Source organism: Streptomyces sp. NPDC052687 (genome assembly GCF_040678395.1).
Lineage (GTDB): Bacteria > Actinomycetota > Actinomycetes > Streptomycetales > Streptomycetaceae > Streptomyces.
Window position 1 is genome coordinate 1 of record NZ_JBFATR010000048.1, and the last position, 49,960, is coordinate 49,960.

The 49,960-nt window shown below is 72.1% G+C and carries 42 protein-coding genes and 2 pseudogenes; 26 read left to right on the forward strand and 18 right to left on the reverse strand.

Annotated features, from left to right (window positions below; genetic code table 11):
* Nucleotides 1-243: 243 nt before the first annotated feature.
* From AB0K92_RS27725 to AB0K92_RS27735, 3 genes are all read right to left on the reverse strand, one after another.
* Entirely contained in the window at nucleotides 244-1,284 is a 1,041-nt protein-coding gene (locus AB0K92_RS27725) for an MASE1 domain-containing protein (RefSeq protein ID WP_365927239.1), read from the reverse strand.
* A gap of 153 nt (nucleotides 1,285-1,437) precedes the next feature.
* Complete coding sequence (locus AB0K92_RS27730; RefSeq protein WP_365927241.1) at nucleotides 1,438-2,268, reverse strand: PP2C family protein-serine/threonine phosphatase; 831 nt, start codon at nucleotides 2,266-2,268, stop codon at nucleotides 1,438-1,440.
* 257 nt (nucleotides 2,269-2,525) lie between these two features.
* On the reverse strand, nucleotides 2,526-3,422 hold the full coding sequence (locus AB0K92_RS27735) for a sulfite exporter TauE/SafE family protein (RefSeq protein ID WP_365927243.1): 897 nt from the start codon (nucleotides 3,420-3,422) through the stop codon (nucleotides 2,526-2,528).
* Between the two features lie 171 nt (nucleotides 3,423-3,593).
* On the opposite strand from AB0K92_RS27735, the gene AB0K92_RS27740 reads away from it, so the two are divergent.
* Both AB0K92_RS27740 and AB0K92_RS27745 read left to right on the forward strand, forming a co-directional pair.
* Nucleotides 3,594-4,466 carry a trypsin-like serine protease gene (locus tag AB0K92_RS27740; protein WP_365927245.1) on the forward strand — a complete coding sequence of 291 codons (873 nt, stop codon included), beginning with the start codon at nucleotides 3,594-3,596 and terminating at the stop codon, nucleotides 4,464-4,466.
* Nucleotides 4,467-4,561: 95 nt separating this feature from the next.
* Nucleotides 4,562-5,017 (forward strand): OsmC family protein, encoded by a 456-nt coding sequence (locus AB0K92_RS27745; RefSeq protein ID WP_365927247.1) that lies wholly within the window; start codon nucleotides 4,562-4,564, stop codon nucleotides 5,015-5,017.
* Here the strand turns inward: AB0K92_RS27745 and AB0K92_RS27750 are convergent.
* A complete protein-coding gene (locus tag AB0K92_RS27750) occupies nucleotides 5,014-5,910 on the reverse strand; it encodes a hypothetical protein (protein WP_365927249.1) in 897 nt (298 codons plus the stop codon). The genes AB0K92_RS27745 and AB0K92_RS27750 overlap by 4 nt on opposite strands.
* Nucleotides 5,911-6,180: 270 nt before the next feature.
* Between AB0K92_RS27750 and AB0K92_RS27755 the strand changes: the two genes are divergently transcribed.
* From AB0K92_RS27755 to AB0K92_RS27765, 3 genes are all read left to right on the forward strand, one after another.
* Nucleotides 6,181-6,711, forward strand: a complete 531-nt coding sequence (locus AB0K92_RS27755) for a hypothetical protein (protein WP_365927251.1) — start codon at nucleotides 6,181-6,183, stop codon at nucleotides 6,709-6,711.
* A gap of 151 nt (nucleotides 6,712-6,862) precedes the next feature.
* Nucleotides 6,863-7,705, forward strand: a complete 843-nt coding sequence (locus AB0K92_RS27760; RefSeq protein WP_365927253.1) for a DUF4097 family beta strand repeat-containing protein — start codon at nucleotides 6,863-6,865, stop codon at nucleotides 7,703-7,705.
* A 39-nt stretch (nucleotides 7,706-7,744) separates the two neighbouring features.
* Nucleotides 7,745-7,939 (forward strand): hypothetical protein, encoded by a 195-nt coding sequence (locus tag AB0K92_RS27765; protein ID WP_365927255.1) that lies wholly within the window; start codon nucleotides 7,745-7,747, stop codon nucleotides 7,937-7,939.
* A gap of 46 nt (nucleotides 7,940-7,985) precedes the next feature.
* Here AB0K92_RS27765 and AB0K92_RS27770 read toward each other — a convergent pair.
* Both AB0K92_RS27770 and AB0K92_RS27775 read right to left on the reverse strand, forming a co-directional pair.
* Nucleotides 7,986-8,459: pseudogene (locus tag AB0K92_RS27770) on the reverse strand (glyoxalase); the annotation flags it as partial.
* A 144-nt stretch (nucleotides 8,460-8,603) separates the two neighbouring features.
* Nucleotides 8,604-9,512: an NAD-dependent protein deacetylase gene (locus AB0K92_RS27775; protein ID WP_365927257.1), complete on the reverse strand. Its 909-nt coding sequence runs from the start codon at nucleotides 9,510-9,512 to the stop codon at nucleotides 8,604-8,606.
* 85 nt (nucleotides 9,513-9,597) lie between these two features.
* On the opposite strand from AB0K92_RS27775, the gene AB0K92_RS27780 reads away from it, so the two are divergent.
* Nucleotides 9,598-10,362: a methyltransferase domain-containing protein gene (locus AB0K92_RS27780; protein ID WP_365927259.1), complete on the forward strand. Its 765-nt coding sequence runs from the start codon at nucleotides 9,598-9,600 to the stop codon at nucleotides 10,360-10,362.
* Between the two features lie 139 nt (nucleotides 10,363-10,501).
* Nucleotides 10,502-10,840 carry a hypothetical protein gene (locus AB0K92_RS27785; RefSeq protein WP_365927261.1) on the forward strand — a complete coding sequence of 113 codons (339 nt, stop codon included), beginning with the start codon at nucleotides 10,502-10,504 and terminating at the stop codon, nucleotides 10,838-10,840.
* Between the two features lie 93 nt (nucleotides 10,841-10,933).
* Here AB0K92_RS27785 and AB0K92_RS27790 read toward each other — a convergent pair whose 3' ends face one another.
* Complete coding sequence (locus AB0K92_RS27790) at nucleotides 10,934-11,716, reverse strand: methyltransferase domain-containing protein (protein ID WP_365927263.1); 783 nt, start codon at nucleotides 11,714-11,716, stop codon at nucleotides 10,934-10,936.
* 400 nt (nucleotides 11,717-12,116) lie between these two features.
* Nucleotides 12,117-13,229 (reverse strand): ABC transporter substrate-binding protein, encoded by a 1,113-nt coding sequence (locus AB0K92_RS27795; protein WP_365927265.1) that lies wholly within the window; start codon nucleotides 13,227-13,229, stop codon nucleotides 12,117-12,119.
* Nucleotides 13,230-13,368: 139 nt separating this feature from the next.
* On the opposite strand from AB0K92_RS27795, the gene AB0K92_RS27800 reads away from it, so the two are divergent.
* Nucleotides 13,369-14,040, forward strand: a complete 672-nt coding sequence (locus AB0K92_RS27800; RefSeq protein ID WP_365927267.1) for a hypothetical protein — start codon at nucleotides 13,369-13,371, stop codon at nucleotides 14,038-14,040.
* Nucleotides 14,041-14,146: 106 nt separating this feature from the next.
* Here AB0K92_RS27800 and AB0K92_RS27805 read toward each other — a convergent pair whose 3' ends face one another.
* Together AB0K92_RS27805 and AB0K92_RS27810 are read right to left on the reverse strand one after the other, a co-directional pair.
* A complete protein-coding gene (locus AB0K92_RS27805; protein WP_365927269.1) occupies nucleotides 14,147-14,872 on the reverse strand; it encodes a hypothetical protein in 726 nt (241 codons plus the stop codon).
* 69 nt (nucleotides 14,873-14,941) lie between these two features.
* Nucleotides 14,942-15,958 carry a LacI family DNA-binding transcriptional regulator gene (locus tag AB0K92_RS27810; RefSeq protein ID WP_365927271.1) on the reverse strand — a complete coding sequence of 339 codons (1,017 nt, stop codon included), beginning with the start codon at nucleotides 15,956-15,958 and terminating at the stop codon, nucleotides 14,942-14,944.
* Between the two features lie 305 nt (nucleotides 15,959-16,263).
* On the opposite strand from AB0K92_RS27810, the gene AB0K92_RS27815 reads away from it, so the two are divergent.
* The 8 genes and pseudogenes from AB0K92_RS27815 to AB0K92_RS27850 all read left to right on the forward strand — a co-directional run bounded on the left by AB0K92_RS27815 (nucleotide 16,264) and on the right by AB0K92_RS27850 (nucleotide 27,595).
* Nucleotides 16,264-17,577 (forward strand): extracellular solute-binding protein, encoded by a 1,314-nt coding sequence (locus tag AB0K92_RS27815; RefSeq protein ID WP_365927273.1) that lies wholly within the window; start codon nucleotides 16,264-16,266, stop codon nucleotides 17,575-17,577.
* Between the two features lie 137 nt (nucleotides 17,578-17,714).
* A complete protein-coding gene (locus AB0K92_RS27820; RefSeq protein ID WP_365927275.1) occupies nucleotides 17,715-18,713 on the forward strand; it encodes a sugar ABC transporter permease in 999 nt (332 codons plus the stop codon).
* A gap of 12 nt (nucleotides 18,714-18,725) precedes the next feature.
* Nucleotides 18,726-19,649 (forward strand): carbohydrate ABC transporter permease, encoded by a 924-nt coding sequence (locus tag AB0K92_RS27825; protein ID WP_365927277.1) that lies wholly within the window; start codon nucleotides 18,726-18,728, stop codon nucleotides 19,647-19,649.
* Nucleotides 19,650-19,829: 180 nt separating this feature from the next.
* On the forward strand, nucleotides 19,830-21,272 hold the full coding sequence (locus tag AB0K92_RS27830) for a GH1 family beta-glucosidase (RefSeq protein ID WP_365927279.1): 1,443 nt from the start codon (nucleotides 19,830-19,832) through the stop codon (nucleotides 21,270-21,272).
* A 343-nt stretch (nucleotides 21,273-21,615) separates the two neighbouring features.
* Entirely contained in the window at nucleotides 21,616-24,228 is a 2,613-nt protein-coding gene (locus tag AB0K92_RS27835) for a SpoIIE family protein phosphatase (protein ID WP_365927321.1), read from the forward strand.
* A 227-nt stretch (nucleotides 24,229-24,455) separates the two neighbouring features.
* Nucleotides 24,456-25,511 carry a right-handed parallel beta-helix repeat-containing protein gene (locus tag AB0K92_RS27840; protein ID WP_365927281.1) on the forward strand — a complete coding sequence of 352 codons (1,056 nt, stop codon included), beginning with the start codon at nucleotides 24,456-24,458 and terminating at the stop codon, nucleotides 25,509-25,511.
* Between the two features lie 341 nt (nucleotides 25,512-25,852).
* Nucleotides 25,853-26,565 (forward strand): annotated as a pseudogene (locus tag AB0K92_RS27845) (right-handed parallel beta-helix repeat-containing protein).
* A 16-nt stretch (nucleotides 26,566-26,581) separates the two neighbouring features.
* Nucleotides 26,582-27,595: a pectate lyase gene (locus AB0K92_RS27850; protein ID WP_365927283.1), complete on the forward strand. Its 1,014-nt coding sequence runs from the start codon at nucleotides 26,582-26,584 to the stop codon at nucleotides 27,593-27,595.
* 45 nt (nucleotides 27,596-27,640) lie between these two features.
* Here AB0K92_RS27850 and proP read toward each other — a convergent pair whose 3' ends face one another.
* Nucleotides 27,641-29,137, reverse strand: a complete 1,497-nt coding sequence (gene proP, locus AB0K92_RS27855; protein WP_365927285.1) for a glycine betaine/L-proline transporter ProP — start codon at nucleotides 29,135-29,137, stop codon at nucleotides 27,641-27,643.
* A gap of 457 nt (nucleotides 29,138-29,594) precedes the next feature.
* Between proP and AB0K92_RS27860 the strand changes: the two genes are divergently transcribed.
* The 6 genes from AB0K92_RS27860 (at nucleotide 29,595) to AB0K92_RS27885 (ending at nucleotide 40,871) form a co-directional block, all read left to right on the forward strand.
* On the forward strand, nucleotides 29,595-32,246 hold the full coding sequence (locus AB0K92_RS27860) for a Pls/PosA family non-ribosomal peptide synthetase (RefSeq protein WP_365927287.1): 2,652 nt from the start codon (nucleotides 29,595-29,597) through the stop codon (nucleotides 32,244-32,246).
* A gap of 13 nt (nucleotides 32,247-32,259) precedes the next feature.
* Entirely contained in the window at nucleotides 32,260-35,571 is a 3,312-nt protein-coding gene (locus AB0K92_RS27865) for an amino acid adenylation domain-containing protein (RefSeq protein ID WP_365927289.1), read from the forward strand.
* Nucleotides 35,572-35,647: 76 nt separating this feature from the next.
* The gene (locus tag AB0K92_RS27870) at nucleotides 35,648-36,652 is read left to right on the forward strand and encodes a TauD/TfdA family dioxygenase (RefSeq protein WP_365927291.1); all 1,005 of its coding nucleotides are present in this window, start codon (nucleotides 35,648-35,650) and stop codon (nucleotides 36,650-36,652) included.
* Nucleotides 36,649-37,719 (forward strand): 2,3-diaminopropionate biosynthesis protein SbnB, encoded by a 1,071-nt coding sequence (gene sbnB, locus AB0K92_RS27875; RefSeq protein WP_365927294.1) that lies wholly within the window; start codon nucleotides 36,649-36,651, stop codon nucleotides 37,717-37,719. Before AB0K92_RS27870 ends, sbnB begins: the two co-directional genes overlap by 4 nt.
* 35 nt (nucleotides 37,720-37,754) lie before the next feature.
* Nucleotides 37,755-38,720: a 2,3-diaminopropionate biosynthesis protein SbnA gene (sbnA, locus tag AB0K92_RS27880; protein WP_365927296.1), complete on the forward strand. Its 966-nt coding sequence runs from the start codon at nucleotides 37,755-37,757 to the stop codon at nucleotides 38,718-38,720.
* 135 nt (nucleotides 38,721-38,855) lie between these two features.
* Nucleotides 38,856-40,871 carry a serine/threonine-protein kinase gene (locus AB0K92_RS27885; RefSeq protein WP_365927298.1) on the forward strand — a complete coding sequence of 672 codons (2,016 nt, stop codon included), beginning with the start codon at nucleotides 38,856-38,858 and terminating at the stop codon, nucleotides 40,869-40,871.
* A gap of 100 nt (nucleotides 40,872-40,971) precedes the next feature.
* On the opposite strand, the gene AB0K92_RS27890 is transcribed toward AB0K92_RS27885, so the two are convergent.
* From AB0K92_RS27890 to AB0K92_RS27910, 5 genes are all read right to left on the reverse strand, one after another.
* Nucleotides 40,972-41,541 (reverse strand): DinB family protein, encoded by a 570-nt coding sequence (locus AB0K92_RS27890; protein WP_365927300.1) that lies wholly within the window; start codon nucleotides 41,539-41,541, stop codon nucleotides 40,972-40,974.
* A gap of 90 nt (nucleotides 41,542-41,631) precedes the next feature.
* The gene (locus AB0K92_RS27895) at nucleotides 41,632-42,390 is read right to left on the reverse strand and encodes an SDR family oxidoreductase (RefSeq protein ID WP_365927302.1); all 759 of its coding nucleotides are present in this window, start codon (nucleotides 42,388-42,390) and stop codon (nucleotides 41,632-41,634) included.
* 66 nt (nucleotides 42,391-42,456) lie between these two features.
* Nucleotides 42,457-42,909 carry a nuclear transport factor 2 family protein gene (locus AB0K92_RS27900; protein WP_365927304.1) on the reverse strand — a complete coding sequence of 151 codons (453 nt, stop codon included), beginning with the start codon at nucleotides 42,907-42,909 and terminating at the stop codon, nucleotides 42,457-42,459.
* A 119-nt stretch (nucleotides 42,910-43,028) separates the two neighbouring features.
* Nucleotides 43,029-43,799 (reverse strand): GNAT family N-acetyltransferase, encoded by a 771-nt coding sequence (locus AB0K92_RS27905; protein WP_365927307.1) that lies wholly within the window; start codon nucleotides 43,797-43,799, stop codon nucleotides 43,029-43,031.
* A gap of 399 nt (nucleotides 43,800-44,198) precedes the next feature.
* A complete protein-coding gene (locus AB0K92_RS27910; protein ID WP_365927309.1) occupies nucleotides 44,199-44,618 on the reverse strand; it encodes an arsenate reductase ArsC in 420 nt (139 codons plus the stop codon).
* A 96-nt stretch (nucleotides 44,619-44,714) separates the two neighbouring features.
* Here AB0K92_RS27910 and AB0K92_RS27915 point away from each other — a divergent pair, with 96 nt between their 5' ends.
* The 3 genes from AB0K92_RS27915 to AB0K92_RS27925 all read left to right on the forward strand — a co-directional run bounded on the left by AB0K92_RS27915 (nucleotide 44,715) and on the right by AB0K92_RS27925 (nucleotide 47,289).
* Complete coding sequence (locus AB0K92_RS27915) at nucleotides 44,715-45,023, forward strand: metalloregulator ArsR/SmtB family transcription factor (RefSeq protein WP_365927311.1); 309 nt, start codon at nucleotides 44,715-44,717, stop codon at nucleotides 45,021-45,023.
* A gap of 167 nt (nucleotides 45,024-45,190) precedes the next feature.
* Nucleotides 45,191-46,228, forward strand: coding sequence for an ACR3 family arsenite efflux transporter (gene arsB, locus AB0K92_RS27920; RefSeq protein ID WP_365927313.1), 1,038 nt, complete (start codon nucleotides 45,191-45,193; stop codon nucleotides 46,226-46,228).
* Nucleotides 46,225-47,289: an ArsO family NAD(P)H-dependent flavin-containing monooxygenase gene (locus AB0K92_RS27925; protein WP_365927323.1), complete on the forward strand. Its 1,065-nt coding sequence runs from the start codon at nucleotides 46,225-46,227 to the stop codon at nucleotides 47,287-47,289. The genes arsB and AB0K92_RS27925 overlap by 4 nt, the downstream gene beginning before the upstream one ends.
* 45 nt (nucleotides 47,290-47,334) lie before the next feature.
* Here the strand turns inward: AB0K92_RS27925 and AB0K92_RS27930 are convergent, their stop codons facing one another.
* The gene (locus AB0K92_RS27930) at nucleotides 47,335-47,844 is read right to left on the reverse strand and encodes an N-acetyltransferase family protein (protein ID WP_365927315.1); all 510 of its coding nucleotides are present in this window, start codon (nucleotides 47,842-47,844) and stop codon (nucleotides 47,335-47,337) included.
* Nucleotides 47,841-48,263: a metalloregulator ArsR/SmtB family transcription factor gene (locus AB0K92_RS27935; RefSeq protein WP_365927317.1), complete on the reverse strand. Its 423-nt coding sequence runs from the start codon at nucleotides 48,261-48,263 to the stop codon at nucleotides 47,841-47,843. The genes AB0K92_RS27930 and AB0K92_RS27935 overlap by 4 nt, the downstream gene beginning before the upstream one ends.
* 165 nt (nucleotides 48,264-48,428) lie before the next feature.
* On the opposite strand from AB0K92_RS27935, the gene AB0K92_RS27940 reads away from it, so the two are divergent.
* A complete protein-coding gene (locus AB0K92_RS27940) occupies nucleotides 48,429-49,835 on the forward strand; it encodes an NAD(P)-binding domain-containing protein (protein ID WP_365927319.1) in 1,407 nt (468 codons plus the stop codon).
* Nucleotides 49,836-49,960: the final 125 nt, after the last annotated feature.

A 49,960-nucleotide genomic window follows, 5' to 3' on the forward strand; every position in this document is an offset into this window, starting at 1 on the left:
GGGCCGGGGGCGGCGGGTCGGGGGTGCGCCGGGGCCGGGGGGGGGGGGGGGGGGGGCCCGGCGCCCCCCCCCCCCACCGCGAGGGCGGCGGCGAGGACGGGAGCGAACGTGCGTGCGTGCAAGGTCGGCCTCCTGTGGGGGAAGGTGGGCGTGCTCATGCGCGTACTGCCGGGCTCCCTGCCCGCGCGCGCCGCCCGCCAATCCCTCAAAATGCGGGGGAGTGGCCGCGCCGGACCCGGCGCTTCACGGACTGCCGGGCCGTCCCCGACGGCCCTCACCCTGCCCCGGCGGGCCCTCACCGTCCACCGGAGGCCGAGGCGGAGGCCGGCCGGGCGGTGCCTCGCCCGCAGTCAGGTGTTCGAGGACTTCGACCAGCTCCTGGCAGGCCAGCTCCACCGAGCGGCGGGTGTTGTGCTGCTCGGTGATCACGGCCGACAGCAGCAGGGCGGTCAGGGCCATCGACCCGTTGAACAGCTGAAGCTTGATCATCACCTCGGTACGGGTCAGCTCCGCGAACGGGCCGCTGCCGTCGGTGGCCGCGACGGTGGCCAGCACGGAGGCGACCAGCGCGCACAGCACACTGCCCGCCAGCTGGAACCGCAGGGCCGCCCAGATCAGCAGCGGGTAGATGAGGTAGAGCAGGCTCATCCTGCTGTGCGTGGCCAGCGGGATGATCGCGCACGCCGCGACGACGAGGAGCACAGCCTCCTGCCAGCGCCCCGGATCGGGCGCCGGGCGCGCCTCGCTCAGCAGAAGCAGCGCCGGGGTGACGAGCAGTACCCCCATGGCGTCGCCCACCCACCACGCCAGCCAGACCGGCCAGAAGCCGTCCCAGTCCAGTTTGCCGGTGGCGACCAGGATGCCGACACCCACCGTGGAACTGATCAGCATCGCCGCCAGCGCCCCGAGGAAGACCAGGGCGACACCGTCCCGTAACCGGCTGAGGGCGGTCCGGAAGCCCACCTTGCGCAGCATGAGGAAGGCACAGACCGGGGCGAGGGTGTTCCCGGCGATGTTGCCGAGCACGGTCAGGCGCAGTGAGGAGGTCAGCGACAGAACGACGAGCAGCGCTCCGAGCGCGATGCCCGGCCAGCAGCGCAGGCCGAAGATGAAGAGGGCGGCCACCGCGACGCCGGTGGGCGGCCAGATGGGGGTGAAGACCGCGTCCCCGACGACGAGCTGGCGCAGCAGTCCGAGCCGTCCCGCCGCGTAGTAGCAGGCGGCGACGGCCAGTGTCTGCACGCAGTAGACGACCGCTTGGCGCCGGTCCGGGGTACGCACCACAGGTGCCATCACACACCGGTACCGGCCGTTCGGCGAGGCGGCGGGGCCCGCGCACCGCCCTTAGGCTGAACCAGGACCGAGGGGCCGAGGCGGGGCGCCTTGCGGCCGCGGTCTACGGCCTGCCGCTAGGGTCTACGGCCTACTGCCTACTGCCTACTGCCGGGAAGCGGACTTGTCCCGGCCGACCACCAGCACGGCCGCGTCGTCCGCGTGCCCCACCCGCTCCGCCCCCCGGATCACCGCGTTCGCCAGCGAGGTCGCCTCCATCCCGGCGACGGCGGCGACGCCCGCCAGGCGCACCACCTGGTCGAGCCCTTCGTCCACGTTCAGTGCGGGTCCCTCCACCACCCCGTCGGTGACCAGGACGAACACGTCACCCGCCGAGAGGCGGTGCACGGTCACCGGATACTCCATCTCCGGAGCCACACCGAGGGGCGGCCCGCCCGTGTCGTCGGCGAGCCCGGACCGGCCGTCGGCCGTGGCCCACAGGCACGGTATGTGCCCGGCCCGCGCGCTCTCCAGCACCCCGGTGGACGGGTCGAGACGGACGAACGTGCAGGTGGCGAAGAGATCGGTGCCGAGGGCGAGCAGCAGGTCGTTCGTCCGGGCGAGCAGTTCCCCCGGGTGGCTCGTGACGGAGGCGAGGGCGCGCAGACCGACCCGTACCTGCCCCATGAAGGCGGCCGCCTCGATGTTGTGGCCCTGTACGTCGCCGATGGACAGCCCGATACAGCCGTCGGGCATCGTGAACGCGTCGTACCAGTCCCCGCCCACGCTGAGACCGTGGTGGGCGGGCTGGTACTCCACGGCCAGCTGGAAACCGGGCACCAGCGGCAGACTGGCCGGGAGCATGCCCTGCTGGAGGGCGACGGCCAGCTCGACCCGCGACCGCTGGAGCTCCGCCCGCTCCCGGGCCTGCGCGGTCAGCGCTCCGAGCCTGGCGAGCAGCTCGTCACCGTCGTCGGTCGGGTGCCTGCGGGACATCGATCACTCCGGCCAGGGCAGTGGGCGGGCACGAAAGCTGCCCTCTTCCTGCCAAGAAGACTGCTAGGGATGAGCTATGAATGAGCTATGAATGAGACTGCTACGAATGACAGATAAGCACCAATTGTCGTTTTCGTATCAAATTCTGCGATTCTATCCGCGACAGGGGCACTCCGCGCGCCGAGCCACCCGTCCGGCCCAGCCGCGCCGAGCCACCCGCCCGGCTCAGCCGCGCCGAGCCGCCCGCCCGGCCCGGCTCAGCCGTGCCGGGCCAGCTTGAGAGCGGAGACCAGCAGTACGACGGCGAGCGCCGGGATGAGCACCAGGTCCGGGAACACCCCGAGGAGCAGCCCGCCGAGCACCGCGCCCGCGACCGACCCCGCGGCCATGACGACGCCGAAGCGGACATGGGCGCCCAGCACCGCGAAGCTGCCGTCACGGCTGTAGCGGGCGAAGGCCACCAGCATGGTCGGCAACGACACCAGCAGGGACAGACTGCCCGCCGTCCGGATGTCCACCGCGAACAGCAGCACGATCGTCGGGATCAGCAGCTCGCCGCCGGCCACGCCCATGATCGCGGCGACGACCCCGATCCCGAACCCGGCCAGCACCCCACACGGCACCTCGGCCCACACCGGCAGCCCGAGCGTCCCCACGGTGGTGGTGTGCGTGACGACCAGCGCGGCGGCCATCAGCACCATCAGCGCCGCCAGCACCCGGTGGAGCGTGGAGCCGCGCATCCGGACCGCCCAGGCCGCCCCCGCCCACGCCCCCAGCAGGCTCCCGGCCAGCAGGTTGACGACGACCGGCCACCGCGCGGCCACCTCGGCAGCCGGTACGGCGGCCAGCCGGGCGGGCAGCGCCACCAGGACCACGACCAGGCTCATCGCCTTGTTGAGGATCACCGCCGAGAGCGCGGCGAACCCGAACAGCCCGATCAGCAGCGGCAGGCGGAACTCCGCGCCACCCAGACCGATCATCCCGCCCAGCAGACCGACGACAGCTCCGGCCCCGAACACCCAGAACGCCGAGCGCGTGGGATGAACGGAGGACCCGGCACGGACCGAATGCTCCGCCCGCACGGAAGTCAGATCCTCGTCACCGGCCACGGTGAGCATCCTCGCCGGCAGCACCCGCCGCCCGCTACGCCCCACCCTCACCTTTGAAGGAAGGCACCGGGACCGCGCCTCCGATTCGTCCGGTCCTCCCAGCCACCGTGAGGCGCCCGCCGGCCACCGCGCCCTTGCCGCAGACGATCACAGGCGCTTCAATGCACCCACCCCCACAGGAGGAACACCCGATCAAACCCAGCGAAGGGGTTCTTCTTGACCGCCATACGCGCCACCGCCGTCACCGCGGCCGCCTGCGCCACCGTGCTCGCCCTCGTGTCCCCCTCGTCCGCGATCAACTCCTACAACGCGACGCCCGCTCCCGAGCGCACCGAGGTCGGCGCGCTCGTGGCGACCTGGGACCACGACGGCGACCCGGCCACCCCGGACCGCGTCGACTGGGTCTGCTCCGGCACGATGATCGACGCCGACACCTTCCTGACCGCCGCGCACTGCACCACGGACTGGCCGGACAACGTACGGTTCCACGTCTCGCTCGACCAGGACGTCCAGGCCGGACTGGACGCCGCCGCCAAGAAGTACCCCGGCGACCCGGCGGCCCAGGCGAGCGCCGTCGCCGTCCAGGGCACCGCCCACAACCACCCCGGCTACCCGGGCCCGGCCGCCGACACCCACGACATCGCGGTCGTCGAGGTCCCCGCCGCGAAGATGAAGGCCCGCTGGTCCTTCACCCCGGCCACCCTGCCGACCGCCGGCCGGCTCGACGCCCTGGGACCGCGGCAGCTCGACTCGGCCGCCTGGACCGTCGCCGGCTACGGCACCCAGGAGGCCGAGCGCGGACCCGGCGGCCACACCCACCCGGGCGGCGGCGTCCGCATGAAGGCACCCGTGACCTTCGACGCCCTCAACGACGCCTGGGTCCGCCTCGCCATGACCGCCCCGCAGGGCAACGGCGGTGCCTGCTACGGCGATTCGGGCGGCCCCAACTTCGCCGTCATCGACGGCAAGCGCATCCTCGCTTCCACCACCATCACCGGCGACAGCCCGTGCTACGCCACCAACGTCACGTACCGCCTGGACACCCCGGGCGCCCGTGCCTTCCTGTCGCCGTTCGTGCGGCTGCCGTAACCCGGGTGGTGCCGGCGGCGGCGCGTCCGTCCGCCGCCGGCACGATCGCGCGACGCGGCGAGCGAGGGGCCCGCGCGTCCGCGTACTGTCGACCCATGACCGAAGACTCCCAGCGTTCCGTCGTCATCGAGCGGACCGGCACCGGCCACTTCGTCGCCACCAACACCCGCGGCGGCACCCTCCGCTTCGGTACGGCTTCCGACGACGGCCACAGCACCGAGTTCACCCCGGTCGAACTGCTCCTCGCCGCGATCGGCGGCTGCACGGCGGCCGACGTCGACGTCGCCACCAGCCGCCACGCCGAGCCCACCCGGTTCTCGGTCTCGGTCACCGGCGACAAGATCAGCGACGAGCAGGGCAACCGCCTGACCAACCTCAACGTCACCTTCACCGTCGCCTTCCCCGACGACGAGGCCGCCGACCGCGCCCGCGCGATCCTCCCCCGAGCGGTCAAGACGTCCCACGACCGCCTCTGCACGGTCAGCCGCACCATCGAACTCGGCACACCCGTCACCACGACCATCGAGCCCACCGCCGACGACACTCCCTAGGCGTCGTTGGCGGCCATCCACAGCTGCGTGTCGGTGGTGGCCAGCCGGCCCGGCCGTTGCGATGCCTTGTCGGGCACGACGGCTCGTACGTAGGGCTGTTCGCCGTCCTCCACCGTGACCTTCGTGCCGTCGAACCGCGGTGCCTCCTCCCGTACGACCGACCTCAGCTCGGCCGCGACCCGTTCGGCGGTCGCCTTGTCCTCGACCACGGCGCACAGGATCTCGGTGTTCTCGGAGGCGGAGGACGCCTGCTGGCCGAGGACGGAGAGCCGCGTCGGCTCGTCGGGCCTCAGCCCGGCGAAGTCGGCGCGGTACACGTCGCCCAGGCATTCCGAGGCGCGCCGGAACTCCGCCTTGTCCGCCAGTGAGGCGCCCTGGTCCGGATGGACGGCCGCCATGGGGTCGGTGCCCTCGTGGGAGTAGGAGATCTCGTCGTCCGAGACCTGGAGGGACGGCTTCGACCCCTTCGCGTCCCTCCAGAACTCCTCCTTCCGCTCGTATCCGTTCGACTTCAGCGCTCCGGTGATCGCGGCCGCGTCGAACCTGCCCTCCCAGTGACCGGCGACCTCCGAGTCGACCGCTGTGTCGATCTGGTCCCGCTTCAGCTGCCCTCCCCACGGACCCGCCTCATACCCGGTGACGAGGGCACTGGCGGGGAGCTCCACCGCCGAGAACCGCTCCCCGCCGTCCTCGGCGAGTTCCCGCACCCGAGCCATGTCGAGGTACGTCACCGACTTGTCGCCGACGCTCTCGGCGGCCAGGGAGGACAAACCTCGCAAGAGCTTCGAGTCCTCACCGCCTTGACCCGAGTCGGTCGAGCAGCCGGTTCCCGCGGCGGCGATGACGAACAGAGCGACGACGGCTTTCCCGAGCCTGCGGTGTCCCATGGTCATGACACGGCAGCCTAGCGATGCGGGGGAGGCCGCTGGGGAGCTGCGGCTGTGGTGCCGTGTGACGTCCGTCTGGTGTCCGTCTGGCGTCTACGTGGTGTCGGTGTGGCGTCAGGTGGCGCCATGGGGCGCCGGAGCGTCGCACGGCGGTGGGCGCGTGTCGCGGGTGCCCATGGGTTGTTGTCGCTGATGGGAGGCCTTGGCGTAGCGGTCGGAATTCGGGTGTGCCAGTCGGGCTTGCGTGTGGCGCCATCGTGGTGCCATGATGGCGTCATGGACCTCACCCCGTATGTCGACACCATCCGCCGTGAACTCGCGGTGGCCGCCGAAGCCGGCGGGGGCGACGCGCGTGAGCTGGCCGAGCGGCTCACGGCTCCGCTGGAGTCGGCGACCCGCCTCACCATGCTCCACGTGCTGTCCGCCGCGATGGACGAGATCACTCGCGAACTCGCCCCCGGCTCGGTCGACGTACGGCTGCGCGGGCTCGACCCCGAGTTCGTGGTGACCCTGCCCCCCGCCGACGGCGGCCCCGTGGAAGCGGGGGAGACGGAGCCCGCCGAAACGCTCCAGGCGCCCGCCGTCGCCGACGGTGACGAGGGTGGCACCGCCCGCGTCAACCTCCGGCTGCCGGCCCACCTCAAGACGCGCGTCGAGGAGGCCGCGAGCCGCGAGGGCCTCTCGGTCAACGCGTGGCTGGTGCGGGCCGTCTCGGCCGCGGTCGACGGCGGACCGCGCCCGCGCACGAACCAGGAGGTCCGGAAGGCCCGGCACGTCGGCCAGAACTTCACCGGCTGGGTGCGCTGACACCACCCCGCACCCGCACCGCACCCGCACCACTGCGGCACACGCACCACACCGCACCACAGCGGCACCCGCACCACACCCGCCGCCCGTTTCCACCCCACCACGTCCCACCAGCGGGGACGACCCGACGACTCACGAGGACGGGACAGCCATGCCTTCTTTCGACACTCCGGAAGCGATCTCTGTGACGGCCCATGTGGAGGCCGGCTCCATCCAGTTCACGGCGGGCGACCGCCCCGACACCGTCGTGGACGTGCGGCCGCGCGACCCGAAGAAGGACCTGGACGTCCGGGCGGCCGACCAGACCGAGGTGCGGTACGCGGGCGGCGTACTGACCGTCAGGACCCCCAAGGCCCATCTGCTCGGCCGCGGCGGAGTCGTCGACGTCACGATCGACCTGCCCACGGGCTCGCGCGTCGACATGACCGGCGCGTGGACCCAGGTCCTCGGCGAGGGCCGGCTCGGCGAGACCCGCGTGAAGACCTCGTCCGGCGACGTCCGCCTCGACACCACCGGCCCGCTCGACCTCATCGCCTCGCACGGCTCCATCACCGTCGAACAGGTCGAGGGCGCGGCCGAGATCACCACCAGCTCCGGCAGCATGCGCGCCGGCCTCCTCGACGGTCCCGCCGTCCTGAAGAACTCCCACGGCACCACCACCATCGACGCCGTGACCGGCGAGGTGCGGGTGAGCGGCGCCAACGGGGACATCGAGATCCGGCGTGCCGAGGACTCGGTCACCGCCACCACCGCTCACGGCACCCTGCGGGTGCGCGACGTGGTCCGCGGCACCGTTCAGCTGGAGACCTCCTACGGCGCGATCGAGGTCGGCGTCCGCGAGGGCACCGCCGCCTGGCTGGACGTCAGCTCCAGCTCCGGCCAAGTGCGCAACGCGCTCACCGCGTCCGAGGCACCGGGGGAGTCCGAGGACACCGTCAAGATCCGCGCCCGCACCCGCTTCGGCAACATCGACATCGTCCGCGCCAAGTCCTGAGCGCGCCGGGGCGCTCGACCGATCCGGGCAGAGATTCCCATGGCCGACGAGCAGGTGAATGACGGCCGAGAGGCCGTGATCGAGGACGACACCCAGCCCTTCCGCGGTCATCGCCCGAGGTCGTGCGAAGTGGTCGGACCTCAAGGGCTGCTGTTCATGCGCCTGGTGTCCGGACGCCGGGCCCTGGCCGGAGTGGGACAGCAGGAGGCACACCGCGAAGGCGGCGCCGGCTGAGGCGGTCGGCGTCGTCCGAGGAAAGCGGTCCGGAGCTCGCCCCGGCTCAGCCGGCCGAGGTCACCGGCGCGCTGGACTCCCACACGAACCCGTCCGGGTCGCTGAACGGCGCGGTGTCACCGGAGAGCACGATGCGGTGCGATCCGGTGCCTTCGGCGGGGACACCCGCCACCTTGGCCAGGGCCCGGCGCTTGTACAGGGACAGCTTCACCCGGCCGGGCCCGGAGGCGAACTCGACGTACTTGCCGCCGAAGCTCTCCGCCACGGTCATGCCCTGCCGGACGTAGAACTGCCTGCAGGCCTTCACGTCCTCGACGCCGAGCACCAGCACCACCTCGTCGACGTCCCGGGTGACGGGGCCGCTGTCCTTCTTCGCCGAGGTCGCGATCTGCCGGATCGTGCCGTCGGCGGCCTGGACGACACCGCCGTAACCCCACATCGACTTCGCGGCGGGCTTCAGCACGGTCGCGCCCGCGTCCCGCGCGGCGGCGACGAGCACGTCGACGTTCCCCGGTTCCGCCGGACCTCAGCCGCCGGCGGGCGGAACCGATGAACCGCAGGTCGCGCACGCGCGCGGCTCATCGGCCACGACTCAGCCGTCGGCCGCGACTCAGCCGTCGGCCGCGACTCGGCCGACAGCCGCCACTCGGCCGTCGGCCGCCACTCAGCCACCGGCCGCGCCCGGTCCCGCGTCGACGGGGACGCCCAGCCGGTCGGCCACGGTGGTGAGGGCCTGTCCCAGGGGAAGGGCGACGCGGACGAGGGCGTGCCGGTCGCCTCGTGTCGGGTCCCGGTTGACGATCAGTACCGGCTTGCCCTCCTCGGCCGCCTGGCGGACGAACCGCAGCCCGGACATCACCGTCAGCGAGGAGCCGAGGACGAGAAGCGCGGTGGCCCCACGGACCAGCCGGCGGCAGTGCTCCACCCGCTGCGGTGGCACGGTCTCGCCGAAGAACACCACGTCCGGCTTGAGGATGCCGCCGCACAGCGCGCAGGGCACCACGCGGAAGTCCGCGACCTGCCTGTCCGTGAGGTCCGCGTCACCGTCCGGATTGATCCCGGCGGCCACCGGCTCGAACCCCACATTGGCCTCCTCCAGCCGCCGCGCGAGTTCCCGGCGCGGGCTGACGGCACCGCAGGACAGACAGACGACGCGGGCCAGGCTCCCGTGCAGCTCGACGACATCCGCGCTGCCGGCCGCCTGGTGCAGACCGTCGACGTTCTGGGTGATCACCCCCGCGAGCAGCCCGTGCCGCCCGAACGCCGCGACCGCCCGGTGCCCGGCGTTGGGCCGGGCCCTGCCGAAGGTGCGCCAGCCGAGGTGGCTGCGCGCCCAGTAACGCCGCCTCGCCCGGACGCTGCCGGTGAAGTCCTGGTACGTCATCGGCGTGTGCCGGCTCAGGCTCCCGCCCTCGCCCCGGTAGTCGGGGATGCCCGACTCCGTGGAGATCCCCGCCCCGCTGAGCACCAGCACCCCGCCGGTTCGCAGCGCGTCGGCGACCGGCCCGGTGTCCGTGGTGCCCGGCGGAAGGTCCTCGGTGGGCGTCCAGTTCAGTGTGGGGCGCATGCGCATGCCGCCAGGGTACGGAACACGTCCGGATCACCCCTCGCGAAAACGGGTTGTCCCCGCGCGGGGCGATCGGCTTGGGTGCGTACCCGTGACCGACCTGAGCGACCTCATCCGCCCGGACCGCTATCCGCGCTCCTCCGGCTACGACCCCGCCTGGCTGCTCGACCTCGACATGGGACCGAACCCGTTGTGGCTGCTGGAGGACCTCGCACGGGACCTCGATCTGCGCCCGGGCATGCGCATCCTCGACCTCGGCTCAGGAAAGGGCGCCACCTCGGTGTTCCTGGCCCGCGAATACGGCGCCGAGGTCGTCGCGGCCGACCTGTGGGTGGCTCCGGAGGACGCGGCGGCCGTCTTCACGGAGGCGGGTGTCGGCGACCGGGTGCGGGCCGTCCGCGCCGAGGCGCACGCCCTGCCGTTCGAGGAGGAGAGCTTCGACGCGATCGTCAGCGTGGACGCGTTCGAGTACTTCGGCACGGCGGACGGGTACCTGCCCTACCTGGTCCGCTTCCTGCGCCCCGGCGGACAGCTGGGCATGGCGACGCCCGCCATGACACGCGAGGTCCGTGACCTCGGAGCCATCCCGCCGCACATCAAGAAGGCCGTCGGCTGGGAAGCGATCGCCTGGCACACGGCGCAGTGGTGGCGCTTCCACTGGGCGATCACCGAGCTGGTGGAGGTGACCTCCGCGCGGTTGCAGCCGGACGCCTGGCGGGACTGGCTGTTGTGGGCACGGGCGGGAGCCGCGCACCACCCGGACGGCCGGAGCAGGAACCAGCCCGTCATCGACATGCTCACCGCGGACGGCGGAGCACTCCTCTCCTTCGCCCTCGTCACCGCACGGAAGAAGTGAACGGCCGTGCTACGCGCTCCCCTCGACACGCCCGTGGAGTGCGGGCGGCCGGGCCGGAGGCCCGACAAGTGTGTGCCCCCGACCCGGGCGCCCGGCCCGGTCCGGTCCGGAGACCGAAGGCGGAAGCGACATCAACCGCGTGCTGCTGCCGGTGATCGACCGCGCCCGCCGGGAAGGCGGCTGCTCGTCGCTGAGCGGCCGCCCGTCGGGTCCGCTGCCGCCCAGCAGGGCACTCATCAGGTCCGTGCCGGTCGTCGGCCAGGACGTCGTGGCGCTGTTAGTCGCCGACTCGGAGTCCAGCGTCCTCACGCTCACCTGGGCCCGGGTGCTCCTGTCCCCGGCATCCGGACGTCGCGACCCGGGTAACACACTGGAGTCGGTGCTGGTCCTGGCCACCGTGCTGAGCCGGTACGACATCCACGTCACCGGGGACCCGCGCCCCGCCTCGCGGTCGCCCCGCCGCCCGCCGCCCGCGTGAGCCTGTCCCTCACACCGCGCCGCCACCGCGGGCCGCACCGGCACCCGCCCAGCCGGTGCGGCCGCAGGGACGGTAGTAACCGCCCGCCGTCTCCTACGCGCGCGGCCGATGATTGCGTAGTACGTCCTGCTCGTGCGGCATGGAGAAACCGCCCGCGGGATCGGCGAACTCCCGGCGGACGTAATCGGCGACCGCCTCTTGCGGCGGGGCCTGCGCGTACGGCTGGTAGGCGGCGACACCGAGGTGGAAGCCGGCGACGGCGACGGCCTCGCCGAGGTCGCCGCTCGTGTAGCGGGCGGGGACGGAGTCGAGGAAGAGGGAGCCGGCCAGGCCCTCGTCCGCCGCGGTGAGCTCTTCGGCCAGGTCCCTCAGGTCGAAGTGGCTGCCGGTGAAGTGCCGCACCATCCGCATGCAGGCGTTGTCCGGGTTCTGGAGGACGATCAGGAAGGTGCCGCCCGGCTCGACCCAGTCCAGGACGCGCCGCACCGTCGGGGCCCACTCCGCGCGCGGCACGTAGTACAGGACGTGGGAGAGCAGCGCCAGATCGGCGCTCACCTCCGGTTCCGCCCGCAGCACGGGCTCGGCCAGGATCGTCGCGTCCGGGCACACCCGCCGCAGTGCGCGCCGCATCGGCTCGCTGGGCTCGACGCACACCGTGCGCTCGAAGCGCGGGCTGAGATGGCTCGTGGTGGTCCCGTCGGCGGGCCCGACATCGAGCAGCACGCGCCGGGCGGGCAGCCGGCGCACCACGTCGTCCAGGTAGGCGTGCGTCTGGTCCTTCTCGTCGCTGCCGACGAGGAACCGCGCCAAGGCGTGACGGTAGGCCTCGTCCTCGCAGCGCAGTCCCCTGGCACGGTCGGTGTCCTGCAACACCATCGCAAACCCCCTTCATCGGCGCTGAACCGGCGCCGTTCGCATGAGCGCAGAAAGCATCCCCAACATGGCATATCCGACCCGCTACGGACGGTGACCGACGCGGCCGCCGGGCCGTGATGGGACGGACGGCGTCACAGAGGGGCATGTGGGTGACCCGGCCGGGCGCGCTCGGCACCACCCGAGGGCTCACCACGCCCGGGTCGGACTGGGCGCCGTAGCCGCGCGGGGCCGAGCGCCGTGGCTACGCGGGGCCGGGCACTGAAGCCGTGCGCTCGGCGCGGAACCGGACGAGCCGGGACGACGGCCCCCGAGAAGCGGCTGCCCTCGTCGCGGCGATCAGAGACTGCTGAGCCGACTCCGACGCACCCGCGGCACGCCCGCCCAACCGGCGGCAGCGGTCTCAGTCGGTGTGAAGGACCCGGAAGCGACCGGGATCCGCCGGATCCCGGTCGACGACCTGGACCGGCGCCGAAGCCCACTGCCAGACGCCGATGCCCGGCATCCGGGAGAACCGGATCCCCCCCCGGGTGCCATCGACCGTGACACGCGCCCAAGCTGCGGCCACGCCTGCCCGCTCCACGCCGTGGGACCGCAGCACCTCGCCGAGGACGGCGATCGTGTCGTAGCCCTCGTAGGCGACGAACGAGGGCTGGCGGCCCAGCCGTTCACGCAGGACGGTGCCCACCCGTGCACCCAGGGGCGTGAGATGCCCGGGCAGGTACCGCAGGAACGGGACCGCCGCGCCGTCACCGCCCAGCGCCGCGGCCCACTCACCGAACTCCGGCTGCCCGGCCGGAGCACCGATCAGGACCTCGGACAGGCGCCGGTCCCGGCGGACCGACCGCACGATCGGCACCGCCGGATCCGGATGGCCGACCAGCAGCAAGAGCACCGTCGCGCGACCGCCGGCGAGCGCGTGGCACACGGCCGCCGGGGTGAGCGCAGTCATGTCGAGTTCGGTGACGGTGCCGCCGCGCGGAGCGAGGTGGTCGCGCAGAATGCGGGTCCCGGCGGCCCAGTAGACACTCGGCTGCACCGCTACGGCGACGTGCCGGTGCCCCGCGCCGAGGAGGAAGTCCGCGTAGACCCGCCAGCCACGGGACTGTGGCGGGCACAGGCGCGCGACCCACTCCGTGGGCTCGTCGGTGAGCGCGTCGAGCACCGCCGAGGAGCACAGGTACGGCAGACCGAGGGCGTTCGCACAATCGGCGGCGGTGCGAGCGACGACACTGTGGTACTCACCCGCCAGGGCGGCTACTCCCAGGCCGGCCAGTTCCTCCACGGCCGCGGCGGCCCTTTGCGGATCGGCCGCGCTGTCGCGCACCAGCAGCTCCAGCGGCCTCCCGGCGATCCCCCCGCCGTCATTGGCGTCACGGACGGCCGACTCCATCCCCGCGAGCAGGTGCCGACCGGCCTCGACCCAGCCGGGCCGCGTCAGCGGCACCAGCGCGCCGATCCGCACGGAAGACCCACCGGTCCGCTCCGCCGCACGGCGCGATGACGGCGTACTCATGTGTCGGCCTCCCCCGTGTGACGGTGCGGGACCCGGCGGGCCGTGCCCGGACCACCGACTCCCGACCCCGACCCCGACCCCGACAAGGTCAAGATCATGCGGACGGGCAGCCTACCCGGGCCCGACTAGAGTGATCACCATGCCGATCCCCGTTCACGCGCTGGCGTACCGGCCGTTGACCACTGAAGCGGTCGCCGAGTTCGTGGCCCTCCCCGCCGTACCGCACATCCCGGACGACGAGGACGCCATCGACGCGGAGCTGGACCGGCGCGGGTGGAGCCCACAGCACGAGCTGGTCTGCGACTCCTTCCTCACCGGGTACGGGCACGTGCTCTGCACGGACGCCCTCAGCCCGTTCGGGCAGCCCGACGCCCGGCAGTTCCTGGTCTTCGGTGAGCTGTACCCGGTCGATCCGGAGGAGGGCGGCCTGGACAACGAGCGATGGCTGTACGGACTCATGGACGCCTGGCAGCGGTTGCCCGGCTGGACCGGCCGCAGGCCGAGCACCGACCAGGACTGCGAGGCCGTGCTCGCTCAGGCGGAACGCGCGGTGACCGGACACCTCGGCACCGCCCCCGAGCGGACCGCGAAGTCGTCGGACACCCTGGCCAACGGCCCCGCGCTGACCCACCGCATCTGGCGCACCCCCACCCACGCCCTGATCCTCGGCCCCGCACCCGACAACGGCCCCTACGGCTACCTCACCCACCTCCAGCTCTCCTGCACCCCCCTCACCTGCGGCCCCGAACTCCCCCCGGCCGACGACGCCGCCGCCCTGACCAAATGGATCGGCACACACGTCGATTGGTGAGCCGGAGAGGTTTGATCGGCGAGGTGATCTGGGGAAGCGGTCGAGCCGAACAGGCAGCCCCTCGCCGTCGACGAACCTTCCCCGCCTACTTGTGCTTCGCCCTGGTCTACGGCGACACAGGACAGTTGGCGGAGGTGTACTCGTCCGCGACGCCGAACACGCTCGCGCAGCGGGGGCACTCGGCCTGGCCGAAGAGATGGGCGATTCCGTCGGCGAGGGACTCGTGCCCGTCGCGGACGGCAGTCCGATGCATCCACCTTCCGGTGCCGGAGAGTTCCTCCGGGGCCGCCGGCCGTAGACCGCGACGGTCCACGTCGCCCAGATGCCAGTCGCGGATCGCCGAATAGCGTCCGTGATCCCCGATGGCGATCGTCACTTCCACGGCACAGTGAGGGCAGGCCAGGTGGTAGAAGTCGTCCGTGAAGTCCCCCAGGACGGCCGCCCAGTGGTACTGCTCCCTGGCCGCGAGCAGATCGCGGAACGTCGCGAGGTAGTCGACCGGCCGCGCCTGCAGTCGCCGGTCCAGCAGCTCGCGGAACGCCGCGATCGACTCGGCGCAGTCCGCCAGCAGATCATCGCAGCCGTGATGTCCCGCCGCGCATCGGAGAATGGTTCCGGCCAGTCCACGTGCCCGTGCGCTCCCCGAGGCGAGACGCACCAGGCGCGGCAGGGCGGCAAAGCCGGCCGGGAAAGCGAGGTCCTGTTCGAGGACCAGCCGGTATTCCAGCTCGGTCCACGCTTCGGCGTTGCCGTCGCGCTCCACCAGCTCCAGAAGCACGGGCACGCGATCGGTATCCCCATAGCAGTCGTACATCAGCGTCCAGTTCACCACTCGGGTATTGAAGCGAACCCTGACAGCTACAGCTTGAGCGGACGCCTCAGTTCCTGACCCCGGACAGGTCTAGGACGACTCCCGCACCACCAGCTCCGTAGGAAGCACCAGTTTCTGCGGGGACGGCGTGTCCTCGGTGATCTGGTCCAGCAGCAGCCGGGCCATCGCACGGCCCAGTTCCTCGACCGGCTGGCGCACGGTGGTCAGCGGGGGATGGGTGTGGCGGGCGAGGACGGAGTCCTCGAAGCCGACGACGGCGACATCGTCCGGCACCCGCCGTCCCCGCCGCCGCAGTTCGGCCAGCGCGCTGACCGCCATCAGGTCGGACGCGGCGAAGACGGCGTCGAGATCCGGTACGCGTTCAAGAAGCGAACGCATCGCCCGGCGTCCGCCCTCCTCCGTGAAGTCACCCACCTCGACCAGACATTCGTCGGCCGGCGTCCCGGCGTCCCGGTGGGCGTCCCGCCAGCCCGCGAGGCGGCTGCGGCCGACGTCCATGTCCAGCGGCCCGGTGATCGTCGCGATCCGGCGCCTGCCCCGCTCCAGCAGGTGCCGGACGGCGGCGGCCGCACCCCCCGCGTTGTCGGAGGTGACGTGGCTCAGCCGCTCCCGCTCGTCGCGGCGGCCGGCGAGGACCGTGGGCAGGCCCATCTTCTCCAGGATGCCCGGCAGTTGGTCGTCGGCGTGGACCGAGACCAGCAGCACCCCGTCCACCCGGCGGGTCGCCACCGACGCGGTCAGCTGGTCCCGCTCGGCCTGGTCGCGGACGAGCATCAGCTGGAGCTGCGTACGGGTCTCGGACAGCGCCCCGCTCACGCCGCGGATCAGGGCGGCGAAGAAGGGCTCCGAGCCGAGCCGGCTCTCGGACTCCGGGATGACCAGGGCCACCGCGTTGGTGCGGTTGGTGACCAGACCCCGGGCCACGGAGTTGGGCACGTAGTCCAGCTCCTTGATCGCCGCCAGGACCCTGGCGCGCGCGTCGGCGCTGACGAGTTCGGAGCCGTTGATCACGCGGGAGACCGTCGTCCGGCCCACTCCGGCGCGGGCGGCGACTGTCTTGATCGTGGGGCGGCGGTTCCCTGTCATGTGCTCCTCCCGGCGGCAACCGCGCCGGCCTCGGCCGCGGACGTGACCAGCGGCAATTGTGGCAGAGCCGGCGGCGCTGGCCGCACCGTCCCCATGGCATGGAACGTACGCCGTACGCCGCTCCCGCGTGACGAATTGTTTTCAAGTCATTGACATGGCGGACCGCTGCCATAAGTCTTCAGACGTCCAGTGGGCACGTTCCCACCCGTCATTGGGAACGTGCCCACCATGTGATCGTCACACCGAGTAGTTCTCGGGCCGCCCGTCGCTCCGGTGCGTCAGCGCCGTCGCTTGGAGGAACTCCCATGGCAACTGTTCACAGGTCAACGCGCGCCAGAACGGTCACGGCCCTCGCGGCCGCCGGCGCGCTCACGCTCCTCGCCGGCTGCAGCGGCAGCGACGACTCGGTGACCGGCGGCGGCAAGAAGGACGGCAAGGTCGTCATCACCATGGGCATGTACGGGGTGATGGGCTTCGAGGAGACCGGCCTCCTGGAGCAGTACGAGAAGGAGAACCCCGACGTCGACATCAAGGCCGAGATAGCCGGTGACGAGCAGACCTACTACACGGCGCTCCAGACGAGGCTCGCCGCCGGCAAGGGCCTGAAGGACATCCAGGGCATCGAGATCGGCCGCGCCAAGGAGATCGTCGACACGCAGGCCGGCAGGTTCGCGGACTTCTCCGACGTCGCGGGCACCGACCACTTCCTGCCGTGGAAGCAGTCCCAGATCACCACCGAGGACGGCAAGGTGCTGGGCCTCGGCACCGACATCGGCCCGATGGCCGTCTGCTACCGCAAGGACTACTTCGAGCAGGCCGGCCTGCCCACCGACCGCGACGAGGTCGCCAAGCTGTGGGAGGGCGACTGGAAGAAGTACGTGGAAGTCGGCCGTACCTTCAAGAAGGACTTCAAGGGCGGCGACGTGGCGTACATGGACGCGGCCAGCGGCCTGTTCAACGCCATGGTCTACGGCTATCCGGAGCAGTACTACAACGCCGACGGCGAGCTGATCTACGACAAGAACCCGGCCGTCAAGGAGGCCTGGAACCTCGCCGCCGACGCCGCCGAGGCGGGGCTGACCGCCAAGCTGCGCCAGTTCCAGCCCGGTTGGGACCCCGGTCTGGCCAACGGCACCTTCGCCACGGCCGTGTGTCCCGCCTGGATGCTCGGCCACATCGGCGAGAAGGCCGGCGAGGCCAACAAGGGCAAGTGGGATGTCGCCAAGGCCCCCAAGGGCGCCAACTGGGGCGGCTCCTTCCTCGGCGTCGTGGAACAGAGCCCGGTGAAGGAGGAGGCCAAGAAGCTCGTCGCCTGGCTGACCGCGCCGGAACAGCAGGCCCACATCTTCCGCGAGCAGGGCAGCGTCCCCTCCTCGCAGAAGGCGCTGGAGAGCCCCGAGGTCAAGAAGGTCACCTCGGAGTACTTCGACAACGCGCCGATCGGCGAGATCTTCGGAGCCGCCGCCCAGGAGATCCCGGACAAGCAGGTCCTCGGCCGCAAGGACGGCACGATCAAGGACATCTTCTCGCAGGGCCTGACCCTGATCGAGCAGCAGGGCACGGCGCGCGACGAGGCGTGGCAGACCACGGCGGAGCGCATCGAGAAGGCGGTCGGCTGAAACACCCCCGGCCCCCTCGGGTCCGGATCCAGCTTCGGCTCCAGGCCTCCCGGCCTCCAGGCCGCGTCCGGGCCCGCCGCATCCCTCGGCGGGCCCGGCTCCCCGGCTCACCCGCCCGCTCTCAGGAAGGAAACCCGGTGGCCACCTCCACCACCAGCGCCCGGCTCGGCGAGGGCCGCGGCGGGCCGCCCGCGAAGCGGGGCGGCGACGGCGCCGGCCGGCGCCGCGGCGCGCTGCTGCACCGCCTCGACGTCAAGGGCGCCCCCTACGCGTTCGTCGCGCCGTTCTTCGTCGTGTTCGCCGCGTTCAGCTTCTACCCCCTCGTCTACACCTCGTGGATCTCCCTGCACCGGGTGGAACTCGCCACCCTGGACGTCATGGAGTGGGTGGCGTTCGACAACTACGTCGAACTGTGGAACGACTCCCGCTTCTGGAACGCGCTGGGCAACACCATCACGATCGGCGTCATCTCCACGGTGCCGCAGCTGCTGATGGCGCTCGGCCTGGCCCACCTGCTCAACTACCGGATGCGCGGCTCGCTGTTCTTCCGCGTCGCCTCGCTCGTGCCGTACGCCACCTCGGTCGGCGCCGCCGCCCTCGTGTTCACCATGCTCTTCGAACGCGACTTCGGCATGATCAACTGGGCGCTCGGGGCGGTCGGTCTGGACCCGGTGGACTGGGAGGCCGACAAGTGGCCCGCCCAGATCGCGATCTCCACGATCGTCATCTGGCGCTGGACCGGCTACAACGCGCTGCTCTACCTGGCCGCCATGCAGGCGATCCCCGCCGACCGCTACGAGGCCGCGGCCATCGACGGCGCCTCCCGCTGGAAGCAGTTCACCCACGTCACCGTGCCGGGCATCCGCTCCACCATCGTCTTCACCATCGTGCTCTCCACGATCGGCGCCACCCAGCTCTTCGGTGAGCCCTTGATCTTCGGCCAGGGCCCCAACGGTGTGGCGGGCGGCGCGGACAACCAGTACCAGACGCTGGGCCTGCTGCTGTACGAGGAGGGCTGGAAGAACTACCAGATGGGCCGCTCGGCGACCGTCGCCTGGGCGATGTTCCTGCTGCTCGTCCTCGTCTTCGTGGTGCAGCGCCTGATCAGGCGCCTGCGCGTCACCCGTACGTCCTGACCAGGAGCTGCCATGTCCACAGAAAGCCTCCCGGTCCGGACGGACACCCCGGCCCGGACCTCCGAGCGCCGGACGCCCGCCCGGGGCGGCCGCCGACTGCTGCGCCAGGGCGCCGGCCGCCAGCACCACGCGGGCCCGCTCACCTACGTCCTGCTCGCCGTCATGGCCGTCCTGTCGATCTTCCCGCTGTACTGGACGATGGTGGCGGCCTCCACGGACAACACCCGGGTCAGCCAGACCCCGCCGCCGTTCCTGCCCGGCCCCAATCTCTTCGACAACCTCGCCCGCGCCTGGGACGAGGCGGCCATGGGCAAGGCGATGATCAACAGCACGATCGTGGCCGGGGTCATCGCCCTGTCCACGGTGTTCTTCGCGACGCTCGCCGGATTCGCCTTCGCCAAACTGCGGTTCAAGGGCCGCAACATCCTGCTGATGCTGGTGATCGGCACGATGATGGTGCCGCCGCAGCTCGGCGTCGTACCGCTGTTCATGATGATGTCGGAGCTGGGCTGGTCCCAGCGGCTGCCCGCCGTCATCTTCCCCACCCTGGTGAGCGCGGTCGGTGTCTTCTTCATGCGGCAGTACCTGACGGAGGCGCTGCCCGACGAACTGGTCGAGGCCGGCCGCGTGGACGGCGCGCACTCGCTGCGGATCTTCTGGAGCATCGTGCTGCCCGTCGCCCGTCCCGCGATGGCCGTCCTGTTCATGATCACGTTCGTGCACGCCTGGAACGACTTCTTCTGGCCGTTCGTGGTGCTCGACATGACCAACCCGACGGTCCCGGTCGCCCTCACCCAGCTCAGTGCCGGCTACATCCGCGACCAGTCACTGATCATGGCGGGCGCGCTCCTCGGCACCCTGCCGCTGCTGGTGATGTTCATCGTCTTCGGCCGGCAGATCGTCAGCGGCATCATGGCGGGCGCCGTGAAGGGCTGACCCGCCCCCGGCCGGCCGGCCCGGCCTGCCCCGTCCCCGGCTCGGCCCGGCTCGCCAGGCTGGCCCGCCCGGCCCGCCCGGCCCGCCCGACCCGCCGGGTCGGCCGGCCCACCCGGTCCGCCGGTCCCGGCCGTCCCTCACCCTTCCCCTCCCCGACCGACCTCCTCCGAAAGGACCTAAGTGGTCACCGCAGCACAGCAGCAGACCGCGTCCGCCCCGGACGCCTCCCGCACCTTCCCGAAGGGCTTCCTGTGGGGTGCCGCGACCGCCTCGTACCAGATCGAGGGAGCCGCCCGCGAGGACGGCCGCACCCCGTCCATCTGGGACACCTACGCCCGCACCCCGGGCCGGGTCCGCAACGGCGACACCGGCGACATCGCCACCGACCACTACCACCGCTGGCGCGAGGACGTCGCCCTCATGGCCGACCTCGGCATCGGCGCGTACCGCTTCTCCCTCGCCTGGCCGCGGATCCAGCCCACCGGCCGCGGCCCCGCCGTGCAGAAGGGCCTCGACTTCTACCGGCGTCTCGTCGACGAGCTGCTGGAGAAGGGCATCCGGCCCGTCGCCACCCTCTACCACTGGGACCTGCCGCAGGACCTGGAGGACGCGGGCGGCTGGCCGGAGCGCGTCACCGCCGAGCGGTTCGCCGAGTACGCCGCCCTGGCCGCCGACGCCCTCGGCGACCGGGTCCGGACCTGGACCACCCTCAACGAGCCGTGGTGCAGCGCCTTCCTCGGCTACGGCTCCGGCGTCCACGCCCCCGGCCGCACCGACCCCGTCGCCGCGCTGCGCGCCGCCCACCACCTCAACCTCGCCCACGGGCTCGCCGTACAGGCCCTGCGCGACCGGGTCCGCGCCGACGCCCAGTGCTCGGTCACCCTCAACATCCACCACGTGCGCCCCCGCACCGGCAGCGAGGCCGACGCCGACGCGGCCCGCCGGATCGACGCCCTGGCCAACCGCGTCTTCACCGGGCCGATGCTGCGCGGCGCCTATCCAGAGGACCTTTTCAAGGACACCGCCGGGCTCACCGACTGGTCCTTCGTGCGCGACGGCGACCTGGAGACCGCCCACCAGCCGCTCGACTTCCTCGGCGTCAATTACTACACGCCCACCGTCGTCTCCCGGGCCGACGGCAGCGGCAACCACACCTCCGACGGGCACGGCCGGAGCGCGTACAGCCCGTGGCCGGGCGCCGACGACGTCGCCTTCCACCAGCCGCCGGGGGAGACCACCGCCATGGGCTGGGCGATCGACCCGACCGGCCTGTACGACCTGCTGCGCCGCCTGTCCTCCGACTTCCCGCGACTGCCGCTGATCATCACCGAGAACGGCGCGGCGTTCCACGATTACGCCGACCCCGAGGGCAACGTCAACGACCCGGAGCGGATCGCGTACGTACGCGACCACCTGGCCGCCGTGCACGAGGCGATCAGGGACGGCGCGGACGTCCGCGGCTACTTCCTGTGGTCGCTGCTGGACAACTTCGAGTGGGCCCACGGCTACAGCAAGCGCTTCGGCGCCGTCTACGTGGACTACCCGACCGGAACCCGTATCCCCAAGGCGAGCGCCCGCTGGTACGCCGAGGTGGCCCGCACCGGCGTCGTCCCGGGCGCCTGACCGGGCTCCGGCATCTGATCCCCTCAGGTCCCTGACGCCTGACGCCTGACGCCTGATCCCGCCCGCCCAGGTGCGGCACCGCGCTCCACCCCGCCCCCCGCTCGGTGCCGCACCCGCCCGCCGGCGATCACAGCAGTCGCCCGCAAACCGGGCACAGTGCTAGAAATGGGACATGATCGGTCCTTCTCGCCGGTCCCGGACGAGAGCGGCGCCGCTCGGCGAAGGCCGCCCCGCCGGCTCGTCCCGCCGCCCGGGGGCGCCGCATGACCCCGGACGGCGCCTCTCGCCGTCCCTGAGCGTGCGCACGCTCGCCGCGCAGGTCTTCCTGCTCCAGGTCCTGATCATGCTGGTGCTCGTCGCCGTGGCCGTCGCGGCCCTGGTCGTACAGGGGCGGTACGAGGCCGAGCGGGGCGCCGAGAACCGCTCCCTCGCCGCGGCGGAGGCCTTCGCGCACGCCCCCGGCACGGCCGCCGCGCTCCGGTCGGCCGATCCGACGGCACGGCTCCAGCCCGGCGCGGAAGCGGCCCGGCGCGGCTCCGGCGTCGACTTCATCACCGTTCTCGACCTGAACGGCGTACGGCTCACCGACCCCCGGCCCGAGCTGATCGGCACCGTCGCGGAGGGCGTGGAGCGGGCCGCCCGGGGAGAGACCTTCACCGAGACGTTCCGCGGCGACCCCACCGACGCCGTGCGCGCCGTCGTACCCGTACGCGACGCCGGCGGGCGCGTGGTCGGCATGGTCAGCGCCGGCATCCAGTTCGACACCCTGGGCCAGGTCTTCAACCAGCAGGTCCCCATGATGCTCGCCGCCGCGGTGGGCGCGCTCGCGCTCGCCACCGTCGGCACCGCCCTGGTCAGCCGGCGGCTGCAGCGGCAGACCCACGGCCTGGGCCCCGCCGAGATGACCCGGATGTTCGAGCACCACGACGCCGTGCTGCACGCCGTACGCGAGGGCGTCCTGATCGTCGGCGACGGACGCCTGCTGCTCGCCAACGACGAGGCCCGCCGGCTCCTGGACCTCCCGGAGAACGCCGACCGGCGACCGGTCACCGAACTCGGCCTCAGCCCCGCCCTGACCCGGCTGCTCGTGTCGGCCGAACCCGTCTCCGACGTGGTCCTCCCGGCCGGTGAGCGGCTGCTCGCGGTCAACACCCGGCTCACCGAGCCCTACGGCGGCGCGCCCGGCCTGGTCGCCACCTTCCGCGACACCACCGAACTGCGCGCCCTCTCCGGCCAGGCCGAGGTGGCCCGCGGCCGGCTCACCCTCCTGTACGAGGCGGGCGTCCGCATCGGCACCACACTGGACATCCGGCGCACCGCGGAGGAACTCGCCGACGTGGCCGTCCCCCGCATGGCCGACTTCGTCACCGTCGAACTCCTCGACTCCGTCCTGCGCGGCGAGGAGCCCACCGGCGCCGTCCGGCGGATGCGGCGCACCGCGCTGAGCGAGTCCCGGGCCGGACATCCGCTCCAGCCGGTCGGCGACCTGATCCAGTTCCTGGTGGCCGACACGCCGATGGTCGCGGCGCTGGAGCGCGGCAAGGCCGTACGCGTCGCGGACCTGAACAGCGCCCACGACTGGCGGGCCCACGACCCGGCGGGCGCCCGCCAGGCACTGGAGTACGGCATCCACTCGCTGATCACCGTCCCCCTGCGGGCCCGGGGCGTGGTCCTCGGCATGGTCAACTTCTGGCGCGGCGCCGGCTCACCGCCGTTCGAGGAGGAGGACGTCGCCGTCGCCGAGGAACTGGTGGCCCGCGCCGCCGTCGCCATCGACAACGCCCGCCGCTACGCCCGCGAGCACACTATGGCCGTCACCCTGCAGCGCAGCCTGCTGCCCCGGGACGTCCCCGAGCAGGACGCGCTGGAGATCGCCTGGCGGTATCTGCCCGCCCAGGCCGGGGTGGGCGGCGACTGGTTCGACGTCATCCCGCTCCCCGGATTCCGGGTGGCCCTGGTCGTCGGCGACATCGTCGGCCACGGCCTGCACGCCGCGGTGACCATGGGCCGGCTGCGGACCGCGGTGCTGAACTTCTCCTCGCTGGACCTCTCCCCGGACGAACTGCTCAGCCACCTCGACGAGATGGTGACGCTCCTGGACGCCCAGACGTCGTCGGACAGCCACAGCGACGGCGCCCCCGTCACCGGCGCCACCTGCCTGTACGCCGTCTACGACCCGGTCGCCGGACGCTGCACCCTCTCCCGCGCCGGGCACGTCGCACCGGCCGTGGTCGACCCCGAGGGCGCGGTGACCTTCCCCGACCTCCCGCTCTCGCCGCCCCTGGGGGTCGGCGGACACCCCTTCGAGGCCGGCGAGCTGGACCTGCCCGAGGGCAGCCGGCTCGTCCTCTTCACCGACGGACTGATCGAGGACCGCGGCCGTGACATCGACGAGGGCCTGCGGATGCTCCGCTCGGCGGTGGCCGGCCCGGACCGCACACCGGAGGAGACCTGCGGCACCGTCATGGACACGATGCTGCCCGGCCACCCCAGCGACGACGTCGCCCTGCTGGTCGCCCGCACCCGGCTGCTCGACCCCTCGCGGGTCGCCGCCTGGGACGTACCGCTCGACGTGACCGCCGTCTCCCGGGTCCGCACGGAGGTGAGCCGCCGGCTCGGCGACTGGGGCCTGGAGGAGTCGTCCTTCACCACCGAACTCGTCCTCAGCGAACTCCTCACCAACGCGATCCGCTACGGCGCTCCCCCCGTGCACGTCCGGGTGATGCTGGGCCGCACCCTCGTCCTGGAGGTCTCGGACGGCAGCAACACCTCCCCGCGCCTGCGCCGCGCCGCCACGACCGACGAGGGCGGCCGCGGCCTGTTCCTCGTCTCCCAGTTCGCGGACCGCTGGGGCACCCGGTACGCGGCGAAGGGCAAGGTCATCTGGGCGGAACTCACCCTGGGCCGCGCCCCCGAACCGGACCCGACGGCGCTGATGGACGAGCTGGCCCGGTGAGCCGGTGGACGGCCGGCCCGGTGCGCCGGCCGCCCCGCACTGTTCGTTCGTGTGGGAAAACTTCGCCTTTCGTGAAGGCGCACCACCGTTGACGCGCTCGTGTCACATGCCTACCTTCCAAGAAAGCGCTTGCCCGCCCTTCGGGCCGCCATTTCCCCAGCATGGAGCGCAAGACGGCAACCCTGCTTCGCCATGCCTGAAAGCAGATTGAGAAAGGGCTATCCCACATGCGATTACCCGGTCCTCAGCCACCACCGGACGAGACGAGAGGCCCCGCCTCCCTCAGCCGCCGCAGGCTGCTGACAGGCACCGCCGCCACCGCGGCCGTCGCCGCCCTCCCGGCCCTCGGCGGGGCCCCGCCCGCCGCGGCCGCCACCTCACCGGACCCGGCCCGGCTCGCCGCCCCGGCGGCGCAGAGCGCCGACGGCTTCGCGGGCGTCGCCGCCCTAGGCCTGACCGGCACCACCGGCGGCGCCGGCGGCCCCGTGGTCACCGTCACCGACGCCGAGACGTTCCTGGACTACTGCGACCGCACGGAACCGTACGTCATCCAGGTCTCGGGCACCCTGCGCATCACCAGCAAACAGGGCGTCCGCTCCAACAAGACCATCGTCGGACTGGGCACCGACGCGGAGATCACCGACGGCGGCCTCGACATGTACCGCAGACAGAACGTGATCATCAGGAACCTGCGGTTCACGGACGCCGAGGACGACGCGATCAGCATCCAGCAGTCCTCGCACCACATCTGGATCGACCACTGCACCTTCAGCTCGGGCGCGGACGGCCTGATCGACATCGTGCGCGGCGCCGACTACATAACCGTGTCCTGGAACCACTTCCACGACCACAGCAAGACCATGCTGATCGGCCACTCGGACGCCAACGGCAGCCAGGACCGCGGCGCGCTGCGGGTCACCTTCCACCACAACTTCTTCGACGGCACGGCCCAGCGCCACCCGCGTGTCCGCTTCGGTGAACCCGTGCACGTCTACAACAACTACTACCGCGCCAACACCCTCTACGGCGTGGCCTCCACCGAGGACGCGGGCGTGCTGGTGGAGGCCAACTACTTCGAGAACGTCGCCCACCCGGTCTGCTCCGGCTACGACGAGAGCGGACCCGGCCGGGTGGTCGAACGCGGGAACGTCTACGTGAACTGCGGGAAGCCCGAGACGCTCGGCACGGTCGTCGAGCCGCGCACCTACTACGCGTACGCCCTCGACGCCCCCGCGAACCTCCCCGCCCTCGTGCCCGCCGGTGCCGGCGCCGGCCGGATCTGAAGGAGCCCTCCGTGCCAGAAGTTCCCCCGATCACCCGCCGCGGCCTGCTCGCGGGCACCGCCGCGGCCGCCGCCTCCGCCGCCCTCCTGACCGCCGGTACGGCCTCGCGCGCCCGGGCTGCCACCCCCGTGGCGGACACCGCGTCGCCGGCCCGGCTCGCCGCCGTGGCGGCGCAGAGCGCGGACGGGTTCGCGAGTGTCAGCGCGCTCGGCCTGAACGGCACCACGGGCGGCGTCGCCGGACCCACCGTGACCGTGACCACCGCAGCCCAGCTCGCCGACTACGCCGGCCGCAACTCGCCGTACGTCATCCTCGTCTCCGGGCGCATCCAGCTCGGCGGCATGATCACCGTGGTGGCCGACAAGTCGATCCTCGGCATCGGCTCCACCGCCGAGATCACCGGTGGCGGTCTCCAGCTCGGATCGACGACCCGGCCCGGCAACAACGTGATCATCCGCAACATCCGCTTCACCCGCGCCTCCGACGACTCCATCAGCGTCACCAACCGCGCCCACCACGTCTGGATCGACCACTGCGACTTCTCGCAGGGCTACGACGGACTGCTCGACATCAAACGGGAGTCGGACTACGTCACCGTCTCCTGGAACCACTTCCACGACCACAGCAAGACGTGCCTGCTCGGCCACAGCGACAGCTACACCGCCGACCGGGGCAAGCTGCGCTGACGTACCACCACAACTTCTTCGACGGCACCGACCAACGGCACCCACGCGTGCGTTTCGCGGAGCCGGTGCACGTCTACAACAACCACTACCGTGCCAACCGGCTCTACGGCGTGGCCTCGACGGAGAACGCGGGCGTGCTGGTCGAGGGCAACTACTTCGAGAACGTCGCCCACCCGATCTACTCCGGCTACGACGACAGCGGCCCGGGCCGCGTGGTCGAACGCAACAACCTGTACGTCAACTCCGGGGCGCCGCAGACGCTGGGCACCGTGATCGAGCCGCGCACCTTCTACGCCTACACCCTCGACGCCCCGTCCACCGTGCCCACCATCGTCCCGGCCGGCGTGGGTGTCGGCAGGATCGCCTGAACCCGGGAGGCCCACGATGCACCGTTCAGGAACCGTCCTCCTCACGGCCCTCGCCGCCCTGGCCGCGACGGCCGCCGCTCCCGCGCCCGCCACCCCCGCCGTGCCGGCGGAATCCGCGCCCACCGGCTTCGCGAGCGTCGACGCGTGGGGACAGCGCGGCACCACCGGCGGAGCGGGCGGTCCGACCGTGACCGTCTCCACCGCCGCGGACCTCATCGCCGCCGTCAAGGCCGAAGGCCCGCGGATCGTCCGGGTCAACGGCATGATCACGCTGCCCGCCGGCATGTACGACGTCAGCTCGGACAAGACGATCGTCGGTGTCGGCGCGAGCTCCGGCATCTCCGGCGGAGGCCTCAACATCGGCCTGCCCGCGAGCGACAGCGTCACCTCGCCGCCCGCGAACGCCGTGCACAACGTCATCATCCGCAACCTGACGTTCAAGAACGCCAGCGACGACTCCATCAACGTCCAGATGTTCTCGCACCACATCTGGATCGACCACAACGACCTGTCCGCCGGCTACGACGGGCTGATCGACATCAAGCGGGGCGCCAGCTACATCACCGTGTCCTGGAACCACACCCACCATCACACCAAGAACATGCTGCTGGGCCACTCCGACAAGAACGCAGCCCAGGACACCGGCCGGCTGAAGGTGACCTACCACCACAACTGGTACGACCGCACCCCGCAGCGCAATCCCCGCACCCGCTTCGGCGATCCGGTGCACATCTACAACAACTACTTCCTCGACAACAGCGACACCGGCCCGGCCTGCAACGCGGACTCGGGCTGCTTCGTCGAAGGCAACTACTTCGAGGACGTCGAGGAACCCATGACCAACAGCTACTCGGGACCCGAGGGCAACCTCGTCGAACGCAACAACGTGTTCGCCGGCGACACCGGCGAACCGGTCACCGGCGGCAGCGTCGAGGACCCGGCCGACTACTACACCTACACGGTCGACGACCCGCGCACGGTCAAGGAGACCGTGATGCGCGAGGCGGGTCCGGGAACCATCGGCCTGTGAGCCGCGGGGGCGGCTCGCCCGAGGGCGGCCGCCCCCGCCGGCCGGTCAGAACCGGGGAGTGGGCGACTGCGCCTCGACGAGCCGCGCGGCCTCCGCCTCCGTCTCGACGCAGGGCGGGGAACCGGCCAGCGGCTGGTTGGCGGTCTCCTTCATGCACAGCACGGCGACGACACCCACGGCCGCGGCCCCCATGGCGTAGTACGCCGGCATGAGGTTCGTGTCGAAGGCGCTGATCAGCGCGGTGATCACCAGGGGAGTGGTGCCGCCGAAGAGGGACGTGGAGAGGTTGTAGGCGACCGACAGCGAGCCGTAGCGGACCTGGGTCGGGAAGATCGCCGGAAGCGCCGAGGACATCGTGCCGAGCATCGTCACCAGGGACAGCCCGAGCAGGAGCAGGCCCGCCGTGATGAGGACGACGTCGCCCTGCCGGATGAGGAGGAAGGACGGCACGGACAGGAAGAGGAAGCCGAGCATCCCCGTCATCAGCAGCGGCTTGCGCCCGAAGCGGTCCGAGAGGCGTCCCACCTGGTTCATCAGGCACATCTGGAGGACCATCACGACGAGCAGGATCAGCAGCCCGTGGTTGGTGCCGTAGCCCAGCTCGTCGGACAGGTACGTCGGCATGTACGACAGCAGCATGTAGTCCGTGATGTTGTACGCGGCGACCAGCGCGACACACAGCAGCAGCGGCCGCCAGTAGCGCGTGAAGATCTTGCCGAGGTCGCCCGTCGCCGACGTCTCCACGGCGTCCGCCGCCTCGCTCGCCCGGACCTGGCCACCCTCCAGCTTCTGGAAAGCGGGCGTCTCGTCCAGCCGCAGCCGCAGGTACAGGCCGATGAAGCCGAGCGGCGCCGCGAGCAGGAAGGGGACGCGCCAGCCCCAGTCCAGCATCTGCGCCTCGGTGAGGAAACTGGTCAGCAGGACCACGAGCCCGGACGCGCCGACGTACCCGGCGAGCGTGCCGAACTCCAGGAAGCTGCCGAAGAAGCCGCGTCGCTTGTCGGGCGCGTACTCCGCGATGAACGTCGAGGCGCCGCCGTACTCACCGCCGGTGGAGAACCCCTGCACCATCCGGAAGAGGATCAGCAGGGCCGGCGCCCACAGCCCGATGCTGGCGTGCGACGGGATGAGGCCGATGGCGAAGGTGCCCACCGCCATCATGATCATGGTGACCGAGAGGATGCGCTTGCGGCCGATCTTGTCGCCGAGCGGCCCGAACACCATGCCGCCCAGGGGCCGCACCAGGAAGGCGACCGCGAACGTCGCGAAGGAGCTGAGCAGTTGCGCGGTGTCGTTGCCGGACGGGAAGAAGACCTTACCCAGCGTCACCGCGAGATAGCTGTAGATCCCGAAGTCGTACCACTCCATCGCGTTGCCGAGTGCGGCGGCCTTCGTGGCCCGCTTCACGGCCGCTTCGTCGGTGACGGTGATGTCGCTGCGGCGCAGCTTCGGGTTGCGCCGCTTCTCGATCGCGCGGAACAGCACCCTGTGGCGCCTGACCGCGGCGGGCTTCACCGACTCGTCGTTGTCGGTCGCCGCCATGACAGTGATCCTTTCGCCGGTGAACTACCGGCTGGTCTTCTGCGCACTTCTCGCCCAGTCAAACGGATCTTCTCGCTCCGGGTCCGGGCGATCGCGGTGCGTGGCCGGTGAGCTCCCGACGGCCGGGGTTTCGCACAGAGGGCGCGGAAGCGGTGCGGTCGTGTCCCAGGGGCGGCGGGAAGGTCCGCCATTCGGGTGAACCGCGGCGCACCGCCGGACCGCGCGGAAACCAAGGGACCAGCAGCCGGCGACGCGTCTTTCCACCGTGCGGCGAGCCCTGGGAAGTGGCGACCTGGTGCGTGCCTGGCCAGACTGAGAAAGGCGGAGCGTGCTCGGACACGTAAGGCTTCGAACCGTCGACCGGAATGCGGCGAGGCCGTTCTTCGCCGCCCGAGGAGTCCGGACCGTCTCATCCCGTCCCGTGGCCTTGACGCCCACGTGTCCTCCAGGAGAGCGCATGGCGGAAACTTCATCCAAGGCGCCCATGACCGGGCCGGACGAATCCGCTGTGGGCACGCGCGAGACCGGCCCGGCCGGACGCGAGACCGAACGGGAACTCGCCGCCGTGCTGGCCGAGATCGTGGGTGCCGAGGACGTTCCCGTCGACAGTCACTTCTTCACCGATCTCGGCGCCAACTCCCTGGTGATGGCCCAGTTCTGCGCCCGGGTGCGGAAGAGACCGGACCTGCCCTCGCCGTCCATGAGGGACATCTACCGCAACCCCACCATCCGCAGCCTCGCGGCGGGTCTCGGGGACACCGCCCCCGCCACCGCGCCCGCCCGCGCGGCCGCCGCCCCTGCCGACACGGGCGCGCACCAGGCCTCCCCGTCGGCCCCGGCGACGCCCGTGCCGCCGCCACCGGCGCAGATACCGCGCACGAGCCGTGTCCGGCAGCGGGTGTGCGGGACGTTCCAGTTGCTGGTGTTCCTGGGATACTCCCTGGTCACCGGGTTCGTCACCGCGCGCGGATACGAGTGGGTCGCCGCCGGGTCAGGTATCGGCGGTGTCTACTGGCGGTCGCTGGTCTTCGGAGGGGGCGGATTCGTCGCCCTGTGCGTGTTCCCGGTCATCGCGAAATGGGTGCTCGTCGGCCGGTGGAAGCCCGCCGAGTTCCCCGTGTGGGGCCTGGCGTACGCGCGTCTGTGGCTCGTCAGGGTGCTGCTGCACGCGAATCCCATGGTCTTCCTCGTCGGGACCCCGCTGTACGTGCTGTACCTGCGCTCTCTCGGCGCCCGGATCGGCAGGCACGTCACGATCCTCTCCCGCTCCGTCCCGGTCTGCACCGACCTGGTGACCATCGGGGCCGGCACGGTGATCCACCGGACGTCGTTCTTCCTCGGCTACCGGGCCCACGCCGGACGCATCCAGACCGGCCGGGTCACGCTCGGCCGCGACGTGTTCGTCGGCGAGCAGACCGTCCTGGACATCGACACCTCGATGGGCGACGGGGCACAGCTCGGCCACTCCTCGGCCCTCCACCGCTTCCAACGGGTCCCGGACGGTGAGCACTGGCACGGGTCTCCGGCCGAGCCCACACAGACCGACTACCTACGGATCACGCCGGCCCGCTGCGGCACCGCACGGCGAACCTGGTTCGGCGTTCTGACACTGCTTCAGTGGATCTTCCTGTACGTGCCGTTCGGCGTCGGCGGGACGTACATGCTGTTCACCGAGGTTCCGGCCCTCGGCGAACGGCTCGACCCGCGCACGGTCATGTCGGCCCGGCCGGAGCTGATCGCCGACGCACTCGTCCTCTCCCTCGCGCTCTCCCTCGGCTTCGTCGCCGTGGGCGTCGTAGCCCTGTGCGCCGTTCCGCGACTGCTGAGCCTGGCCGTCCGGCCGGGCCGGGTCTATCCGCTCTACGGATTGCACTACGCGCTGCACCAGGTGACGGTTCGCCTGACGAACGTCAAGTTCTTCGCGTGGCTCTTCGGCGACAGTTCCTACATCGTGCCCTACCTGCGGGCACTCGGATACGACCTGTCACGGGTCGTGCAGACCGGCTCCAACTTCGGCACCGAGGTGCGGCACGAAACCCCGCTCCTGGTCTCGGTCGGCAGCGGAACCATGGTGGCGGACGGGCTCTCCGTACTCAACGCGGAGTTCTCCAGTACGTCTTTCCGGCTGTCCCGCGTGTCGATCGGGCCGCGCAACTTCCTGGGCAACGACGTCGTCTATCCCGTCGGCGGCAGGACGGGCGAGAACTGCCTCCTCGCGACCAAGGTGCTCGTTCCCCTGGACGGAGAGGTCCGGGAAGGCGTGGGCCTCCTCGGCTCGCCCAGCTTCGAGATACCGCGCTCGGTCGAGCGTGACGCGCGGTTCGACCACCTCAGGACGGGGGACGCGCTGCGCCGCGGTCTCGCGGCGAAGAACCGCTACAACCGCCGGTCCATGGCCCTGATGCTGTTCGTACGCTGGACGCACCTGTTCGCGCTCAGCCTGCTCGCCCTCGTCTGCGCCGACCTGTACGGCGCGGCCGGGCACGTGGTGATCGCCGCGTACCTGCCGCTGGCGCTCGCCCTCACCACCGGGTACTTCGTCCTGGTCGAGCGCTGCGTGACCTCGTTCAGGGGACTGCGCCCCCAGCTGTGCTCCATCTACGACCGGGCGTTCTGGCTGCACGAGCGCCTGTGGAAGGTGCCCGCCCTCTACCTCAACGTCTTCAACGGAACGCCGTTCAAGAGCGTCGTCTGGCGTCTGCTGGGCGTGCGCATCGGCAGGGGAGTGTTCGACGACGGCTGTTTCCTCACCGAACGCACCCTCGCCGCGATCGGTGACGACTGCACCCTCAACGCGGGCAGCGTGATCCAGTGCCACTCGCAGGAGGACGGCACGTTCAAGTCCGACCACACCACGCTCGGTGCCGGCTGCACCCTCGGCGTCGGCGCCTACGTCCACTACGGCGTGACCATGGGTGACGGTGCGGTGCTGGCAGCCGACTCCTTCCTCATGAAGGGCGAGGAAGTCCCCCCGCACGCCAGATGGGGCGGCAACCCGGCCGTGGACATGCCCGAACCCGCCGGCGCGGCCCGCGACCACGGCCGGGCCGACCACCGGCAGCTGAGCGGCGGCCACCGCGAGCACCCCACTGCAGACAGCACGACGTGAGAAAGGCCCTTCGATGGAAACGCGCGTGGTAGCGGACCGGGACTACTGGAGCCGTGTGCTGACCGCCGGTGGTGTCACCCCCGTGCCGCGGTGGGTCCGCCGGCCGGTCCCCGGCACGGCCGAGCACGAGGTGGAGGTCCCGCCCGACGTGACCCGGTCGGTCCGGGACCTGGTGGCTCGGTCCGGCGTGCCCGTCAGCGCGCTGCTGCTGGCGGCGCACGCCAAGGTCCTGGCCGCGCTGTCCGGCGAACAGGAGGTCGTGACCGGATACACCGCCGGAGTGCGCGGCGAGCCCCTGCCGTGCCGTGTGTCCGTCGCCCCCACGCCCTGGCGTGCCCTGCTGTCGGCCGCCGAACGCGCCGAGGCGGCGGTGCTGGCACACCGGGAGTTCCCGGTGACGCGGCTGCGGCACGAACTGGGGCTGACCGAGCGCCCGTACGACGTGGTGTTCGGGCCCTCGGCGGCCGAGGAGGACCGCGACGACGACGCCGTCGTGCGGGTCTGCTGGTCCGACCGGGGCGGGCGGCTGGTGCTGCGCCTGCGGTACCGCACGGACGCGCTGGACGCCGGGAGCGCCGCCCGGATCGGCGGCTACCACCTCGCGGCCCTCAAGCTGATGACGGCCGACCCCGACGCCGACCACACCCGGCAGAGTCTGCTGTCGGCCGACGAGGTGCGCGAACAGCTCGACGGACTGGCCGGACCCCGCCGCCCGCTACCGGACGTACGGCCCCACCAGCTGTTCGAGCAGCGGGCACGCACACACCCGGAGGCCGTGGCGGCGGTGCACGGCGAGCACGCGTGGACGTACGGCGAGCTGAACGCGCGCGCGAACCGGCTGGCGTGGGCGCTCCTGCACCGCGGGCTGGGCCGCGAGGACGTGGTCGCCGTCGTCACCGAACGCACCCTCGACTGGCTGGCCGCCACCCTGGCGGTGTTCAAGGCGGGCGGCGTCTACCTGCCGGTCGAGCCGCACTTCCCGGCCGACCGCATCGCGGCGACCCTGGAACGCGCGGGGTGCCGGCTCGTCCTGGCCGCATCCGGCAGCACCGGACACCTCGACGCGGCGCTGACCACCGTACCGGCGGAGAAACTGCTGATGGAGACGGCGTACGCGGAAGCGCACGCCGACACCGATCCCGGCGTGCGCGTCGACGCCGATCAACTGGCGTACATCTACTTCACCTCAGGGTCCACCGGTGAACCCAAGGGTGCGATGTGCGAGCACGCGGGCATGCTCAACCACCTGCGGGCGAAGATCGGCGCACTGGGCATCGGCGAGGGGTCCGTGGTCGCGCAGACCGCCCCGCAGTGCTTCGACATCTCGCTCTGGCAGCTGGTGGCCGCGCTGCTGGTCGGCGGGCGGACCGTGCTGGTCGGGCAGGACGTGGTCGTGGACGTGGAACGGTTCCTCGACACCCTGGCCCGCGACCGGGTCAACGTCGCGCAGGTCGTGCCGTCCTACCTGGAGGTCGTGGTGGCGCACCTGGAACAGCGGCCGCGCGCGCTTCCGCACCTGCGGTACGTGTCGGTGACCGGCGAGGCGCTCAAACGGGAGCTCGTCCAGCGCTGGTTCGCCGTCCAGCCGGACGTCCCCCTGCTCAACGCCTACGGACTGACGGAGACGTCCGACGACACCAACCACGAACTCCTGGACGGCGTACCCGACCGAGTGCTGCTGGGCCGGCCGGTCGACAACGTTCACGTCTACGTCGTGGACGAGCGGCTGTCCCTCGTGCCGCTGGGCGCCCCCGGCCTGATCGCGTTCTCCGGGGTCTGCGTCGGCCGGGGATACGTCAACGACCCCGAGCGGACCCGCGCGGCCTACCGCGCCGACCCCTACCGGCCCGGTAAGCGGCTGTACCTGGGCGGTGACTGGGGCCGCTGGCACCCCGACGGCAAGCTGGAGTTCCTCGGACGCCGGGACAACCAGGTCAAGATCCGCGGCTTCCGCATCGAGATCGGCGAGATCGAGAACGCCCTGCTGCGGGTGGACGGAGTGCGGGACGCCGCGGTGGTCGTCGTCGAGCGGGCCGGCGAGAGCGCCCAGCTGGTCGCCTTCCACACCGGCACCCGGCGGCGGCCCGAGGCCCTGCGCGAGGAGCTCGCGACAGTGCTCCCCGCGTACATGCTCCCCTCGGCCTTCCACTGGCGGGAGAGCCTTCCGCTGACCGCCAACGGGAAGACCGACAGCAAGGCCCTGACCGAGGCGGCCGGACGGCCGGCGCCGCCCACCGCACCGGACACAGCCGACGCGCAAACCCTCAGCCCCGCCGAGCGGCGGCTCGCCGCCGTGTGGGCCACGCTGCTGGACGTACCCGAGCATCTGATCGGCCCCACGAGCCACTTCTTCGAATCCGGCGGCACCTCCCTGTCGGCCGTCAAACTCACCCTCGCGCTCGACCGCGCGGTGTCCCTGAAGGACATCACCCGGCACCCGGTGCTCGCCGACCTGGCCGCCCTCCTGGAGGGCAGGGAACGGCCGCGCCCCCGACTGCTGCAGCCCCTGTCCGAAACGGCCGGCACGCCGGAGTGCGTGCTGGTCTGCTTCCCGTACGCGGGCGGCAACGCGGTCAACTACCGGCCCCTGGCCGACGCGTTGGCGGGCAGCGGCGTGGCGGTCCTCGCGGTGGACCTGCCCGGCCACGACCTGGGCGCGGCCCCGGAGCCCTTCGCGTCGGTCGCCCGGATCGCCCAGCGGGTCACCGAGGAGATCACCCAGGACATCACCCGAGACATCACACTGGACATCACCCAGGACATCACTGAGAAGATCACCGCACGCGGCGCGCCCCGGATCATGCTGTGGGGCCATTCGTCGGGCTGCGCCCCCGCCCTGGAGACGGCCAGACGGCTCGAGGAACGCGGCGTCCGGGTGACGCGGGTGTTCCTCGGTGCCCAACTGCTCGGCAGCGCCGACGACCGGAGCGCCGCCATCGACGAGCTGACACAGCGCGGCGACGGAGAGATCGCGGCGCGGCTGGCCGAGGACAGCGGCTACCCGGAGCTCGCCGAGGTCAACGCGCGGCACGCCGAACACATCGGTGCGGCCTACCGGCACGACTGCGTCCTGGCGCACCGCTACTTCCGCGCCGCACTGCAGTCCCCGCCACCGGTGAGGCTGTCCGCGCCGGTCACGGTGGTCGTCGCCGCCGACGACCCGCACACGCCGGACTACGCCCGGCGCCACCAGGACTGGCAGCTCCTGGCCGAGCGCGTCGACCTGTGCGAACTGCCCGACGGAGGCCACTACTTCCCGCGCACCCGACCAGCCGCGGCGGCTCAGGCCGTCCTGACAACCGCCGTACCCCTGGCCTCCGGCTGAGCCCCGTATTTCCGCCCCGGCCGCCCCCGCACGGATCCCCCGGCCGGCCCCGCACGGATGACGAAAGGAAACCGAGATGACCTCCTCGTCCCTGGCAGCACCCTTCGACGTCAGCCTGCGACCGGACAGACCGGCGCTGCTGAACGTCGACCCGCCCGCCGACCCCGCACAGTGGGCGGCGCGGTACCGGGAGGCACTGCGCGCCCAGGTCACCGAACACGGGGCACTGCTCGTGCGCGGCCTCGGACTGCGGGACGCGGACCAGGCCGGTGCCGTCTTCGCGCGGCTCGCCGGGGAGCTGATGACGGAACGGGAGGCCTTCGCGCCCCGGGAGTCCCACGGTCCGGGGCTGTACTCCTCCGCATCCTGGCCGGCCAACCAGCCGATGTGCATGCACCACGAGCTGAGTTACGCCCTGGACGTGCCCGGTCTGCTGCTGTGCGCCTGCCTGACCGCGCCCGCGGAGGGCGGCGCCACGGCGCTGGCCGACGCGGAACAGGTCCTGCGGGCGCTGCCCGCCGACCTGACCGACCGGTTCGAGCGCGAGGGCTGGATCCTGACCCGCACCTACAACGAGGAGATCGGCGCCACCCTCGCGGAGTCGTTCGGCACCGAGGACCGCGCCGAGATCGAACGCTACTGCCGGGCCCACGCCATCGACTTCGACTGGCGGCCCGACGGCACCCTGCGCACCGAGCAGCGCCGCAGCGCCGTCGTCCAGCACCCCCTCACGGGCCGGCGCTGCTGGTTCAACCAGATCGCGTTCCTCAACGAGTGGACGCTGGCCCCCGAGGTGCGCGAGTACCTGGTGGACGAGTACGGCGAGGACGGGCTGCCGTTCAACACCCGCTACGGGGATGGCACTCCGATCGGCGAGGACGTCGTCCGGCTGCTCAACACGACGTACGAGGCGCACACCCGCCGCGAGCCCTGGCAGGACGGTGACCTGCTGCTCGTGGACAACATCCGCACCGCGCACAGCCGGGAGGCGTTCGCGGGGGAGCGCCGGGTGCTCATCGGCATGGCCGAGCCGCGGCGTCTGGCCGACGGCCGCCCGATCCCGGAGGCGAGCGAGCGATGACCGATCTCGTCACCTCGACCACCGAGGCGGCCGCCGACGGCCGGGCCCCCGCGCCGACGTTCGCCGTGATCTCCGGTCAGCAGGTGCACCAGGCGCTGGCCGGACGCGAGCAGCAGCTCGTGGAGCTGGTGGAGGCCACCTACCGGCTGCACGGCGCGGGCCACTCGGTCAACCCGCCGTCCTACTTCCTGAACTTCCCCGACCGTCCCCGGGCACGGATCATCGCGCTGCCCGCCTCCCTCGGCGGATCGATCCACGTGGACGGCCTGAAATGGATCTCCAGCTTCCCGGACAACGTGAACGCGGGGCTGCCGCGGGCCTCCGCCGTGCTCGTCCTCAACGATCCCGAGACGGGCTACCCGTTCGCCTGCCTGGAGAGCTCCGTCATCAGCGCCAGCCGGACCGCCGCCTCCGCCGCCCTCGCGGCCGACTGGCTGAGCTGCAACCGGCCCCGTCCCCGCCGGGTCGGCTTCTTCGGGACGGGCCTGATCGCCCGCTACATCCACACCTTCCTGGCCCGCACGGGCTGGACCTTCGACGCGATCGGGGTGCACGACACGTCCGCCGACGCCGCCCAGGGATTCTGCGGCTACCTGCGGCAGATCGGCGCGGACGAACCGGTCACCGTCCACGACAGCCCCGAACGCCTCATCCGCTCCAGCGACCTGGTGATCTTCGCGACCGTCGCCGGCCGGCCGCACGTCACCACACCGACGTGGTTCGACCACCACCCGCTGGTGCTGCACGTGTCCCTGCGGGACCTCGCCCCCGAGATCCTGCTCGGCTCGGCCAACTTCGTCGACGACGTCGAGCACTGCCTGAAGGCCGACACCTCACCCCATCTCGTCGAACAGCGCACCGGGAACCGCGACTTCCTCAACGGCACCCTCCACGACGTGATGCTCGGGCGGGCCGCACCGCCGCGCGACCGACCCGTGATCTTCTCCCCGTTCGGTCTCGGCGTCCTCGACCTCGCCGTCGGCAAGTACGTCTACGACGAGGTGGACCGGGCGGGAGACCTCCGGCTCATCGACGACTTCTTCCACGACCTGCGCCGCTACGGCTGAGACCACCGGTCCCAGCCGGCCCCAGGAGGTCAGCCGTGCCTGTCATATCCGCTCCCTACGCCTTCAACGAGGGCCACCTCTTCGTCGACCTGCGATCGGTCTGCGGATACCCCCTCTACCTCAAGTGCGAGGGGTTCAACTTCGCCGGTTCCATCAAGCTGAAGGCCGCGAACGAGATGGTGGCGAGCGCCGAGCGCGACGGACTCCTGAAGCCGGATTCCATCCTCGTCGAGTCCTCCTCCGGGAACCTGGGCGTCGCACTCAGCATGATCGCCGCCAGCAAGGGCTACCGGTTCCTGTGCGTGACGGACTCACGCTGCAACCTGTCGACCAGGCTCCTGATGGAAGCCCTCGGCAGCGAGGTGCACGTCGTCGCCGACCAGGACCCCAAGGCCGGCTACCTCGGCAAGCGCATCGAGTACATTCGCTCGCTCTGCGCCTCCGACACCCGGTACGTGTGGCTCAGCCAGTACACCAATGCCGGGAACTGGTGGGCCCACTACCGTACGACGGCCCCGGAGATCGCCGGCCAGTTCCCGGAACTCGACGTCCTGTTCATCGGCACGGGCACCGCGGGAACCCTGATGGGCTGCGCACGCTACTTCCGCAACTGGCACCGCCCGGTGCGGATCGTCGCCGTGGACAGCGCCGGCTCGGTGGCCTTCGGCGGGGAGGCGGGGCGCCGGATGATCCCCGGCCTGGGCATGAGCATGCGTCCGCCCCTGCTCGACGAGTCCTACGTGGACGAGGTCCTGCGCGTGGAGGAGATGGACACCATCCGCATGTGCCACCGCATGGCCCGGCACGGCTTCCTGTTCGGCGGCTCGACCGGGACGGTGGTCAGCGGCGCGACGGACTGGCTGGCCCGGCACAGCACACGAGGTCTCACCGCGGTGGCCATCGCACCGGACCTCGGCGAGCGCTACCTGGACACCATCTACCAGACCAACTGGGTCGAAGGCCTCTACGGCGAACACATCCTGGGCTCCGTGGAGAACTGAACCGTTCTCGCCGTCCCCCGACTGCCGCCGCCCGTTCCCCGGTAGCATCCACCGGACGACCGAGGGCCGGCGCGGCCACCATCCACCCCCTCCGGTCCCGAGAAGTCGGAGACACCCAGCGGAAGGGCGGAACAGGTGAGCGCTGCTCCCTCTGGCGGGCGGGTCCTTCCCGCCCTTCCCGGTGATCCGTCCGGCATCGGTCCGTACCGGATCATCGGCCGCCTCGGCTCGGGCGGCATGGGAACCGTCCACGCCGGTATCGACTCGTCGGGCACGCGCGTCGCCGTCAAGGTGATCCACGCGGCGCAGGCCCAGGACGCCGAGTTCCGGGCGCGGTTCCGCCGTGAGGTGCAGCTCTCCCGCCGTGTGCAGGGGCCGTGCCTGATCCCGCTGCTCGCCGCCGACCCCGACGCCGCCGTTCCGTGGCTGGCGACCGCGTACACGCCCGGCCCGACGCTGAACCAGCACGTGTCCGAGCGCGGCCCGCTGACCGGCGGCATGCTGTACGCCCTGGCGACCGGAACCGCCCAGGCGCTGGCAGCCATCCACGAAGCCGGTGTCGTGCACCGGGACGTCAAACCGCAGAACGTCGTCCTCGCGCCCGCGGGACCCCGGGTACTGGACTTCGGCATCGCCCACGCGGCCGACGGAACCAGCGTGACCCGCACCGGCGTCATGACCGGCACCCCCGGCTGGATCAGCCCCGAGCACTACCGGACGGGCACCGCCGGCCCGGCCGGAGACATGTTCGCCTGGGGCGCGCTCGTCGCCTACGCCGCGACAGGACGCCTGCCGTTCGGAGCGGGCGCCCCCGACGCGGTCGCCTTCCGCGTCATGTCCGGCGAACCCGACCTCGACGGCGTTCCCGCAGAGTTGCGGAGCATCGTCGAGCAGGCCCTGGTGAAGGACCCGGCGGAGCGCATCACCGCGGCCGACGCCGCGCAGCGATGCCGAGCGCTCCTCGCCGCACAGACCACCCAGGCACTCGGCGAGGACACCGGCCACGGGACGACGCCGGCCGCCGGACTCATCGCCGCGGGCTGGGACATGCCCACCCTGGACGACCCCGGCTGGCACACCCGCCCCGCACGCTCCCGCAAGCGCCTGTACGCGGTGGCCGTGGCCGCGGCCGTCGTCATCGGCGGCGCGGCCGGCATCGCCCTCTCCGCTGCGACGGGCGGTCCGGGCGGCCGGTCGGCCGAGAGCGGCACGGCCACCACAGCCGACGCACCCCCGGACCCCGCCGACGGCGGCGCGGCTGCCGCCTCACGCCGGCCGCGCTCCGACACCGGGGCGAGCACACCGCGCGGCACGGACGAGAAGAACCCGGCGGAAGCCACCCTCGACACCTGGAGAGAGGCCCGCGCTCCCCGGAACAAGGCGGAGAACGACGTCCACGGTGCCATCGGCACCGGCCCCTGGCTGGACCCGGACACCTACCCCGACCTGGACAGCGAGATCACGTTCCACCCGTCCCGCGGCGAGGTCTACGTCGCGACGACCGGGCACGAACTGCCTTCCGTCGCCGTCCAGGAGCTGGCCCGGACCGCCTGTCTCGGCCTGCGCGACCTGAGCGGCTTCTACCCGGACTTCACGTACCGCGAGTACGTCCTCGTGGACGCGGCCCGCAAGGACGGACCGAGCATCGTCTGGGAGGACGACTTCCGCGCCGACACCGGCTGCGAGACCTCCCTCACCGACCGCACCACCGAGGGCGAGGGGCAGGCCACCGACTGGCAGCCCAGCGCCTCGGGGCTGCGGGCCGCGCAGATCCCCAGCGACGACGAGGACGTGATCCGCGTCGCCGACGCCCTGGCCAACCGGATCTTCTCCGCATGGCAGGGCAACTCCCGGATCACCACCGACCCCGACCGGCTCGGCCACGAGAACATGTCCGTCGGCTTCGACCCCGGCACCCAAGTGGTCTACGTCTGGGCGAAGAAGCCCGCGTGGGACCGGTCCGCGCGCGACGCCTGGGGCAAGCTCGCCGCCCGGGAGTCCTGCGACGCGCTCCGCGACGAGGCGAAGACCTGGGCGCATTGGCCCTACACCCGATACGCCGTCCTGATCCTCGACGACGCGGCCCGCCGGGCCGGCGAAGCGGGTGAGGACTTCCTGCGCTGGGGATCGGTCAGCGACTGCGCCGTCTGACTCACCCAAGGCCAAGGGGAGTCACACCGGCTTCTACGAGTCGGCACGGGCTCCTGCGAATCGGCCCGCCGCGCCTGCACTCCGCCCCTGACCGGCCCGGTCAGCCCATGCTCTTCGCACCGTCCAGGGACTCGCGGATGATGTCGGCGTGCCCGGCGTGCTGCGACGTCTCGGCGATGATGTGCAGCAGCACCCGGCGCACCGACCACTGGGTGCCCGGCTCGTACCACGGGGCCGAGGGCAGCGGCTGGGACGCGTCCAAGTCCGGCACCGTGGCGACCACTTCGTCCGTACGGCGAGCCACCTCGGCGTACTCCTCCAGTACGCCGGCCAGGGTCTCGCCGGGCAGCAGCCGGAACTCGTCGGCACGCCGTGCCCAGTCGGCCTCGGTCATGTTGCTCCAGTCGCCCAGTACCTCCGGCCCTTCCAGGATGAAGTTCACCCAGGACCGCTCGACGGACGCGACGTGCTTGATGAGACCGCCGAGGCACAGCTCGCTCACGGTGGTCCGCCGCGCGGCCTGCTCATCGGTGAGGTCACGCGTGGTGAGGCGCAGGAACTCGCGGTGCTGAGCCAGCGTCTGCAGCAGGTCGGCACGCTCTCCCCCCACGGCGGTGGAGGAGGGCGCGGTGGAAGCGGTGGGGGCGGTGGCGGAATGCGTCGAGGTCATCGTCTCCGGCTTTCTGCTGTGTTCCGTGGACGAGCACCACGTTAGGAGCCCTCTAGGTCAGATCGTGTCCTAAAGCCGGGACTGCGGGACTCAACCGAGGGTGTGACCGCCGTTGACCTTGATGCGTTCACCCGTGACGAAGGCCGCTTCCGGCGAGGCGAGGAACGCCACGGCGGCGGCCACGTCCTCCGGGCGGCCCATGCGACCCAGCGGGACGTCGGCGGCGTAGGCGGCCAGGGACTCCGGGCTCGCTCCGGCGTGCCGCTCGACCGGGATCCAGCCCGGCGCGACGGTGTTCACCGTGATCCCGTACGGGCCGAGCGCACGGGCCCAGCACTCGGTGAGGCTGTGCTGGGCGGCTTTGGCGGCCACGTACGCGGACATGGTGGGCAGGGCTCGCTCCAGCACGTCCGAGCCGATCTGGATGATGCGTCCGCCACCGCGCTCCCGCATGGCCGGCAGCACCGCCTGCATCAGCAGGGTGGGGCTCTTGACGAAGAACGTGAGCTGGGCGAGGTGGTCGTCCCACGTCACCGCCGCCGGGTCCGACTCGGGCTGCGGACCGGTGGCGTTGACGACGAGCGTGGTGATCGGACCGAGCCGTGCGGTGACGTCCGCGACGAGCCCTTCGACGGCGGTCTCGTCCGTCACGTCGGCGGCGAACGCCTCGGCGGTCCCGCCCGCCGCGCGGATGTCCGCCACCACCCGCCGGGCCGCTTCGGCCCCCGACCGGTGACCGACGGCGACCGGGTGCCTGTCGGACGCGAGACGCCGGGCGATCACGGCTCCGAGACCGCGGGAGGCCCCGGTGACCAAGGCAGCACCGGGAGTGTTGTCCGTGTGTGTCATGTCGCCAACATACGGCGTGGAGGGACGCCCGGGTCACCGGCAGGAGCACGCCGACGTGGAGCCTGTTCACAGCGGGGCGGCCGCGCCCTGCATGTCCGGCGGAAACCACGCCTGGAGGTTCTCGGGGTCGATCGGCATGGAGATGTGCTCGTGCGTGATCAGCCACTTGCCGTTCGTCCGCCGGAAGCCCACGGTCGACCGCACCCAGATCGCGGTGCTGAGCCCGTTCGTGCGGGTCCCGGAGTCCAGGTGGAGCATGTGCGCGAAGGCGATGTCCGCTTCACTGCTCGCGATGGTGAGCCCGTGGGTCTCCAGGCTGATCGGGCCGTCGTACGCGTCGAACCACCGCAGGAAGTTGCGGCGGACCTCTTCGTGTCCCGTGAGGTGCAGCGGGGGAACGGCGTCGTAGTAGACGATGTCGTCCGAGTAGAGGGACATGAGCCGGTCGATGTCCTTGGTCCGGCCGGCGTCGACGCGGCGTTCCAGCAGGTCCCTGATGGCGGACTCGTGCGGGGTCATCGCGGTCTCTCCCTTTCGCGGAAGGTGGGCATGAGGGGGTTGCGGCCATGCGGCGAAGCGATATCGCTCCGGCCTTTACGACAGAGCGGGCCCACGGAATGTGAGGCGGAGCGCCGGGGTCAGGGCCGTGGCTGCTGCGGGTGCAGCGTCAGGTAGAGGCGCGTGCCCTGCGGCCGGTAGCCGACGCGCTCGTAGACGCGGCGGGATCCCTCTCCGGAGTACTCCAGCCAGACCGATCGTGCCCCCCGGGCGAACATCGCTCCGGTCAGCGCGGCGGTCACCGCGGCGGCGATGCCGCGGCCCCGGTAGGCGGGACGGGTGCCGACACCGGACAGTTCGGCGGTGCCCTCGGCCGGCGGCGAGCACGATGCCCCGCCGGCGCAACCGCCCTGCGGGGCGCGGACGAAGCGCACCGCGCCGCCGCTCCGTTGCGTGCGACGGAGTCTGGCGGCGCCCTCCGCGGACGGGGCGAAGACACCTCCGAACGCCTCGGCGAGCGCGGCGTCGAGCGCCGCGTACTCGGCGTCGGTGGTGGGGCGTTCCACGCGGGGGGAGCCGGCGGACCGGGGGAGTGCCAGCCTGTCCGGAGTGCAGACGAGGTAGGTGTGCACCGCCTCGGTGCCGAAGCCCGCCGCCCGCAGGGCCGGCTCCACAGCGGGCGCGGCCTCCGGCGCGAACTCCAGCCGGGGCAGCAGGCCGCGCTCCCGGAAGGCCGCGACGAGCGCGGCGACGTCGCGCCCGGTCGGCTCGGCGCCGGGCAGCGGGGTGGCGTAGTTGAGGTACGGGCTGTCGGTGCCGGGGTCGAAGCCCGCGACGAATCCGCCGCTCTCGACGACCACGGGGCGGCGGCGCAGGTTGGCAACGGCGAAGCTCTGGACCTGGTTGTCCATGGGGGAAGTCGACCTCACGAAGTCTCGAGGGAGCCCCTGGCGGACTCGGGGGCCGAGTCCGGGGGCACGGGAGAGCGGCGATGCGCGAGGCACCGCGTCGTGGGGCCGCCGTGGCGAACAGCGTGGCAGGCCGGGGCTGCTGGGACCGCTGCGAAGCGGGTGATCAGCGTCGGCGCCGACGGCGGCCGCTGAGGGACGCCGCGATCATGGGCTTCGTTCCTTACCGTGAAGGTGTGCGCGAGGTCGTGGAGCGCTGGTCACTGTTCCAGGCCCGCCGGGCACGGGCAAGCGGTTTTCCGGTGCGGGTCACTGCGTTGCGCGGGGCGTGCGGGCTGACGAGCAGCCTGCGCGCGTCGCCCGGTCCCTGGCCGGGGCCCTTGGCCGGGGCCCGTTGGCCCGTCAGGCCTCCCGGCGCGCGTCGATCTCGGCGATGAGGGCTTCGATGCGGGTCCTGATCTCGTCGCGGATGGGGCGTACGGCTTCCACGCCCTTGCCGGCCGGGTCCTCCAGGGCCCAGTCGAGGTACTTCTTGCCGGGGAAGACCGGGCAGGCGTCACCGCAGCCCATGGTGATGACGTAGTCGGACGCCTGGACGGCCTCGGTGGTGAGGACCTTCGGCTCGGCGGCGGAGATGTCGATGCCGACTTCCCGCATCGCCTCGACAGCCGCCGGGTTGACCCGGTCGCCGGGGAGGGAGCCGGCGGAGCGGACCTCGATCCGGTCGCCCGCGAGGTGGGAGAGGAACCCGGCGGCCATCTGCGAGCGGCCGGCGTTGTGGACGCAGACGAACAGCACGGAGGCGAGCGGAGCGGACGGCATGCGTTCTTCCTTCACGAGGTCGGTTCCGACGAGGTCGGTGCCAACGAGGTCAGTCCCGCCTGGTATCAGCCGGAGGTGATGTGACAGTATCAGCCCATGCTGACGTCAGTCGACAATGACCTGATCAGGGTGCTGGCCGACCCGCTCAGGCTCCGGATCGTGACCCTGCTGGCCCGCGAGACGCTGTGCACCACGCACCTGGTGCAGGAGACCGGCGCCAGGCAGACGAACCTGTCCAACCACCTGAAGGTGCTGCGCGAGGCCGGGGTGGTGGACACGGAGCCGTGCGGCCGGTTCACGTACTACCGGCTGAGGCCTGAGGTGATCGAGACGCTCGCCGGCCGGTTCGCCGACCTCGCCGCGACCGCCCGCGCCAACGCCGACACCAAGAGGGCCTGCCCGTGACCCGCCGCACCGAAGCGTCCGCAGCCTCCGAACCTTCCGAACCCTCCGCAGCCTCCGAACCTTCCGAACCCTCCGCAGCCTCCGAACCTTCCGAACCCTCCGCAGCCGGTACGGCCACCGCCGCCCCGCCCGCCGGCCGCGGCGACCGCGCCTCGGTCGTCGCGAAGTTGTCGACCCTCGACCGCTTCCTCGCGGTCTGGATCCTCCTCGCGATGGCCCTCGGCCTCGGGCTGGGTCGCGTGGTGCCCGGACTGGACGACGCCCTCGCCGCCGTCGAGATCGGCGGCATCTCGCTGCCGATCGCCCTCGGCCTGCTGATCATGATGTACCCGGTGCTGGCGAAGGTCCGCTACGACAGGCTGGACGCGGTCACCGGCGACCGCAGACTGATGATCTCCTCCCTGGTCGTCAACTGGCTGGTCGGCCCCGCCGTGATGTTCGCGCTGGCCTGGATCTTCCTGCCGGACCTGCCCGAGTACCGCACCGGCCTGATCATCGTCGGCCTGGCCCGCTGCATCGCCATGGTCATCATCTGGAACGACCTCGCCTGCGGCGACCGTGAGGCGGCCGCCGTCCTCGTCGCCCTCAACAGCGTCTTCCAGGTCCTGGCCTTCGGCGTGCTCGGCTGGTTCTACCTCGACTTCCTGCCCGGCCGGCTCGGCCTGGGCGACGGCGAGCACCTGGACATCTCCGTCTGGAAGATCGCGGCGAACGTGGTCGTCTTCCTCGGCGTCCCGCTGCTGGCCGGGTTCCTCACCCGCCGTACCGGCGAGCGGAGGCTGGGCCGGGAGACGTACGAGTCCGCCTTCCTGCCGAAGATCGGCCCGTGGGCGCTGTACGGCCTGCTCTTCACGATCGTCATCCTCTTCGCCCTGCAGGGGAGGACGATCACCTCCCAGCCGCTGGACGTGGCCCGCATCGCGCTCCCGCTGCTCGTCTACTTCGCGCTGATGTGGTTCGGCACCTTCGCGCTCGGCAAGGCCATCGGCCTCGGCTACGACCGCACCGCCACGCTCGCCTTCACCGCGGCCGGCAACAACTTCGAGCTGGCCATCGCGGTCGCCATCGCCACCTTCGGCGTCACCTCCGGCCAGGCCCTGTCCGGCGTGGTCGGCCCCCTCATCGAAGTCCCCGTCCTGGTGACCCTGGTGTACGTCTCGCTCGCGTGGCGGCGCTCGTTCACGGCCGCGCGGCCGACTCCATGACGCGCCGCGTGGACGTGGTGGTGGCCGGCGGCGGCCAGGCGGGGCTCGCCGCCGGCTACCACCTGCGCCGCCAGGGGCTGGACTTCGTCGTCCTGGACGCTGCCCCGGCACCGGGCGGAGCCTGGCAGCACATGTGGGACTCGCTGCGCCTGTTCTCACCGGCCGCCCACTCGTCGCTGCCGGGCCGCCTCATGCCGGCCCGGCCCGGCGAGACCTACCCGGACGCCGGGCACGTCGTGGAGTACCTGGCCGACTACGAGAAGCGCTACGACCTGCCCGTTCAGCACGGCACCCGCGTCGAGGCCGTACGCCGCGACGGCGACCGGCTCCTGGTCGAGGCGGATGCGGGCACCTGGCGGGCCCGCGCGGTCGTCAGTGCGACGGGCACCTGGTCGCGCCCCTTCCTCCCGGCCGTCCCGGGCCGCGCCCTCTTCTCCGGCCGGCAGCTGCACACGGTGGACTACCGCCGTCCCGCCGACTTCGCCGGACAGCGCGTCCTCGTGGTCGGCGGCGGCAACTCCGGCGCGCAGATCGCCGCCGACCTCGCCCTGACCGGCGACGTCGAGGTGATCTGGGCGACCCGGCGCCCGCCCCGGTTCCTGGCCGACGGCATCGACGGCCGCGTCCTGTTCGACGTCGCCACCGCCCGCCGCCGCGCCCTCGACGAGGGCCGCACCGACACCGGGGGAGTGGCCGCGCTCGGCGACATCGTCGCCGTACCGCCGGTCCGCGCCGCCCGCGACGCGGGACTCCTCACCGCGCGGCCGATGTTCACCCGTCTCACGGCCACCGGCGTCCAGTGGGCCGACGGCAGCCGCGCCGACGCGGACGCCGTCATCTGGTGCACCGGCTTCCGGCCGGCGCTCGCCCACCTCGCCCCTCTGGGCCTGCGCGGCCCGCGCGGCCGGATCGCGATCTCCGGCACCCGTGCCGTCGCCGAACCCCGCCTGCACCTGCTCGGCTACGGCGACTGGACCGGCCCGGCGTCCGCCACGCTGATCGGTGCCGGCCGCCCCGCGCGGGACGCCGCCCGGGACATCGCGCGGCTGCTGAGCGGCTGAGGCGCCGCCCGCCGCAGGAGAGCACCGCGACCGGCGGCGCGAACCTCAGTGGATCACCGGGCTGCGGCGTTCGAGGAGTACGACATCACGCCAGCGGCCGTGGTGGCGGCCGATGCGCTCGCGGGTGCCGATGACGCGGAAGCCGGCGCGCGCGTGCACGGCGAGACTGGCCGTGTTCTCCGGGAAGATGCCGGACTGGATGGTCCAGATCCCCGCCCGTTCGGTGGACTCGACCAGGGCCTTGAGGAGCGCCGAGGCGACGCCCCGGCCGCGGGCCGCCGGGTGGACGTACACGGAGTGCTCGACCACGCCGGCGTAGGCGCACCGGTCGGAGACGCGGCTCGCGGCCACCCAGCCGAGCACCGCGCCGTGCTCGTCCACGGCGGCGAAGCGATGCTCGGGCAGCTTCGCCGCGTCGAACGCCTCCCAGCCGGGAGCCGCGGTCTCGAAGGTGGCGTCGCCCTCGTCGATGCCCGCCTGGTAGATGGCCAGCACCTGCTCGGCGTGGTTCGCCGTCAGCGGCACGATGAGCTTGCCCGCAGCCTGTGCGCTCACCGGTTCCCCCTTTCCGTCCTGCCGCGTCGGACCGCTACGGTCGGCAGCGTCAGCAGTTTGCCCATCGCGGCGAGCACGGACGGCTCGACCCGGTAGTAGACCCAGGTGCCGCGCCGCTCGGAGGTGAGCAGCCCGGCCTCCCTGAGCTTCTTCAGGTGGTGGGACACGGTCGGCTGGGACACACCGACGTCGGAGATGTCGCACACGCACGCCTCGCCGCCCTCGTGGGAGGCCACGGCGGAGAACAGCCGCAGACGCACCGGATCGCCGAGCGCCTTGAACATCCTCGCGGCCACCTCCGCCTCCACGGCGGTCATCGGCCGCTCGGTCAGCGGCGGGCAGCACGGCACCACACCCTGACCGTCGGCAGCCGCACCGTCGGCGGCATCCAGCAGCGGCACGAGTTTCGTATTCGACATGTGTCTATGTTGACACGCGTCGAAGCGGGTGGGCGAGGGGCCGAGGTCGCTCAGCGCCTCAAGTTCGACATTTGTCTATGTTGACGCTGATCGAAACAGGTGCCAGGCTGAGTCCACGATATCGACAGGTCTCGAAGTAAGAGAACCCGTGCGGAAGGACCCACCATGGCCACCCCCAGCGACCTCCCCGTCGTCGTGATCGGCGCCGGACCCACCGGTCTGGCCGCCGCCGCCCACCTGACCGGCCGCGGCATCACCCCACTGGTCCTGGAAGCCGGTCCGGTCGCGGGTGCCGCGGTGCGCGACTGGGCGCATGTGCGCCTGTTCTCCACCTGGGGCGAAGTGGTCGACCCGGCCGCCGAGAAGCTGCTGGCCCCGACCGGCTGGACCCGCCCCGATCCGGCGACCCACCCCACCGGCGGCGACTGGGCGGAGCGGTACCTTCAGCCGCTGGCCGACGCCCTCGGCGACCGCGTCCGCGTCGGCGCCACCGTCACCGGCGTCTCCCGGGCCGGCCGCGACCGGATCGTCGACGCCGACCGCGAGGCCCAGCCCTTCGTCGTGCACGTCGGTCACGCCGACGGCCGTGAGGAGCGCGTCCTCGCCCGCGCGGTGATCGACGCCTCCGGCACCTGGACCACCCCGTCCCCCGCGGGCGGCAGCGGGCTGCCCGCGCTCGGCGAGAAGGCGGCGGCCGACCGCGTCACCTACCGCGTCCCGGACCTGCGGAACCCCGCCGTCCGCGCCCGGTACGCCGGCAGGCGCACCGCGGTCGTCGGCTCCGGCGCCTCCGCGTTCACCGCGCTCGCCGGCCTCGCCGACCTGGCGAGGTCCGAGGACGGCGCGGCCGGCGCGGACACCAGGGCGGTGTGGATCCTGCGCCGGGGGATCTCCGGCTCCACCTTCGGCGGCGGCGAAGCCGACCAGCTGCCCGCCCGCGGCGCCCTGGGCCTGGCGGCCAAGGCCGCCGTCGACGACGGGTACGCCGACGCGGTCACGGGCTTCCGCACCGAGGCCGTCGAACGCGACGGCGACGGACGACTCGTCCTCGTGGGCGAGGACGGCCGGCGTCTGCGGCCGGTCGACGAGGTGATCGTGCTGACCGGGTTCCGCCCCGACCTGTCCTTCCTCTCCGAGATTCGCCTGAGGCTCGACGAGCGCCTTGAGGCCCCGGTCGAGCTGGCCCCGCTGATCGACCCGAACCAGCACTCCTGCGGCACGGTCTACCCGCACGGCCACCGCGAACTCTCCCACCCCGAACAGGGCTTCTACCTGGTCGGCATGAAGTCCTACGGCCGCGCCCCCACCTTCCTCGCCATGACCGGCTACGAGCAGGTGCGCTCCGTCGTCGCCGCCATCGCCGGCGACCTCGACGCGGCCGACCGGGTGGAACTCACCCTTCCCGAGACCGGGGTCTGCGGCGGCGCCGGCCTGTTCGACGCCCCCGACGCCCGGCACAGCGACGGCGGTTGCTGCGCCGCGCCCGAGCCGCGGCTCGTCCCGCTCGGCGCGCCCAGGGCTGCGGTGGTGAGCGCCGACGAGACGCCGGCGGGCGGCTGCTGCGGCTCGTGACCCGCCTCGGCGCCGAGCCGGCGGGGGGGGGGGGGGGGCCGCCGGGGGGGGGGGGGGGGGGCCCGCCGCCGGGGGGGGGGTGGGGCGGCGGGGCCCCCCCCCCGGCGGGGCGACAGGGGGGGGTT

Excerpts from the sequence above, each read along its gene's own strand:
- AB0K92_RS27730 (WP_365927241.1), bottom strand. The coding sequence starts at position 2,268 with ATGTCCCGCAGGCACCCGACCGACGACGGTGACGAGCTGCTCGCCAGG.
- AB0K92_RS27745 (WP_365927247.1), top strand. The coding sequence starts at position 4,562 with ATGACCGAAGACTCCCAGCGTTCCGTCGTCATCGAGCGGACCGGCACC.
- AB0K92_RS27750 (WP_365927249.1), bottom strand. The coding sequence starts at position 5,910 with ATGACCATGGGACACCGCAGGCTCGGGAAAGCCGTCGTCGCTCTGTTC.
- AB0K92_RS27755 (WP_365927251.1), top strand. The coding sequence starts at position 6,181 with ATGGACCTCACCCCGTATGTCGACACCATCCGCCGTGAACTCGCGGTG.
- AB0K92_RS27760 (WP_365927253.1), top strand. The coding sequence starts at position 6,863 with ATGCCTTCTTTCGACACTCCGGAAGCGATCTCTGTGACGGCCCATGTG.
- AB0K92_RS27765 (WP_365927255.1), top strand. The coding sequence starts at position 7,745 with ATGGCCGACGAGCAGGTGAATGACGGCCGAGAGGCCGTGATCGAGGAC.
- AB0K92_RS27775 (WP_365927257.1), bottom strand. The coding sequence starts at position 9,512 with ATGCGCATGCGCCCCACACTGAACTGGACGCCCACCGAGGACCTTCCG.
- AB0K92_RS27790 (WP_365927263.1), bottom strand. The coding sequence starts at position 11,716 with ATGGTGTTGCAGGACACCGACCGTGCCAGGGGACTGCGCTGCGAGGAC.
- AB0K92_RS27795 (WP_365927265.1), bottom strand. The coding sequence starts at position 13,229 with ATGAGTACGCCGTCATCGCGCCGTGCGGCGGAGCGGACCGGTGGGTCT.
- AB0K92_RS27800 (WP_365927267.1), top strand. The coding sequence starts at position 13,369 with ATGCCGATCCCCGTTCACGCGCTGGCGTACCGGCCGTTGACCACTGAA.
- AB0K92_RS27810 (WP_365927271.1), bottom strand. The coding sequence starts at position 15,958 with ATGACAGGGAACCGCCGCCCCACGATCAAGACAGTCGCCGCCCGCGCC.
- AB0K92_RS27815 (WP_365927273.1), top strand. The coding sequence starts at position 16,264 with ATGGCAACTGTTCACAGGTCAACGCGCGCCAGAACGGTCACGGCCCTC.
- AB0K92_RS27825 (WP_365927277.1), top strand. The coding sequence starts at position 18,726 with ATGTCCACAGAAAGCCTCCCGGTCCGGACGGACACCCCGGCCCGGACC.
- AB0K92_RS27835 (WP_365927321.1), top strand. The coding sequence starts at position 21,616 with ATGCTGGTGCTCGTCGCCGTGGCCGTCGCGGCCCTGGTCGTACAGGGG.
- AB0K92_RS27840 (WP_365927281.1), top strand. The coding sequence starts at position 24,456 with ATGCGATTACCCGGTCCTCAGCCACCACCGGACGAGACGAGAGGCCCC.
- AB0K92_RS27850 (WP_365927283.1), top strand. The coding sequence starts at position 26,582 with ATGCACCGTTCAGGAACCGTCCTCCTCACGGCCCTCGCCGCCCTGGCC.
- proP (WP_365927285.1), bottom strand. The coding sequence starts at position 29,137 with ATGGCGGCGACCGACAACGACGAGTCGGTGAAGCCCGCCGCGGTCAGG.
- AB0K92_RS27860 (WP_365927287.1), top strand. The coding sequence starts at position 29,595 with ATGGCGGAAACTTCATCCAAGGCGCCCATGACCGGGCCGGACGAATCC.
- AB0K92_RS27865 (WP_365927289.1), top strand. The coding sequence starts at position 32,260 with ATGGAAACGCGCGTGGTAGCGGACCGGGACTACTGGAGCCGTGTGCTG.
- AB0K92_RS27870 (WP_365927291.1), top strand. The coding sequence starts at position 35,648 with ATGACCTCCTCGTCCCTGGCAGCACCCTTCGACGTCAGCCTGCGACCG.
- sbnB (WP_365927294.1), top strand. The coding sequence starts at position 36,649 with ATGACCGATCTCGTCACCTCGACCACCGAGGCGGCCGCCGACGGCCGG.
- AB0K92_RS27890 (WP_365927300.1), bottom strand. The coding sequence starts at position 41,541 with ATGACCTCGACGCATTCCGCCACCGCCCCCACCGCTTCCACCGCGCCC.
- AB0K92_RS27895 (WP_365927302.1), bottom strand. The coding sequence starts at position 42,390 with ATGACACACACGGACAACACTCCCGGTGCTGCCTTGGTCACCGGGGCC.
- AB0K92_RS27900 (WP_365927304.1), bottom strand. The coding sequence starts at position 42,909 with ATGACCCCGCACGAGTCCGCCATCAGGGACCTGCTGGAACGCCGCGTC.
- AB0K92_RS27905 (WP_365927307.1), bottom strand. The coding sequence starts at position 43,799 with ATGGACAACCAGGTCCAGAGCTTCGCCGTTGCCAACCTGCGCCGCCGC.
- AB0K92_RS27910 (WP_365927309.1), bottom strand. The coding sequence starts at position 44,618 with ATGCCGTCCGCTCCGCTCGCCTCCGTGCTGTTCGTCTGCGTCCACAAC.
- AB0K92_RS27915 (WP_365927311.1), top strand. The coding sequence starts at position 44,715 with ATGCTGACGTCAGTCGACAATGACCTGATCAGGGTGCTGGCCGACCCG.
- AB0K92_RS27925 (WP_365927323.1), top strand. The coding sequence starts at position 46,225 with ATGACGCGCCGCGTGGACGTGGTGGTGGCCGGCGGCGGCCAGGCGGGG.
- AB0K92_RS27935 (WP_365927317.1), bottom strand. The coding sequence starts at position 48,263 with ATGTCGAATACGAAACTCGTGCCGCTGCTGGATGCCGCCGACGGTGCG.
- AB0K92_RS27940 (WP_365927319.1), top strand. The coding sequence starts at position 48,429 with ATGGCCACCCCCAGCGACCTCCCCGTCGTCGTGATCGGCGCCGGACCC.